The sequence below is a fragment of the Sorangium sp. So ce367 genome, from assembly GCF_051520455.1.
Lineage (GTDB): Bacteria > Myxococcota_A > Polyangia > Polyangiales > Polyangiaceae > Sorangium > Sorangium cellulosum_B.
In genome coordinates, this window is sequence record NZ_CP150334.1 from 5145472 (window position 1) to 5203142 (window position 57671).

Annotated in this window: 38 protein-coding genes, 3 tRNA genes and 1 pseudogene (2 of these 42 only partly in view); 24 read left to right on the plus strand and 18 right to left on the minus strand. The window is 71.7% G+C overall.

What is annotated here, in order from left to right; translation table 11 throughout:
- From WME97_RS19605 to WME97_RS19625, 5 genes and pseudogenes are all read right to left on the minus strand, one after another.
- Positions 1-620, minus strand: the 5' portion of a protein-coding gene (locus WME97_RS19605; RefSeq protein ID WP_437553835.1) for an ABC transporter permease. It extends 466 nt beyond the left edge of the window; only the first 620 of its 1086 coding nucleotides appear in the window; its start codon is at positions 618-620; the stop codon falls past the left edge of the window.
- Positions 617-1546, minus strand: coding sequence for an ATP-binding cassette domain-containing protein (locus WME97_RS19610; protein ID WP_437555437.1), 930 nt, complete (start codon positions 1544-1546; stop codon positions 617-619). The genes WME97_RS19605 and WME97_RS19610 overlap by 4 nt, the downstream gene beginning before the upstream one ends.
- Before the next feature lie 174 nt (positions 1547-1720).
- Positions 1721-2197 (minus strand): annotated as a pseudogene (locus WME97_RS19615) (ATP-binding cassette domain-containing protein); the annotation flags it as partial.
- An 83-nt stretch (positions 2198-2280) separates the two neighbouring features.
- Positions 2281-3567, minus strand: a complete 1287-nt coding sequence (locus WME97_RS19620; RefSeq protein ID WP_437553837.1) for a BMP family lipoprotein — start codon at positions 3565-3567, stop codon at positions 2281-2283.
- A gap of 88 nt (positions 3568-3655) precedes the next feature.
- Positions 3656-4876 (minus strand): vWA domain-containing protein, encoded by a 1221-nt coding sequence (locus tag WME97_RS19625; RefSeq protein WP_437553839.1) that lies wholly within the window; start codon positions 4874-4876, stop codon positions 3656-3658.
- A 445-nt stretch (positions 4877-5321) separates the two neighbouring features.
- Here WME97_RS19625 and WME97_RS19630 point away from each other — a divergent pair, with 445 nt between their 5' ends.
- Both WME97_RS19630 and WME97_RS19635 read left to right on the plus strand, forming a co-directional pair.
- A complete protein-coding gene (locus WME97_RS19630) occupies positions 5322-6830 on the plus strand; it encodes an SLC13 family permease (RefSeq protein ID WP_437553841.1) in 1509 nt (502 codons plus the stop codon).
- A complete protein-coding gene (locus tag WME97_RS19635) occupies positions 6827-8035 on the plus strand; it encodes a glycerate kinase family protein (RefSeq protein WP_437553843.1) in 1209 nt (402 codons plus the stop codon). Before WME97_RS19630 ends, WME97_RS19635 begins: the two co-directional genes overlap by 4 nt.
- Before the next feature lie 15 nt (positions 8036-8050).
- Here the strand turns inward: WME97_RS19635 and WME97_RS19640 are convergent, their stop codons facing one another.
- The gene (locus tag WME97_RS19640) at positions 8051-9640 is read right to left on the minus strand and encodes a metallophosphoesterase family protein (protein ID WP_437553845.1); all 1590 of its coding nucleotides are present in this window, start codon (positions 9638-9640) and stop codon (positions 8051-8053) included.
- Between the two features lie 115 nt (positions 9641-9755).
- Between WME97_RS19640 and WME97_RS19645 the strand changes: the two genes are divergently transcribed.
- The 4 genes from WME97_RS19645 to WME97_RS19660 all read left to right on the plus strand — a co-directional run bounded on the left by WME97_RS19645 (position 9756) and on the right by WME97_RS19660 (position 16769).
- Complete coding sequence (locus WME97_RS19645; protein ID WP_437553847.1) at positions 9756-11036, plus strand: SUMF1/EgtB/PvdO family nonheme iron enzyme; 1281 nt, start codon at positions 9756-9758, stop codon at positions 11034-11036.
- Positions 11037-11712: 676 nt separating this feature from the next.
- Positions 11713-12480 carry a hypothetical protein gene (locus WME97_RS19650; protein ID WP_437553849.1) on the plus strand — a complete coding sequence of 256 codons (768 nt, stop codon included), beginning with the start codon at positions 11713-11715 and terminating at the stop codon, positions 12478-12480.
- A 551-nt stretch (positions 12481-13031) separates the two neighbouring features.
- Positions 13032-14834: a serine/threonine protein kinase gene (locus WME97_RS19655; protein WP_437553851.1), complete on the plus strand. Its 1803-nt coding sequence runs from the start codon at positions 13032-13034 to the stop codon at positions 14832-14834.
- A gap of 36 nt (positions 14835-14870) precedes the next feature.
- Entirely contained in the window at positions 14871-16769 is a 1899-nt protein-coding gene (locus WME97_RS19660) for a PEGA domain-containing protein (protein WP_437553853.1), read from the plus strand.
- Between the two features lie 201 nt (positions 16770-16970).
- On the opposite strand, the gene WME97_RS19665 is transcribed toward WME97_RS19660, so the two are convergent.
- Complete coding sequence (locus WME97_RS19665; RefSeq protein WP_437553855.1) at positions 16971-20627, minus strand: Kelch repeat-containing protein; 3657 nt, start codon at positions 20625-20627, stop codon at positions 16971-16973.
- A 273-nt stretch (positions 20628-20900) separates the two neighbouring features.
- On the opposite strand from WME97_RS19665, the gene WME97_RS19670 reads away from it, so the two are divergent.
- The 5 genes from WME97_RS19670 to WME97_RS19690 all read left to right on the plus strand — a co-directional run bounded on the left by WME97_RS19670 (position 20901) and on the right by WME97_RS19690 (position 30014).
- On the plus strand, positions 20901-24371 hold the full coding sequence (locus WME97_RS19670) for a thrombospondin type 3 repeat-containing protein (RefSeq protein WP_437553857.1): 3471 nt from the start codon (positions 20901-20903) through the stop codon (positions 24369-24371).
- Positions 24372-24625: 254 nt separating this feature from the next.
- Positions 24626-25297: a hypothetical protein gene (locus WME97_RS19675; protein ID WP_437553859.1), complete on the plus strand. Its 672-nt coding sequence runs from the start codon at positions 24626-24628 to the stop codon at positions 25295-25297.
- 212 nt (positions 25298-25509) lie between these two features.
- Positions 25510-27348 (plus strand): OmpA family protein, encoded by a 1839-nt coding sequence (locus WME97_RS19680; RefSeq protein ID WP_437553861.1) that lies wholly within the window; start codon positions 25510-25512, stop codon positions 27346-27348.
- A 251-nt stretch (positions 27349-27599) separates the two neighbouring features.
- The gene (locus tag WME97_RS19685; protein ID WP_437553863.1) at positions 27600-29105 is read left to right on the plus strand and encodes a hypothetical protein; all 1506 of its coding nucleotides are present in this window, start codon (positions 27600-27602) and stop codon (positions 29103-29105) included.
- A gap of 138 nt (positions 29106-29243) precedes the next feature.
- On the plus strand, positions 29244-30014 hold the full coding sequence (locus WME97_RS19690) for a PP2C family protein-serine/threonine phosphatase (RefSeq protein WP_437553864.1): 771 nt from the start codon (positions 29244-29246) through the stop codon (positions 30012-30014).
- Positions 30015-30060: 46 nt separating this feature from the next.
- Here the strand turns inward: WME97_RS19690 and WME97_RS19695 are convergent, their stop codons facing one another.
- Both WME97_RS19695 and WME97_RS19700 read right to left on the minus strand, forming a co-directional pair.
- The gene (locus WME97_RS19695; protein ID WP_437553866.1) at positions 30061-31122 is read right to left on the minus strand and encodes an imelysin family protein; all 1062 of its coding nucleotides are present in this window, start codon (positions 31120-31122) and stop codon (positions 30061-30063) included.
- Between the two features lie 81 nt (positions 31123-31203).
- Positions 31204-32436, minus strand: coding sequence for a di-heme oxidoredictase family protein (locus WME97_RS19700; protein ID WP_437553868.1), 1233 nt, complete (start codon positions 32434-32436; stop codon positions 31204-31206).
- Between the two features lie 182 nt (positions 32437-32618).
- Here WME97_RS19700 and WME97_RS19705 point away from each other — a divergent pair, with 182 nt between their 5' ends.
- Positions 32619-33407: a hypothetical protein gene (locus WME97_RS19705; protein ID WP_437553870.1), complete on the plus strand. Its 789-nt coding sequence runs from the start codon at positions 32619-32621 to the stop codon at positions 33405-33407.
- A 36-nt stretch (positions 33408-33443) separates the two neighbouring features.
- Here the strand turns inward: WME97_RS19705 and WME97_RS19710 are convergent, their stop codons facing one another.
- Positions 33444-34976, minus strand: a complete 1533-nt coding sequence (locus WME97_RS19710) for a PGRS family protein (protein WP_437553871.1) — start codon at positions 34974-34976, stop codon at positions 33444-33446.
- Between the two features lie 254 nt (positions 34977-35230).
- Here WME97_RS19710 and WME97_RS19715 point away from each other — a divergent pair, with 254 nt between their 5' ends.
- Positions 35231-35716 carry a hypothetical protein gene (locus WME97_RS19715; RefSeq protein ID WP_437553873.1) on the plus strand — a complete coding sequence of 162 codons (486 nt, stop codon included), beginning with the start codon at positions 35231-35233 and terminating at the stop codon, positions 35714-35716.
- 48 nt (positions 35717-35764) lie between these two features.
- Here the strand turns inward: WME97_RS19715 and WME97_RS19720 are convergent, their stop codons facing one another.
- On the minus strand, positions 35765-37624 hold the full coding sequence (locus WME97_RS19720) for an acyl-CoA dehydrogenase (RefSeq protein ID WP_437553875.1): 1860 nt from the start codon (positions 37622-37624) through the stop codon (positions 35765-35767).
- Between the two features lie 259 nt (positions 37625-37883).
- Here WME97_RS19720 and greB point away from each other — a divergent pair, with 259 nt between their 5' ends.
- Positions 37884-38357, plus strand: coding sequence for a transcription elongation factor GreB (greB, locus tag WME97_RS19725; RefSeq protein ID WP_437553877.1), 474 nt, complete (start codon positions 37884-37886; stop codon positions 38355-38357).
- A 44-nt stretch (positions 38358-38401) separates the two neighbouring features.
- A complete protein-coding gene (gene gloA, locus WME97_RS19730; protein WP_437553879.1) occupies positions 38402-38797 on the plus strand; it encodes a lactoylglutathione lyase in 396 nt (131 codons plus the stop codon).
- 151 nt (positions 38798-38948) lie between these two features.
- Here the strand turns inward: gloA and WME97_RS19735 are convergent, their stop codons facing one another.
- Positions 38949-39866, minus strand: a complete 918-nt coding sequence (locus WME97_RS19735) for a hypothetical protein (RefSeq protein WP_437553881.1) — start codon at positions 39864-39866, stop codon at positions 38949-38951.
- 170 nt (positions 39867-40036) lie between these two features.
- On the opposite strand from WME97_RS19735, the gene WME97_RS19740 reads away from it, so the two are divergent.
- Positions 40037-40345, plus strand: a complete 309-nt coding sequence (locus WME97_RS19740; protein WP_437553883.1) for a YciI family protein — start codon at positions 40037-40039, stop codon at positions 40343-40345.
- 59 nt (positions 40346-40404) lie between these two features.
- Here the strand turns inward: WME97_RS19740 and WME97_RS19745 are convergent, their stop codons facing one another.
- Complete coding sequence (locus WME97_RS19745; RefSeq protein ID WP_437553884.1) at positions 40405-42933, minus strand: hypothetical protein; 2529 nt, start codon at positions 42931-42933, stop codon at positions 40405-40407.
- A gap of 553 nt (positions 42934-43486) precedes the next feature.
- Here WME97_RS19745 and WME97_RS19750 point away from each other — a divergent pair.
- On the plus strand, positions 43487-44095 hold the full coding sequence (locus WME97_RS19750; RefSeq protein ID WP_437553886.1) for a hypothetical protein: 609 nt from the start codon (positions 43487-43489) through the stop codon (positions 44093-44095).
- A gap of 7 nt (positions 44096-44102) precedes the next feature.
- On the opposite strand, the gene WME97_RS19755 is transcribed toward WME97_RS19750, so the two are convergent.
- On the minus strand, positions 44103-45401 hold the full coding sequence (locus WME97_RS19755) for a glycosyltransferase family 4 protein (RefSeq protein WP_437553888.1): 1299 nt from the start codon (positions 45399-45401) through the stop codon (positions 44103-44105).
- A 350-nt stretch (positions 45402-45751) separates the two neighbouring features.
- On the opposite strand from WME97_RS19755, the gene WME97_RS19760 reads away from it, so the two are divergent.
- The 3 genes from WME97_RS19760 to WME97_RS19770 all read left to right on the plus strand — a co-directional run bounded on the left by WME97_RS19760 (position 45752) and on the right by WME97_RS19770 (position 50679).
- Positions 45752-47203 (plus strand): hypothetical protein, encoded by a 1452-nt coding sequence (locus WME97_RS19760; RefSeq protein ID WP_437553890.1) that lies wholly within the window; start codon positions 45752-45754, stop codon positions 47201-47203.
- Positions 47204-47661: 458 nt separating this feature from the next.
- Positions 47662-49023 (plus strand): sugar transferase, encoded by a 1362-nt coding sequence (locus WME97_RS19765; RefSeq protein WP_437553892.1) that lies wholly within the window; start codon positions 47662-47664, stop codon positions 49021-49023.
- A 117-nt stretch (positions 49024-49140) separates the two neighbouring features.
- Positions 49141-50679, plus strand: a complete 1539-nt coding sequence (locus WME97_RS19770; protein WP_437553894.1) for a hypothetical protein — start codon at positions 49141-49143, stop codon at positions 50677-50679.
- A 105-nt stretch (positions 50680-50784) separates the two neighbouring features.
- Here the strand turns inward: WME97_RS19770 and WME97_RS19775 are convergent.
- The 3 genes from WME97_RS19775 to WME97_RS19785 all read right to left on the minus strand — a co-directional run bounded on the left by WME97_RS19775 (position 50785) and on the right by WME97_RS19785 (position 51220).
- Positions 50785-50861: transfer RNA gene (locus WME97_RS19775), tRNA-Asp, on the minus strand.
- 165 nt (positions 50862-51026) lie between these two features.
- Positions 51027-51103, minus strand: a tRNA-Asp gene (locus tag WME97_RS19780).
- A 45-nt stretch (positions 51104-51148) separates the two neighbouring features.
- Positions 51149-51220 (minus strand) — tRNA-Val (locus tag WME97_RS19785).
- A gap of 384 nt (positions 51221-51604) precedes the next feature.
- Here WME97_RS19785 and WME97_RS19790 point away from each other — a divergent pair.
- The 3 genes from WME97_RS19790 (at position 51605) to WME97_RS19800 (ending at position 54727) form a co-directional block, all read left to right on the plus strand.
- Positions 51605-52588, plus strand: coding sequence for an ATP-grasp domain-containing protein (locus WME97_RS19790; RefSeq protein ID WP_437553896.1), 984 nt, complete (start codon positions 51605-51607; stop codon positions 52586-52588).
- Complete coding sequence (locus tag WME97_RS19795; RefSeq protein ID WP_437553898.1) at positions 52585-53712, plus strand: carboxylate-amine ligase; 1128 nt, start codon at positions 52585-52587, stop codon at positions 53710-53712. Before WME97_RS19790 ends, WME97_RS19795 begins: the two co-directional genes overlap by 4 nt.
- A 166-nt stretch (positions 53713-53878) precedes the next feature.
- On the plus strand, positions 53879-54727 hold the full coding sequence (locus WME97_RS19800) for a hypothetical protein (RefSeq protein ID WP_012236218.1): 849 nt from the start codon (positions 53879-53881) through the stop codon (positions 54725-54727).
- Between the two features lie 23 nt (positions 54728-54750).
- On the opposite strand, the gene WME97_RS19805 is transcribed toward WME97_RS19800, so the two are convergent.
- A complete protein-coding gene (locus WME97_RS19805; protein WP_437553900.1) occupies positions 54751-56178 on the minus strand; it encodes a serine/threonine protein kinase in 1428 nt (475 codons plus the stop codon).
- A 467-nt stretch (positions 56179-56645) separates the two neighbouring features.
- Between WME97_RS19805 and WME97_RS19810 the strand changes: the two genes are divergently transcribed.
- On the plus strand, positions 56646-57671 hold the 5' portion of the coding sequence (locus tag WME97_RS19810; protein WP_437553902.1) for a hypothetical protein. The gene runs 669 nt beyond the window's last position; only the first 1026 of its 1695 coding nucleotides appear in the window; the start codon lies at positions 56646-56648; its stop codon lies off the right edge, out of view.

Here is a 57671-nt window from a genome sequence, read left to right on the forward strand (position 1 = left end):
GGGCTGAGATCGGTGCCGCCCAGCGTGGAGAGCCGGAGCGCGCCGTCGAGCGGCTCCGTGCCGGCCATGGACGCGACGCCAGGGCGCTTCCACGGGCCGAAGACGAGGTACAGGACCAGCCCCTGGGCCACGAAGTTCATGCCGAGGCCCGCGAAGATCTCGCTCACCCGGACCCGCGTGTGCAGCGCGCCCGTGAGGGCGCCCCAGAGCACCCCGCCGATCGCGCCCGCGCCGACGCAGAGCGCGACGACGGCGCCCGCCGGGAGGTGCGGCCACAGGGCGCGCGCCGCGCCCGTGGCGCAGACGGCGCCCAGAACGAGCTGCCCCTCGACGCCGAGGTGGTAGAGCCCGGCGCGAAACGTGAAAAGCAGGCCGCTCCCGCAGAGGAGCAGCGGCGCCAGCGTGACGAGCACCCGCGCGGCGCGATCCGTGGAGCCGAACGCGCCCTGCCACAGGCCCGCAGCCACCGCCGCCGGCGAGGCGCCGAGGAGCGCGCAGAGGCCCGCCACGAGCGCGAACGCCAGGGCGAGCGGTGCGAGGCGAAGGAGGAGGGCTACGGCCCCGCGGCGCGGCGCGCGGCGCACGGCGGGCTCGGACGGGGCGCTCGGTTCGGCGCTCATCGGTCGGACCCCGCGGGCGCCGGGGGCGGCGCAGGTGCACAAGGCGCCGAGGGCAGGGCGGCGCCGTCGAGCTCGCCGCCGATCATCCGCCCGAGCCGGTCCAGCGTGAGGTCGGCGACGCCGACGGGCGGCGAGACGCGCCCGCCGCTGAACACGAGGATTCGATCGCTGTAGCGCATCAGCTCATCGAGATCGGACGACGCGAACAGGAGCGCCGCGCCGGCACGGCACCGCGCGAGGAGCTGCTCCCAGACCCAGCGCGCCGACGCGATGTCGAGCCCCCGGGTCGGCTGCTCCAGGAGGAGCAGCGCGAGGCCCGCGGGGAGGAGCGCGAGCTGGGTGCGCTGCTGGTTGCCGCCGGAGAGCCGTTCGACGGGCGTGTCGGGCCGGCCCCGGATCCGGAGCGCCTCGATCGCCCGCTCGGCGGCGCGGCGGATCTCCCCTGGGCGCAGGAAGAGCCCGGGCCCCGGCGCGCGCAGCGCGACGTGCTCCTCGATGGAGAGGCCCGCGATGAGGCCCTCGCGACGGCGATCGGCGGGCAGGTAGCCCACGCCGGCGCGCAGGAAGGCCGGGTAGGGGCGGCCGGTCAGGTCGGCCCCGCCCACGACGACGCGTCCCCGCCGCGCCCGGAGCAGCCCCGCGCACGCGCGCAGCAGGAGGCGCTGGCCGCTCCCCTCGAGGCCCGCGAGCCCGATCACCTCGCCGCGGCGGACGGCCAGGTGGGCGATGCGCACGTCGAGCCGGTGATCGCCGAACGCCACGGCATCGAGGGCGAGCGCCGCGCCGCCATCCGGCTCCGCGCCGCCGCTCGGCTCGGGCAGGCGCTCCAGGGGCGCGAGCGCCGCGCCTTCCTCAGGGGACCGCTCCTGAGGCGCACGCGCCTCGCCGAACATCAGCGCGACGAGACGATCGGCCCCGGCCGGCATCTCCGCCTCTCCCGCCACCTTGCCGTGCCGCAGCACCGTCACGCGATCGCAGAGCGCCTCGACGTCCGAGAGCTTGTGCGACACGAGGACGATCGCCTTGCCGTCCGCCTTGAGCCGCCGCAGCGCGGCGAACAGGGCCTCCTGCTGTGCCCCGGAGATCCCCGTCGTGGGCTCGTCCAGGAGCAGCGCGCGGACGCCCAGCGAGAGGAGCCGCAAGAGCTCGATCTGCTGGCGCTCCCCGAGGGTGAGCCGGGCGACGTGCTCGTCCGGGTCGACGGAGAAGCCGAAGCGCGCCGCGAGCGCGAGCAGCTCCTCGCGCGCCGCGCGCCGGGGAAGAAAGACGCCCGCGGCGCGGCCACGGCCAGAGAGCAGCGACCGCGTGCCGCCGCCCGCGCCGGCCGCGCGGGGCCGGGCGACCAGGTAGCTCTCCAGGACGGTGAGCGGCGGGAAATCGAGCGGCTCCTGGTGGAGCACGCCGACGCCGGCGACGAGCGCGTCCGCCGGGCTCGCGAGCGCCACCGGGCGGCCGTCGAAGAGCAATCGGCCCGCGTCCGGGCGGAGGAGCCCGCCCAGGATGCGGAGGAGCGTGCTCTTGCCGGCGCCGTTCTCGCCGAGTAGCCCGTGGACGGCGCCCGCCTGGATCGTCAGCGACACGCCGTCGTTGGCCTTGACCGGGCCGAACCGCTTCGCGACGCGCTCGATCTCGATCCGCATGGATCACCGCCCGGAGACGGCTACTTGCTCGGCCCGGTGATCCCCCGGACCAGCTGCGGCAGATACCAGATCTGCTGGGGCGTCGCGGCCTCGCCGTCCTTCAGGAACTCGGTGCCGTCCTGGAACTTGAGCGGCCCCTTGAAGAGGTCGAGCCCGTTGGCGAGCTCGATGACGAACGCGCCGAGCGGCGCCTGCGCCTCTCCCAGCGCGGCGCCGGGCCCGAAGCCGACGACCGACGACTCGCCGTTCAGGTCGCGGAAGTCCGGCCCTTGCCAGACGAACTCGCTCGCGTACTTGCCCGCGCGCGCCTTCTCGATCGCGTCGCGGTAGAGCGGCGCCCAGTTGTAGTACGCGACGCCGAGGCAGACCTCCGGCGCCAGGTCGCAGCCGGCCCTGTGGTCGTAATGGACGTACTTGACCTTCTTGCCCGCGCCGCTCGCCTTCTTCGCCTGCAGCGCGGCCTCGGGCGTGTCGAGCCCGGTCATCAGCACGTCGAAGCCGCCGCCGATGAAGTCGTCCGACACCTTGGTGGGGTCGAGGGTGACGCCCGGGATGTTGAACCAGAAGCCGATCCACGTGACCTTGAACGTGAGGTCCCCCGGCTTCTTCTTCTGGTACTTCTCCCAGCAGTACCGCGCGCCGAGGTACGCCGCGGTGACCAGCCGGCGGGTCTCGTCGTTCACGAGCGGGCCGACATACCCGATCTTCCCCGTCTCGGTGCCGAGCGCCGCGGCGCACCCGGCGACGTGCTGGGCCGTCTCGATACGCCCCATGAGGTTGCCCAGGTTGGGCTGGGGCTTGTGGTTCTTGCCCTCCTTCCAGGCGTAATCGCCGGAGATATGGATGACCGTGACCTCCGGGTGCTTGCGCGCTGTCTCGAGGGCGTCGTCCTTGTAATCGTCGGAGTTGTAGACGACGAACCGCGCGCCCCGGGAGATGAGATCGTCCGCGACCTGGGAACCTTTCACGTTCGGGCGGTCGGCCGGGTTCACCTTGTCGACATACTCGAAGCCGACGTCCGGCATCTTGGCGAGCACCGACCGGATGCCGTCGTGATGGGCCTGGTTCCACCCCTTGTCGTTGTAGGGGCCGACCAGCACCATGCCGACCTTGTATGCGGCGGCCGGCGCCGCGGGCGCAGCGCTCGCCGGCGCCGCGGCGCTGGGGCCGGCGGTCTTCTCCGACGGCGGGCTCGTGCTCGTCGAGGAGCCCTGGCACGCGCCGGCCAGCAGCGACAGCGCGATGGTGAGGACGGCGGGCGAGCGGACAGCGAGGGACGCGGGCGACTTCGGCGAGCGAGGTGTCACCGAGGCATCGTGGGCGGGAATGTCGCAGGGTGTCAAGAACCGCCGAGACGGACGACGCCGAGCGCAGGTGCCGGGCGTCGTCCGCGTTTCACTGCGGTATCACGATCACGTCTTCGCAGGTGAAGTCGACCCCCAGGGCCGCTTCGGGGTCCGACTGGATCGTGGCGCACGTGCTGTCGCAGAGCACGATCTGGGTCGGGTTCGCGGCGCTGTCGTAACGCCAGGCGTTCTCGCTCGCGCACTCCTGGTCGTAGGAGAGCGCCGTCGGGTTACCTCCGCCGCTCTGGTACGTCACGCGGACCCGCTGCGCGTCGAAGCTCCGCCCGTCGGGAGCGGGCGGGATCTCGACCGTGCAGGAGACCGAGGCGCCGCGGATCGCGTTGATCGCCGCCTTGAAGGCGGCCGAGGTCGCCCCGGGATTGCCCGTGTCGATCAGGTAGGCTTGCTCCGTCCCGCCCGCGTCGGCGATGTCGTGCAGGTTGTCGAGGTCGTGCGGCGCGCCCTCGATCGGGGGGTTGTCGACGCCGATGACGTACGTCGGGACGCCGTCCGCGAGCGCGCCGGCCGCGGCGTCTGACACGCCCTGGATCCTGTTGGCCTCCGTGCCGCAGCCCGCAGGATAACCGTCCGTGACGAGGACGATGGCGTACCTGCCAGGCGTGGCCCGCCGCTGTGCCTCGACGAACGAGATCGTCCCCTGCATGACGAACAGCGTCGGCGTGCCGCCGCGCCAGTCGGCGCCGGGCGCCGGCGTGACGGCGTCGATCGCCTCGGCGAAGCGCGCAGAGGGCAGCGCTGTCATCGGGACCTCCGGTGTCTCGTAGGTGTCGGCCGCGCACTTCTCGTCGCGGTCCTCGTCCTCGCTCGGAAAGAACCTGAGCGACGCGTTGATGCCCTCGGAGAGGGGATCACCGAAGAACTGTTTCGTCGCCGCAACGACCGGCTCCCATTTGAGCTCCCTGTCATACCAGGGCTCGTCGCCCATGCCCATGCTGCCGGACACGTCGAACGCGAAGGCGAGGTACACGGGCTGGAGGTCGGCGCTGGCCGACTGGGTGGCGCACGCCCCGCCTTGGCCCGAGGAGCTGCCGTTGCTCGAGGAGCCGCCTTGCCCCGAGGAGCCGCTTGCGCCCGGACCACCCGATCCGAAATCGCCGCTCGTGCTCTGGGAGCTCCCCTGGCCAGAGCCCCCGCTCCCCGGGCCGCCGCTCTGCGAGCTCCCGTCGCCGTCGCTGGCACCATTGCCCCCACATCCAACGCCAATCGCACCCACTGTCAGCAACGCAATGGCCATCGTGGGCAATCTCATAAGTCGAACCCTCCATGAAGCGCGGCCGGGCGCGTGTCGCCGGCGCCAAAGCCGTCGATTCTGCGTGAGACACCCGGAGCAGACACGGCCTTGAAGCTCGCTCCCGGTGCTCGCCATCCGGGAATCATAGCTGACCAACATGGCAGCCGGACGACGCACGGATCAGAAATGCTGCTTTCCGCCAACGCGGTCCGGCAATGGGTTGCCGCGGCCCAGCATTCCTTGAAGTGTGGTCTCCTCTCTCACCATAGCTCGGTGCGCGACGCCCGGTGTATGGAAGGGGCTGAGAGCGCCGGCTCTGGTGGGCAACGTTGTCGACCAGGCGGACCTTGGCGCCGAACGAGAACGGCGCCGCGCCGGGCTTGGGTCGGGCGCATCCGCGGCCGTGATCGCGGCGCGCAAGCAGCCTGTCTCGTCAGCACGGTTGCAGGATGGGGCACGGACTATGCCTTCCTCCAGGCGGGCGATCTTCATGTCATCGAGCGACGCAAATCATGAGGATGCGCCCGACCTCGAAAGCGCCGCGGACGGCGGCAATGCGGTGGCCGCCCGCCCGCCGCCCTCGCCGCGCCCTGCCGAGCGGGTTCGCGTCCTCCTGCCCCTCTCGCTGACGATCGCTGCGGGGCTCGCCGTCGTCCTGCCAGCGACGTTGCCGGCGCCCGCCCGGATCGCGCTCTTCGCCGTGCTGCTGGCGATCATCCTCTGGTCGACCACGTCGCTCGACGTGGCGTACGTCGGGCTCGGCGCGGCGCTGCTCCTCCTCCTGACCGGCGTCAGCCCCCAGGAACGGCTCTTCGACTCCCTCGCGTCCGACGTCATCTGGTTGATGATAGGCGCGTTCATCCTGGGCGGCGCGGTCGAGCAGTCCGGCCTGGCGATGCGGCTGGCGCAGCGCGTGGTCGAGCGCGCTCGCACCGTGCGCGGCCTGTTCTGGTGCTTGACGGCCGTGCTCATCCCGTCGTCGCTCTTCGTCCCGTCGGTCTCCGGCCGCGCCGTGATCGCCATTCCCATCTTCCGCAGCATCTCTTCCATCACGGCGGATCCGCGTATCACCCGTGCCCTCGCGCTGCTGTTCCCCACGGTGATCCTGGTCAGCACCATCGGCTCGCTGGTCGGCGCGGGGTCTCACCTCGTGGCGAACCAGCTGCTGAGCCAGGTCACCGGCCGTCGGCTGTCCTTCGGCGAGTGGGTCCTCTACGGGATGCCGTTCGGCGTGGTGGCCAGCGGGGCCGCCTGCGCGGTCATCCTGGCGCTCTTCCTCGACGGCGAGCGCCGCGGGCGATGTATCCGGGTCCCCCGGCGCCCGCGAGGCTCCTTGTCGCGATCGGAGCGGATCACCCTGGCCGTCGGCGCGACGATGGTCGTGCTCTGGCTCTCGGAGCGGTGGCACGGCTACGAGAGCGCCACGGTCACGCTGGCCGGCGCGCTCGCGCTCACGGCGCCTGGCAGCGCGCTCCGCTGGAAGGAAGGCGTGAAGGCGGTCGACTGGAACCTCCTCCTCTTCGTCGGAGCAGCGCTCGTCCTGGGAGGAGCGCTGATCGACACGGGCGCATCCGGATGGCTCTTTCAGGCGCTGCTCCGCAACAGCGGTATCGAGAGCGCCAGAGGGCACCTGTTCCTCGTCGTGGCGGTCGGCGTGATGTCGCTGACGTCCCATCTCTACCTCACCTCCCATGTCGCTCGCACCGTCGCGCTCGGCCCCGTCTTGCTGCAGCTCGCCGCCGATCGCGATCTCGACCCCGCGGCGGTCATCTTCATCGGCACGGTCGGCATCGATTACTGCCTGACGTTCCCGGTGAGCTCCAAGGCGCTCCTGATGTTCCAGGGGCTCGACGGAGAGACGTTCCGCCCGGCGGATCTCCTGCTCCTCAGCGCCGTCATGCTCCCGATCCACCTGGCGTCGATCGCCGTCTTTTACTTCACCTACTGGCGCTGGATGGGGCTCGCGCCATGACGAGCCCCCTGCGCATCCTGATCGCTCCGTCGGGCTTCAAGGAATGCCTGGATGCGGAGCAGGTCGCCGAGGCCATCGCGACGGGCATCCGGCGCGCGCTGCCGGAAGCGCGCCTCCTGAAGGCGCCGCTCACGGACGGCGGCGAGGGCTTCACCCGGGCGCTGGTCAAGGCGACGGGCGGCTCCTTGCACCCAGCGATCGTGACAGGCCCGCTGGGCCAGCCTGTCGCGTCCCATTTCGGCTTCCTCGGCGGCGCCGGACGACGGACGGCGGTGATCGAGATGGCCGCTGCCGCCGGGCTTCGCCTCGTCCCGCGTCACGCGCGCAACCCGATGGCCACAACGACGCGCGGCGTCGGCGAGCTGATCCGCGCCGCGCTCGACGCGGGCGCGGAGCGGCTGCTCCTCGGCTGCGGCGACTCCGGCACCAACGACGGCGGGGCGGGCATGGCCCAGGCGCTGGGCATCCGCCTGCTGAACGCGGCGGGTATCGAGATCGGAGCGGGAGGAGGAGCGCTGCTGGAGCTCGACCGCATCGACCCTTCAGGCAGGGACTCCCGCATTCCCCGCGTGCAGATCGAGGTGGCGTGCAACTGGCGCAACGTCCTCTGCGGTCCTGGCGGCGTGGCGCGCGTGTTCGGCCCGCAGAAGGGCGCCTCGCCGGAGATGGTCGCGCGGCTGGAGGCGGCCCTGGAGCGCTATGCCGTCATCATCGCGCGCGACGTGGGCGTGGACGTGAGAACCATGCCGGGAGGAGGCGCCTCCGGAGGCCTCGGCGCGGGGCTCCATGCCCTGCTGAAGGCGACGCTCTTGCCTCGCTACGATGTCCTCGTCCGCTACCTGGACCTGGACGGCCTCCTGCGCGACGCGGATCTCGTCGTCACCGCCGAGGGGGGGCTCGACGCCCGGACCTCGCGCGGCAAGATGCCGGCGGAGCTGGCCAGACGCGCAAAGCACTTCAGGCTGCCGGTCATCGCTCTGGCAGGGACCATCGACGAGGATGCGCGCGTGAACTACGCGTGCGGCATCGACTCGTTCTCGTCGATCCTCGAGGCTCCATGCACGCTGTCCGAGGCCATGGATCGTGCACCCTTCCTGATCGCGAACGCGGCCGAGAACGCGCTGCGCTACATCCTCATCGGCCGAGGTCTCCCCGGGCTCCGCAAGGCGCGCGGGCATCCGCGTCCACGCGCACGGACGGGCTGACCCGACCTGGGCCGGTCAGGACACCTCGGCCTCGGCTGGGGCCGGCGGCGCCGGCGCGGCGGAGCGCGCGGGGCGGAGCGGGTGCGTCTCGACGCGCCAGATACCGTCGTCCGTCAGGCGGATCGCCGCGAACCTGGCGACGCCGTCGAGGTGGCCGTCGGTCTCGTGGCCGAGCGTCGACGAGGGGTGCGCGTACACGCTGACGCGGCCGCCGCTCTTCGAGCGGTAATGGCCGAAGAACGCGAGGTGCTTGTGCCCGTGGAGCACGAGCGCGCTGTTCTTCTTCGGGTTCTTCTGCTGATACGCCGCGAGCATCTCGAGGAGGCGCGGGCCATCCATGGCGATCATGAACGTGTCGTTGAGCGAGATCGGCCCCGCGAGGCGCGCCACGTGGTGGTGGAGCAGCACGATGACGGGGCCGGACCCCCGCCGGAGCGCGCGGGCGAGGCGACGCAGCTGAGCGCCGCCGATCTGCCCGATCGCGTTCGACCCCACGAACCGCGACCTGTAACGGTTGGAGTTGAGGCCGAAGATCCGGATACCGCCCCCGAGATCGAGCCGCCTCGGATACAGGCCGGCGATCGCGCGCAGCCGCCGCCGCGCGCGCTTGCGGGCCGGGACGTGCAGGGGAGGCTGGAAGGGGCCGCGCTCCACGCGGGTGAGCACCTCGATGAAGCGCTGCTCGCGCTCCGCCCGCTTCGTGAGGTAGGGGTCGGGCGACGTGCCGAGGTTGATGGCGACATCGTGGTTTCCGGGCACCATGAGCACCTGCGAGGAGGCCGGGATGCCGGAGAGCGCCGCCTCGAGCTCGTCCCACTGCGCCTCTTCCCCGAGATCGGTCATGTCGCCCGTCAGCGCGACGAGCGGCGGCTTCATGGCGGCGATCTCCGCCACGAGCCGCCGGAGGCGGCCTGTCAGCTCGGCGGTGTCGGGGCGAGGGGCCCCTTCCGGCCACGCGGCGGAGCCCTCCTCGATCTCGTACGGCTCGCGGCCGCCCGCCGTGATGTGGAGATCGGAGATCTGGCAGAGGACGAGCCGCCCGCCGGGGATCGCGTCGCCAGGATCGGGGAAGAGCGTCGCCGCGCCGCCATACCGCAGGATCACGCGGGTCGCCTCGCCCAGGGCGGACGCGAGCCAGGCATAGAGCGAGAGCCCGAGCGCGAGCGCGGCGAGCGCCATGCACACGGCCAGGACGAGCGCGGCCCCGCCGCCGAAGGAGAGCCTGCCGCCCGCGGGGAACCAGGACGCGAGGAAGGAGAGGAACGACCCGTCCAGCCACGAGGAGAGCCAGGCGGGGACGCCGACCTCGAGGGCGTACACGGCGAGCCCGCCGGCGCCGCAGGCCGCGGCGAGGAGGACGAACAGCAGGATCAGGCGATCGCGGACGACGTCGATGACGTCGACGACCTCGCCGAGCCTCCCCCGGAACGACGAGCGGAAGTAGCGGCTCCCGTAGGAGATCTTCTTCCATGTCTCCGGCCGCCACACGCGGCCTTGGCTCGCGACGCTGGAGACGACGAGGGCCGGGGTGATGACCAGCGCGAGCAGGACGAGCACCGGCAGGAGCGCCAGGTAGAGGACTCGGAGGGCCGCCCTTCGCGCCATGCCTCATTTGACGTGTCCCGGGCAGGACCGTCAAGGAGCCGCTCGGGCCGCGAGCGCCCCGAAAGTTGCCGGAATCGATGGATGCTCGTAGCAGTAAGCGCGAGCTCGCGCGCTGATGTCCTGCACCGAGACGCCGATAGAGCCGGCCTGCGCCCTGCGATCACCCGCGCCGAGCGATCCGCCGCCGGCGCTCTCGACCGGCGCGCGCGCGGCGCCTGCGCGCCGGCGTGGCAGGGCCGCGGCCCTCGTCGCCGCGGGCGCCGCCGGCGCGGGGGCGGCCGTGTGGACAAGCGCGGTCGTTGCCGTGTGGACCGGGGCGCCCGCGACGGCGGCGCGCAGCGCGGCGCCGCTCGTCGCGAGCGCGGCGAGCGCGCTGCCGGAGCGCGCGCCGACGGCGCCACCAGGGCGCGTGACGCTCACGGCGGATGACGAGGACGCCGAGCCCGGCACGCTGGAAGAGCAGCGCCTCCGGCTGTTCGCGCGGATGCGGCGCGAGCTCGCGCTCCCCGACGAGGCGATGCGGCAGGTCGAGGCGATCTTCGCGGCGTCGACGGTGCTCGGCCAGGGCAACCCCGCGCTGACGCGGCACCCGATGTCACGATCCGAGTGCCGTCGCATTCGAGCGCTCTCGGGCGTCGAGCCGGCGCGCGAGCCGGCCTGCGGCGCGCCGGGGATGGTGCCGCTCTTCGATCCCACGCGCGGTCAGACCGCGGCGGACGCCCCCGCGTGCATCGATCAGCTCGAGTTCCCGAACGTGCCCTGCGAGTACCCCGTGGTGCACGTCCGGGCCCGCGAGGCGGCGCTCCTGTGCAGGGCGGTCGGGAAACGGATCTGCGACGCGCACGAGTGGGAGGGGGCGTGCGCCGGCGCCCTCCGCGATCCGGACGTCGAGTACGAGTGGGCGCGCCCCCGGAACGAGGCGAGCTGGCACCACAACCTCCTGCGCGAGAAGGTGTGGAGCTACGGCCCCGCGAAGAACCACGCGCTCTGCGGGACGGGGAGCTCCCGCACGCCGGGCTGTCCAGGCGGCGGGTGGGACCGCTGCGGCTCCAACACGTATCCGGCCGGCGCGTTCCCCGCATGCCGGAGCAGCCTCGGTGTCTTCGATCTGCACGGCAACGTGGCCGAGCACATGAGCCTGCCCATCCTGCCCGAGGAGCTCGCGCGGCACGGCGATCGGGGCTTCACCGAGATGAAGGGCAGCTGGTTCGCGTTCTCGTCGATGGAGGTCCACGCCGACGACTGCCGCTTTCGCGCCCCCGACTGGCACGCGACGCGCCTCATGAGCAGGGGCAGCCACGCGAACTACCACCTTGGATTCCGCTGCTGCAAGGACATCACGCCGGCGGACGGCGCCGAGCGAGACGGGGGCGTCGACCCCCAGGGCGCCAGATGAATCCATCCACATAGATTTGACCACATGAGCCCACGTGCGCGCATTGGGTGGTCCATGGGCGCAGGATCTCGCTGACGCGGCTCGTTTCGAGCGCCCGCCGCGAAGTTGCGGTGGCGGAGGCAGACGATTACGGCCCTAGGCGATCGATTCGTGTCGTGCCTCCGTTGGGGCACAAACGGCGCAGCCTGAGCACGTCAGGCGCAGAGGGTCCGACGTCGCGCGCGGGTTGCGGCCCGGTCAGACGAGCGGCGGGGAGGCGCCGCGCGCCGTCGCCAGCGGGCCTCGATCGGGCCTCGACGGCTCTCGTTCACGACGGCCGCGGTGCGGGCGGGAGCGCAGGGGCTCTGCTCGAAAGCCCGCGAGAGAGGCGGCGCGCGCGGCGCGCGGCGCCTGCCGCCGAGGTGTTGAGTTCGTCATCTCCAGCATGGGGCGCGCGGCCCGCGGGCGATAGGCCCTCCGATCGGGGGCCGTCCCGCCGGTCTCCGCGTTGAGAACCCGGAAAACCAAGGCCGGCGTCGATCCAGAGAATGCCTTTTTGCGGACGCGTCAGGGCTGGTGACACGAGCTCGCAGCGGCAGTGTCTGCACACGAGGGCTGAGGCACACAGCCTGCTCTTCGATGAGCCCACGGTGGCTCGGACCTTCCGGCCATCACGGGATATTGAGGAGGACAACACATGCTCTCGATTCATGGCAAGGTGCTGGGGCTCGCGGTGGTGATGGCGGCGCTGGGCACGGGGTGCGCCGTTGACGCGGGGAGCGACGCGGATCTCGACGAGGCCGGCGTCGATGAGATCGAGCAGGTCGATTCGACGACCGAGGCGCTCGAGGCTGGCGCGTCGGCGAGGGGCGGGTATCAGGGGCCGTACGGCGGCAAGGGCGGGCCGATCGGCGCGCAGGGCCCCATGGACCTCGGCCAGGGGCCGGTCGGCGTGCAGGGACCGGCGGGCCCCGGCCTGCAGGCGCCGATCGGCCAGATGGGGCAGGGGCCTGTCGGCCAGGGGCCGGTCGGGCAGGGGCCGGTCGGGCAGGGGCCCGTGGGCGTGCCGGGTGGCGTGCCGGGCGTCGGTGGTGTGCCGTTCGGCGGGATGCCGTTCGGTGGCTTCGGCGGCTTCGGCGGCTTCGGCGTGCCCGCCGCGATCATCTCCAGTTGCACCACCTGCAACACCGCGTTCGTTCCCGATTGCTTCCCGTGCCCGCCCAACCCCTGCTGCCCCCGGCCCTGCAACCCTTGCAATCCCGCGGGCATCGGCGGCCCGCTCAACGGCGGGTTCTCGGCCGGCCCCTGCGGTGGCGGGTTCGCGCCGGGCTCCTTCGCTGGCGGGTTTGCAGGCAACCCCTGCGGTGGCGGTGGCGGGTTCTCGGGGGGCTGCTGCGGTGGCGGGGGGAGTTGCGGCGGCAACAGGCCCGGCGGGTTCCCGACGGGCGGCTGCGGCATCTGGTAACTACGGGGCCTCGGGCCTCGGCTGCTAGCGCCGGCCGCGGAGAGGGCGCAGGGCTCGGAGGAAACAAACCCGGCGCCGCGCGCAGGCCGACACGGGAGAGCGGGAGTCGCTCGCGCTCGATGGCCGATCACGGGTCGGCCCACCGTCGCCGCTCTCCCGCGCGAGCTCCGCCAGCGCCGCCTCGGGCTCACCACCTCGGCGGCCAGCGGACGGCGGGGACGTGACGGCAGCGCTCGAACGGCTGCAACGGCAGAGGCAGGGCCTGCGCCGGCGGGGGCGACCCATGTGAGGTGAGGTCGTCGCCGCCAGCGCGGGTCGCGGACGCAGGGGGGACGGCGCCACAGGGCCGTGCCCCCGCGGCCCGCGCGGGATGGATGGTGGGATCGCCGGCGATGATGGTGATGTGAGACGCGCCGCGCCTCGGGAGCGCCGCGTGGCCCGCCAAATTGCGTGAAATTGCACCTGAGTCCAGCGAGTCCGCGCCGGCGGCATGTGCCGCCTTCACGGGCGTTGCTACGCCGCGAGCGATCCCTTAGAGTGGCGCTAACGCTGTGATCGGCACGATCATCGACGGCAAATATCAGATTCGCAAGCTCCTCGGCGAGGGCGCCATGGGCTCGGTCTACGAGGCCGAGCACACGGGGACCGGCCGACGCTGCGCCGTGAAGGTGATCAGCTCGGCGGATCTCACCCGCGACCCGAAGGTCGTGAGCCGCTTCCAGCGCGAGGCGCGCGCGGCAGGCGCGATCGACACACAGCACATCACGCAGGTGCTCGACGCCGGCGTCGATCGCGGCTCGAACCTGCCGTTCCTCGCGATGGAGTTCCTCGCGGGCGAGGACGTCCACGAGCTCATCAAGCGCGTCGGCCCGCTCGCGCCCGACCTCGCGCTGCGCATCGTCGCGCAGTCGTGCATCGGGCTCCAGAAGGCGCACGAGGCGAGCGTCGTCCACCGCGACATCAAGCCGCACAACCTGTTCCTCGCGCGCCGCGACGCCGGCGAGATCCTCGTCAAGCTGCTCGATTTCGGGATCGCCAAGGTGAAGATGGACCGGGCGAACGAGACCGAGAGCGCCGATCTGACGCGCACCGGGAACCTGATCGGCTCGCCGCTCTACATGTCGCCCGAGCAGGCGCGCGGCCAGAAGGAGATCGACCACCGCACCGACATCTGGTCGCTCGGCGCCGTGCTCTACCAGCTGCTGACCGGGCGGACGCCGTACCATCACATCACCGCGCTCGGTGAGCTGATCATCGCGATCTGCTCGGATCCTCCGCCGCAGGTGCAGGATTTCGCCCCGTGGGTGGCGCCCGAGATCGCGGCGATCGTGCACCGATGCCTCCTGCAGGCCCCCGGGCAGCGCTACCAGAGCGCGCAGGAGATGTTCGGCGCCATCCGGCCGCTCCTTCCGTACGGCTGGGGCATCCACGAGAGCATGCTCGTGCCGCTGCCGGAGGCCGTGCACCGGCAGTCCGCGCCGCGGCTCGCGATGAACGCGCCGCCCGCGAACCAGAGCGGCGCGTACGCAGCGGCCTCGCCGGCGAACCAGAGCGGCGGGTACCCCGCGATCTCGCCGGCGAATCATGGCGGCGCGTACGCCGCGACCGCGCCGGCGAACCAGAGCGGCGGGTATCCCGCGGTCCCGCAGGAGCACCGCGGAGGCTACTCGTCGTTCGCGCCTCCCCCGCTCCAGAGCGGGCCGCCGGCGGCGATCATCCCGGCCACCAACCACGCTGGCGCTGCGACGACGGGTGCGCTCACGCAGTCGCACCGCGGCACGCAGCCCGGCGTGCCGCGGGTGCCTGTGGTGGCCGGCGCCGCGCTCGCCGCCGCGGTCATCGCGGCCGGCGTGTACTTCATCAGCCGGCCGCCGCCGGAGCCGGTCGCGCAGCCGGAGGCGAAGGCGACCGTCGAGACGCTCCCGCCTGCGGCGGCCACGCCGACGTCGACCGCCCCGACGCCGTCGCCGGCCGCGACGCCGACGACGCCGGAGGTGGTCGCGGCGGTCGAGCCGCAGCCGAAGCGCGTTCAGGTCGTCATCCTGCCCGCCGACGCCTCGGTCGAGGTCGAAGGCAAGCGCGTGACGACGCGCAACGGGATCCTCGATATCACCGGGCCGCCCGGGAGCGTGCACAGGGTGCGCGTCTTCAAGAAGGGGGGCGGCGAGGCGATGGCCGACGTCGTGGTGACCGACACCGGCGCGTTGCCGCCGAAGGTCGAGCTCACGCCGACGTCGGGGAAGGGCGGTCCTGCGACGTCGGCGAAGAGCACCTCGGCCGCGCCGGCGACGGCGCCGCCCGCTCCCACGACCCCCAAGGGGATCATCGACAACACCGACGAGTTCGGAAAGTAGCAGCGGAGCGACAGGCTGAGTACGGTGCTCGATCGAATGGATCTGCGTACGCGGCGCGGCGGCTCTCGTCTTCTCTCCCTCGCGCGGCGTCCCCGCGCAGCGCCGCGGCTGCGCGCGCTCTCGGCCGCGGTCGCGGTCGCGGTCGCCGCCGGACCGGCGCTCGCGCAGCCGGCGCCGCCGGTCACGGACGCCGCCGCGCCGGTCAAGGAGGGCGCCGCGCCCGCCGCGGAAGCCGGCGCGCCGGCCAGGGAAGGCGCAGCGCCGGCCACCGGGGCTGCGGTGCCGGTCGAGGAGGCGCCCGTCTCCGAGACGGACCGGCAGGTGGCGCGGCTCCACTTCGAGAAGGGGCTCACGCTGCTGCGCGAGGAGGCGTGGGGCCCTGCGCTCGCGGAGTTCCTCCTCTCGCGCAAGCTCTTCCCGACGCGCGTGGCCACGAACAACGCCGCGATCGCGCTGCGCAAGCTCCAGCGCTACGACGAGGCGCTCGAGATGTTCGAGACCTTCCTCCGCGATTTCACCATGTCGGCCGCCGAGCGCGCGGCCGCGCAGCGGGAGATCGCCGAGCTGCGGGCGCTCGTGGGGACGCTCGACATCACGAACGCGGAGCCCGGGGCATCCATCGTCGTGAGCGGCGAGGAGCGCGGGCAGTACCCGCCCGTCAAGCCGATCCGCGTGGCGGCGGGCGCGCACGTCATCCGCGTCTTCAAGGAAGGCTACGAGCCGGTGGAGACGCGCGTCGACGTCGCCGGTGGTCAGACCGCCACGGTGAACGCGAAGCTCCGCAGGCTGACCCGCTCCGGCCGGCTGCGCGTGGTGGAGCGCGCCGGCAAGACGGTCGACGTGCTCGTCGACAACGTCGTCGTGGGGCAGACCCCGTGGATCGGCGCGCTGTCGGTCGGCGATCACATGGTGGCGCTGCGCGGCGCGGGGAAGCTCGGGACGCAGCCGACGGCGGCGCCCGTGAAGCCGCAGGAGCTCACGACGCTGTCGCTGCTCGCCGAGGATCTCGACGCTTCGTTGCGGGTCGACCCCACGCCGCCCGGCGCGAGCGTGTGGATCAACTCGGTCAACGTGGGCAACGGCGTCTGGCTCGGCCGGCTCAAGGCCGGCACGCACCGGGTCGAGGTGAAGGCCGACGGGTTCGTCACCGGGACGCGCACGGTGACCCTGCAGAAGGGCCAGCGCCAGAGCCTCGACATGGGGCTCGAGCGCGACGAGGACGCCGATATCTGGCGCAAGCCGCCGAAGATCACGCTCGACGTGAGCGCGTCGTTCCTGCTGGCGCCGACGCTGGGCGGCGAGATCACGGACGGCTGCGGCTCGGGTTGCTCCAGCTCGCTCGGCCTCGGCGGGCTCGGCATGATCCACGGCGGCTACGAGCTCGGCTCGGGGATCGGCGTCGGGATCGAGCTCGGCGGCCTGTTCGCGGCGCAGCAGCTCGACGAGCGCTCGGCGACGCTCAGGCCGGTCGGCTACCGGGATCCGCTCGACGGCACGGCGAGCGACACGCTCCGCCTGGGCGGCTTCTTGGCCGGCGCGACGTTCGGGTACCACTTCGACATCAGCGACCGCTTCCCGGCGCTGCTCCGGCTGGGCGCGGGGGTGCTCGTCGGCGAGGTCCGCGACGAGCGGACCGGCAGGTTCAGGACGACCGGTGGGGAGTGGTTCAACACGTTCCCGGTGGTCGACTTCGCCTCGGCGACCTACTTCTACGCGGATCCTGATCTGCGCCTCGGCCTGCGGCTCGGAGAGCGGTGGGAGGTGTCCGGCAGCCTGAAGCTGCTGCTGCTGATCGGCCTCAGCAAGCCGAAGTGGGACAGGACGATCGAGCTGTCCGCCTCGACGGACGGGATCGGCACCTACGAGCCAGAGTCGCTCATGGGTGATTTCGTCCTGATGTTCTCGCCCGGGGCGAGCCTGCGTTACCAGTTCTGACGAGACCCGCGCCGGTGCGCGGCCGCGCGGCGTTGCGTGCGTCGCGATCTTCCGCCCCCTCAGCAGCATGCCGAGCAGAGCGGCGGTCTCCCGCACAGGAGACGGGCCCAGATCGGCGTTTTCGGCGCGCAAGCGCACTCCAGTGCGCGGAGCACCGAAAACGTCGAGGTGGGCCCGTATCCGAAGCGGGTGACCGCCGCTCTAGCGCCGGCGGCGAAGGGCGGCCAGCGCCGCGGCGACGCCGACGAGGACGGAGAGGCCTGCGGCAGTGCGCTCGGCGGGGGCGCCGACGACGCTGCAGGAGCAGGACGGGACCTCTGACGGATCGATCTGCGGGACGCACTGGTTCGCGAGGTTGCACACCATGCCATCGACGCAGTCGGCCACGGATCTGCACGGTGAGGCGCAGGCGCTGCCGCCCGGCGGGCAGCTGTACGGGGTGCAGTCGGTGTCGACGCCCGGGGATCGGAGCGTGTGCTCGCCGTCGCAGCGCGGCCCGATCTCCTCGAGGTCGGCGCAGACGCCGTCGAGGCAGACGAAGTCCTGGATGCAGTCGTCGTCGGAGGCGCAGGAGGTCTTGCAGGCGGTCTCGTCCGCGCACTTGAACCCGCCGCAGCGCTCGACCACCGGCTCGTTCTCGCGGCCGTCTCCTGCGCAGAAGAAGCGCGTGAGCGTCGCGGGACCCACGATGCAGCCCTCGTCCGGGCAGGAGCACGTGAAGGTCTTCGCGACCGCCCCTTCCACAGGGAACATGCACTTCGCGTCGGTGGCGCCGCCGCAGTAACCGGCACACGCGCCCTCACCGGGGCAGGCCTCACGCTGGAAGGTGCCGCCCTCGTTGGGGTGCGGCGACTCGTGCTCGACAGGCGTCCCGACGTTCGTGCACCTGCCGACGTTGTTCACCACGTCGCATGCCTGACACTGGCCATCGCACCGGAAATCGCAGCAGAAACCGTCGACGCAATGGCCCGAGACGCACTGGCGATCACGCGTGCACTCGGCGCCGTTGGCGAGTCGATCGAGACACAGACCCGACCCGGGCGGTGCGCCCCCCGATCCCGCGGACGCTCCGCCTGCGCCACCCGCACCTCCGCTGCCTCCAGCGGCTGCGCCGCCGGCACCCGCGCCACTCGATCCAACGGAGGCGCCGCTGGCACCGGCGCCACCGGATCCAGCGGACGCGCCCCCTGCACCGCCGGCACCAGCGCCCCCCGATCCAGCGGCTGCGCCGCCTGCGCCCGCGCCACCGGTTCCGGCGGACGCACCGCCCGCGCCCCCCGATCCGGCGGATGCGCCGCCTGCGCCCGCGCCCCCCGATCCGGTGGAAGCGCCGCCTGCGCCGCCTGCACCCGCGCCGCCCGCACCACCACCACCCGTTCCGGACGATGCACCTCCGGCGCCGCCGGCCTCACCGCAGGCGTCCGGATCGCCGACGCCGACGTCACACCAACCGCTCTCGTCGCAACCGCAGTCGTCCAGGCAATAGAGGATGCACCTGTTGTTGCTGCCGCAGCGGCCCGGCTTGCAGTCCTTCGTGGATTCATGAGCCAGCGCGCGCCCCTGGCCATCGCAGCGGTTGTGCACTTCGATCTGGTTGACGCAGACGACCGGGAGCTCCGTGTCGGGCTTCGCAGGACCACACGTGCCATCGCTGCCCGTCCCCTTGCCCGACGCCGTGCACGAGAAGCACTCCTGATCGCACGCCTCGTTGCAGCAGACGTTCTCCGTATCGGAGCAATGCCCTGAAGCGCACTCCTGATCGTGCACGCACGCCTCGCCGTTCGCCTTGATCAGCAGCTGCGCGCTGGCGAGCGGCTGCGCGCTCGTGGCCCCGATGCCGCCCGCGACGAGCACCGCCCGGCCTGCGACGCGGTCGGTGCCGGCGTTGACGACGACGGCGGCGTGCTCCCGACGAGCCTCCTGTGCAAGCGAGCCGGCCGGCAGGGTGAGGGCGCTGAACTTCCTGGTCAGCGGATCGTAGATGGCGGCGCTCGAGAGCGAGGTCGTGCCGTCGAACCCGCCGGCGATGAGGACGTCGCCGGTCGGCAGCAGGCTCGCCGTGTGGCTGGCGCGCGCGTTCGCCATGGAGATCGGCGTCGGCTGGAGCTCGAAGCCCCGCTTCGTCGGATCGGCCACGCCGTCGTGGTAGATGTCGAGGGTGCGGACGTAAGCGCCGCCAGAGACCCGGGTGGTGCCTCCGACGAGGATCACCTCGCCCGAATCGAGCGTCGTCGCTGCCTGGCCGCCCAGCGCCTCCGTACGGTCGATGAGCGTCGCCGTGTGGAAGCCGCGGAGGGCGCTCATCTGCGCCGTCATCGGGGTCGCGGAGGGTGAGAGGACGGAGATCGGCCGGAAGACGCCCTCGTCCTCGTGGAAGATCTCGGCCGAGGTGAGCGCCGCGCCCGAGAGGACGAAGCCGCCTGCGACGAGCACGTTCCCCGCCTTCAGGCGGACCGCCGTGTGGGCGTGGCGCGAGGTCGCCATGCTGCCCACGGAGGCGAGCGTGCTCGCGACGGGCGCGCCGCCGTTCGGTCCGAAGGCGCTGAAGGTGTAGAGGGAAGCGGTGCTCGTGGGCTGGTTGAGCGGATCCGCGAGGCCGCCTGCGACCAGGACCACGCCTGGATCGAGGAGGGTGGCCGAGTGATTGAACCGGCCCAGAGAGGCCCCCGCGTCCCTGACGAACTGGCCGGTGGCCGGGTTGTAGACCTCGACGGCGGCGACCGGCGTGCCGCTGGTGCGCTGGCTGCTGCCGCCCACGACGACGACCGCCGGCGGCGGAGGCGCAGGATCCGACGGCGCGGCCGGGGCGAGCTTCGTGACGGCCGTGGCGGTGTGGGCGCCGCGCGCGACGTCCATCGCGTCGGTGCTCGCGAACGTGCGGTCGAGCGGGAAGTACAGTTCCGCCGTCGCGAGCGCGCCCCCGGACGCGTCGAACCCGCCCGCGAAGAGCACGGGGCTCGCAGGGTTCGCCGGGTCGATCACGGTGGCCGTGTGGCGGGCGCGCGGCGTGATCATCTGGTTTGTCGTGGCGATCCACTGCGGGTCGACGAGCGCCGGGTACCGAACGCCGGCGGGCTGCCATCCGACGATCACCGTGCAATCCGGCGCGCCCGGCGGGGTGACCGGCCGGCCCCACGGGGCGCGAGGGCTCGTGTCGACGGCGCAGCCCTCGACGGAGAGCGAGGCCGGAACGCGCGCGCCGGTCGCGTCGACGAGGTAGGGGGGCGCGACGCGCAGGCGGGGCGAGCCGCCGGCGTCGAGGAACTCGAGCGTGCGCTCCACGAGGCGGAGGCCCGAGACGGCGGTGACGTCGACCCGGTAGCGGAGCTCCTTGCGCGCCGGCTCCTGCTCGAAGACAACGAAGTCCTCGGTGCCGTTCGGGAGGACGCGGTGCAGGACGTCGCGGGCGCCGCCGCCTTCGGCGCGCAGCGCGCCTGCGTAGAGGACGAGGCCGCTGTCGACCGCGGCAGGCACGTCGGCGGCGTCGACGAGGGAGAAGGCGATCGAGACGCGGGACGCGCCATCGGCGAGGCGCACCGGACCGGCGGCGCGCGCCGGGAGCTCGACGGACGCCGCGGCGGCCTCCGGGGCTGCCGCGCGCAGGGCGCCGGCCGGGGTCGCCGCGACGATCTTGACGGGGCTGGAGGCGATGACGTCGGCGAAGCGCGCGCGGATCGCGGCGATGCGGGCGCGCGCTCCGGGCGGCGCCGCCTGAGGCGACCCCGGGCCGGGCGGAGGGGAGCGGCGCGAGGCGCCCTCGTCGGAGCAGCCGAGGACCTGGGGAAGAATGGCGCACGCAGAGAGCAGCGCAGCCGTTCGCAGCCTGAAGCCGAGTCGCAGCACGCGGTGGTTTCGCAAGGGTCGTTCCGTGGTCGGCGCGGCGCGCGCGACGTGAGAGGGCGGATCTGGGCCATCCTAACAGAAGGCGGCCCGCCGCCGAACAAGTGAGGCGGCGCGTCGAGAGAGGCGGGGGGCTCCTCCGACGTGGCCTCCGACACGGGGACGTGGCGGCGGGCGATCGCCGCGCGCTCGAGCGCGCGGCCGAGGAAAACCTCCCCAGGAGGCGGGCGAAACTGGGTAGGCTTACGGGGGCGCGGTCGCGTACGGCGCGATCTGTCTGGAGGAGCCGCGATGACTTTCCCCGCCTTGCCCTGGATGCCCCGCCACCTCGCGCACGCCGGCGCTGCGCGACGCGGGCTCTTGCCGCTGCTCGCGGGCCTGCTCGCGCTCGTGGCGCTCGCGCCGCGGCCGGCGAGCGCGGCGCCGTGGGACACGGACAACGACGAGGTCGCGAACGGCGTCGACAACTGCCCTGGGGTCAGCAACCCGAGCCAGTACAACGGCGATGGCGACGCTCAGGGCGACGCGTGCGACAACGACGATGACAACGACGGCACCCCGGATGACGCCGATCTCGACGACGACGGCGATGGGATAGCGGACACTGCCGACAAGTGTCCGACGATTCCCACACCCATGGCAGCGGATCCAGACTTCGACGACGACGACGATGGCGTCCCGGATGTCTGCGACAACTGCGACACCTCCAGCAACGAGGATCAGCTCGACAGCGATAGCGACGGGCGGGGGAACATCTGCGAGACCGACAACGACGCGGATGGCGACAGCGACTTCAACGACAACTGTCTCAACATCTCGAACGCCAGCCAGGCCAACGCCGATAGCGACAACTACGGCGACGCCTGCGACAACTGCCCCACTGCGTTCAACAACGATCAGCGGGACAGGGACAACGACGGCATCGGAGACGACTGCGATAACTGCGCAAATGCCCCGAACACCGATCAGCGCAACCCCGACGGCGACCTCTTCGGCGACGTCTGCGACAACTGTCCTGACACGGCCAACACCAACCAGGCGGACAGCGACGGCGATACGATCGGCACCGCCTGCGACAACTGCCCGAGCCGCGCGAACGAGAACCAGGCGGACGGCGATGACGACGGGGTCGGCGACACGTGCGACAACTGCCCCGGCACGCCCAACAGCCTCCAGGAAGACGCGGATGGCGATGGGGTCGGGGACGCATGCGACAACTGCGTGAGCCGCGCGAACGCGGACCAGGCGAACGGGGACAGCGACGCGTTCGGCAACGTCTGCGACAACTGCCCTGCCACGTCGAACCCCAGCCAGTCGGACAGCGACCTCGATGGGACCGGCGACGCGTGCGACAACTGCGTTGACCGCGCGAACGATCAGCAGAACGAGGACGGCGATCCCTTCGGCAACGCGTGCGACCTCTGCCCGTACGTCGCGACCCTCACCCAGGTCGACACGGACGGCGATGGCTTCGGCGACGATTGCGACAACTGCCCCCGCCTCATCACCGCGAACCAGGCCGATGGCGACGGAGACCGCGTCGGCAATGCTTGCGACAACTGCCCCGAGGTCGCCAACACGGACCAGGTCGACAGCGACGGCGACGGCCTCGGCAACGCCTGCGACAACTGCGCCAGCATCGCCAACGCCGGCCAGATCGACGAGGATCACGATGGGGTTGGCAACGTCTGCGACACTTGCCCCTCGACGCCGAACGGGCCGAACGACACGAACAACCAGGGCGACAGCGACGGGGACCTGAGAGGCGACTCCTGCGACAACTGCCCGGACGTGCCGAACGCGAACCAGACGAACACCGACGCCGCCACCGGCGACACGCAGGGCGACGCGTGCGACGACGACGACGACGCCGACGGCGTGCCCGACGTCACCGACAACTGCCCGACCGAGCCGAATACGAGCCAGCGCAACACGGACCGGAACCTGCCCGGCGGTGACACGCAGGGCGACGCGTGCGACAACGACGACGACGCCGACGGTGTGTCCGACGCCACCGACAACTGTCCGCTCCAGCGCAACCTGGATCAGACGAACACGGACGAGGACCTGACCGACGGCGACGGGTTCGGCGACGCCTGCGATGACGACGACGACGCCGACGGCGTGCCCGACGTGAACGACAACTGCATCACGACGCCGAACAGCGCCCAGGCCAACACGGATCTGAACCTTGCAAGCGGCGATGCGCTGGGCGACGCGTGCGACAACGACGACGACGCCGACGGCGTGCTCGACGCCGCCGACAACTGCCAGTTCGCGCCGAACAGCACGCAGATCAACACCGACCAGAGCCTCGCGGGCGGCGACGCGCAGGGCGACGCGTGCGACAACGACGACGACGCGGACGGGGTGCCGGACGGCGGCGACAACTGCCGCACCACGCCGAACCCGGGGCAGGAGAACAACCCGAAGACCGGGCCGGAAGACGCGCTCGGGGACGCGTGCGACGACGACGACGACAACGACCGCGTCCTCGACGCAGAGGACAACTGCGGATACGACATCAACACCAACCAGCTCGATACCGACGGCGATGGCGACGGGGACGTCTGCGACGACGACGACGACAACGACCTCCTCACGGATGCGGAGGAGGCGGCGCTCCGGACCGACCCGACCAGCGTCGACTCCGACGGCGACACGATCGGCGACTTCGAGGAGGTGTTGAACCGCGACAATCCCGCCGATCCGGCCAACAACACCGACGGTGACGCGTTCATCGACGCCGTGGACCGCTACAGCGACGGCGACGGGGTGCTCGACTCCGAAGAGGCCGGGGATGCTCTGCTGAATACGCCGGCGATCGACACAGACGGCGATGGGACCCCGGACTACCGGGACACCGACTCGGACGACGATGGCGTGCTCGACGGCGACGACAACTGCCGCCTCATGGCGAACCCGCCGCCCGCGCCGGGCGAGCCGCAGGTCGACACCGATGGCGACGGCAAGGGCGACGTGTGCGACGGCGACTCGGACAACGACGGCACGCTCGACGTCGACGACAACTGCCCGAGCCTGGCGAACGCCGGGCAGCAAGACGCCGACGGCGACGGCACCGGCGACGCGTGCGATCCAGACGGCGATCCGGACGCCGACGGGGTGATCAACGAGGACGACAACTGCGATTTCGCCGCGAACCCGCCGCCTGCGCCGGGCGAGCCGCAGGCCGACATCGACGGCGACGGCCTCGGCGATCCCTGCGATGATGACGCCGACGGCGACTCGATACCTGACGCGGACGACAATTGCCCGCAGATCGTGAATGCCGATCAGGCGGACGCCGACGGCGACCGCCACGGCGACATCTGCGACAACTGCCCGAGCCTGGCGAACGCCGGGCAGGAAGACGCGAACGGCGATGATCTCGGCGATGCCTGCGATCCCGACGGCGACGGGGTGGTGACCGACACCGACAACTGCCCGAGCGTGGCGAACCCCGAACAGACCGACACCGACGAGGACGGCCAGGGTGACGCCTGCGAGCCGCCGGATCCGACCGGCAGCGGCGGCGGCGGAGGGGCCGGCGGGGCGGGCGGCGCTGGCGGCATGGGCGGCGCCGGCGGTGAGGCCGCGACGACGACCGCGACCAGCGGCGGCGCGACATCGCCAGATTTCCAAGGCGGCTGCGACTGCCGCATGGGACGCGCGCCGATGCCCCGGGATGCGTGGTGGATGCTGCTGATCCTCGCCGCCGTGCTCCGGCGGCGAGGCCGGCTGCAACCGCGACGGGCAGCATGAGTCCACGCCGCGGAGACTGGGCTCTGACGATCACCTGAGAGCGACACCCGGCGAGCGCGGCGGCTCCTCGTCGGCGCAGCCGTCCGATACCGTCAATCTTGGATAGCGAGGTGCAGATTCGTGTGATACGGGCTCAGCCGCCAGGCAGGCGAGCGAGGCGCACGAAAGTACGCCGCAGCGAGCCGAACGGCGCGGATGAGCCCGCGGCGCACGGAGATGCGCCCCGCCATAACGGAGCTTCAAGGAGGACCCTCATGCAGGCATCTCGGTGGATCGCGGTGTGGATGGCGATGGGCGCGCTCGTCATCGCCGGTACGGGCGCGGGATGCGGAGCGGACGACGCCACGGGGGAGGCGACGACCTCGAGCTCGACGACCACCACCACGGGTGAGGGCAGCACGAGCAACACAGGAACGGGCGGCGCTGGCGGCGAAGGAGCGGGCGGCGCTGGTGGCGCGGGAACGGGCGGCTCAGGCGGCGCGGGAACAGGCGGCTCCGGCGGTGCGGGAACGGGCGGCGCCGGCGGGACGGGAACGGGCGGCGAGGGCGCGGGCGGCTCCGGCGGCGCGGGAACAGGCGGCTCCGGCGGCACGTCGGGCGAGAGCTTCAATTTCACCCTCCGCGGCACCGGTTACGTTCCCGCCTACACCGCTGGTGACATGGTCTACGTGGCCGTCGTCGCTGCCGGCGATGCCGCGCCGGCCCTGAGCGCGTCGGACGCGATCGAGGCCGACGGCACGTTCAGCGTGACGGGGCAGATACCCGGCGACAAAGCGTACAAGATGCACTGGTACGTGGACCTTTCACAGAATGGGACTTGCGACGCGGCTCCCACGGATCACGTCTGGACACAGGACATCCCCACCGTCACGGCGGATATCACGCGCAGCGTCGTTCCCAACAGCGCCTTCGGCGACTGTCCGTGACGCGCCGCGCTCGGCCATTCCATAGCCGTTGATCGTCCCTGGCGCGGCGCGCCCTCCGCGCACCGTCGTCCTGTGGCCAGAATCGTGGCCACGTCGAACGCGGCGCGAGCGGGTCGCAGGCCGCCTCCTGGACCTCGCCCAGGATCGCCGCGGCCAGGGAAGAAATGCGGATGTTGCCCCCCGCCACGCGCCCCCGCTATCGTGCCCGGCCGATGAGGCATTCCTCCGTCGCAGCGGTCGCGTCCACGGCCGTCCTCATGACGCTCGCCGGCGCCTCGCGCGGTCAATCCACCGGCGGGTTCTCCCTCGACCGGTTCGAGCCGGCGCCCGCTGGAGACGCCTTCTTCGGCGTGCCTTCTCCGGCCGCTCCCGGCCACCTCGCGCCGCGCGCCTACGTGATGCTCGATTACGCCCACCGCCCCATCCACACCAGCGGTGAGACCCCCGTCGACCTCGTCTCTTCGCAGACGTTCCTCCGCCTCGACGCCTCGCTCGCGCTCTGGGATCGCCTCCTGCTCTCGATCGACGCGCCCCTCGCCGTCGCGCAAAAGGGCGACGACCCGGGCATCCCCGGCGTCGAGTTCACCGAGCTGACGGCGCCCGAGCTCGGCGACCTGCGCTTCGGCGCGCGCGTCCGCCTGCTCGGGGAAGACGCAGGCCCGTTCCAGCTCGGGATCGGCGGATACCTGTTCGCGCCCACCGGCGCGCCGGCGCAGTACACCGGCGACGCGGAGGCCCGCGGCGCCGTCCACGCGAGCGTCGGCGGGCGCGTCGGCTCGGCGAGCTCGTCGCTCGGGTTCCTGTGGAGCGCGAGCGGCGGCGTCGAGCTCGGAGGCGGCCCCAACCGGCCGCAGCTGTTCACGTTCGGCGGCGCCGCCGGGCTCCTGATCGCCGACGATCTCCTCCAGCTCGGCGCCGAGGCGTACGGCGGCGCGCCGCTCGGCGACGAGCTCCTGCTCTCCAGCACGCCGGTGCAGCGCGACGAGGCGGGCGTCAACGCCGAGCTGCTCTTCGGCGCCAAGCTGCGCGTCCTCGACGGCCTCACGTTCGGCGCCGCGGTCGGCCCGGGCCTGACGAACGCCATCGGCACACCGCCGGTCCGCGCCGTCGGCATGGTCGGCTGGACGCCGCTCCCGAAGCCGGCCCCGGATCGCGCCCAGGCCGCCGCCGTCGCGGGCGACAAGGACGACGACGGCATCAACGACGAGATCGACGCGTGCCCCGACGTGAAGGGCGATCCTTCGCCCGATCGCGCGAAGGACGGATGTCCTCCGGCCGATCGCGACGGGGACACGGTGCTCGACATCGACGACGCGTGCCCGAGCACCCCGGGCGCCCGCAGCGCCGACGCCACGGAGAACGGCTGCCCCGAGGACTCGGACGACGACGGCTTCCACGACGGCATCGACGCCTGCCCCAGCGTGCGCGGCGGGGCGAGCGACGACCCGAAGAAGGTCGGCTGCCCTGGCGACGCGGACGGCGACGGCATCGCCGACGCCTCGGACGCCTGCCCCAAGGCCAAGGGGCCGGCGAACCGGGACCCGAAGCAGAACGGCTGCCCGGACGATCCGGATGGCGACGGCGTGCGCGGCGCCGCGGACGCCTGCCCGAACGAGCGGGGGCCCTCCGACCCCGATCCACGACAGAACGGCTGCCCCAGGTTCGTTCGCGTCAACGCCGACGAGATCAAGACGTCCAAGCCGGTGCAGTTCGTCGTCTACGGCAAGTCGCGCGCCGAGACGGTCGATCCCATCTCCGACGAGGTCCTGTACGAGGTGCGCGACGCCATCCAGCAGAACCCGGACATCGAGCTCGTCGAGGTGCAAGGCCACACCGACGACAACGGGACCGAGGAGTACAACCTCCGCCTGTCGCAGCAGCGCGCGGACGCGGTCCTCTCGTGGCTCGTGGCCGCCGGGGTTCCGAGGGAGAAGCTCGTCGCCAAGGGCTACGGCTTCGAGCAGCCGGTCGGGGACAACCGCGTCAAGACAGGGCGCCAGAAGAACCGCCGCGTGCAGTTCGTGATCGTCAAGCGCAAGGGAAAGCCCTAGCGAGCAAGCGTCGACGTCGCGGCGCAACACGCTCGACCACGAACGACACAACGCCCAAGACACCACAAATCCCGACAGACGCCCAGACGCGCAGACGCCGATACCTCGCAGTCCAGGGCGATCGCGGCGCCGCGGCACGTCATGCTGCGCCGCGCCCGCATGCGCCTCCGCCGCCGCCCGACCCCTGGCCGTGACCGTTCCCTGACGGCCGTGGACAGGCGAGTGTGTCACCTTATCGAATGCTCCATACGGTGGCGATCTCAGATATCCATCTTTGCGAGCTCGAGCCGGGTGACGGCCTGTGGATGCGCTACCGTCAGGCTCCTTACTCCCCCGACAGCGAGGTCGCGGCGATGCTGGACGCGCTCCGGGACGAGATGAGGCAGGGCGCGGCGCGCGGCGCGGGGCGCGATGAGCTCACGCTCGTGCTCAACGGCGATGTGTTCGACTTCGATGCGCCGCGCGTGATCGACCAGCAGAGCGTCTTTCACGATCTCCCCCGCAGCGCGGAGCACGCGGTCCCGGCGATGGCGGCGATCCTCGCGGATCACCCGGTGTTCATCGAGGCGCTCGGTCGCGTCGTCGCGGACGGGCACACCGTCGTGTTCATCTCCGGCAACCACGACGTCCAGCTCACGTTGCCCGAGGTGCGCGACCTGGTCCGGGCCCGCGTCGTCGATGCGGCGCTCGCCGCGCTGGGCGACGCGCCGCTCTCCAGCGCCCCGCACGCGCGCGCGGCGCTGGGCGCGCGCGTCGTGTTTCGCGCGTGGTTCCACAAGACGCCCGACGGCATCATCGTGGAGCACGGCAACCAGTACGACGCGTATTGCAGCTACCGCTACCCGATGGTCCCGTTCGGGCGTAAACCGGGCGAGATCCAGCCCACCATGGGCTCGCTCGTGTGCCGGCTGCTCGTGTCGCGCATGGGCTACTTCAACCCGCACGTGGACGCCTCGTTCATGCTGTCCGCGTTCGGGTACCTCGCGCACTGGGCGCGTTACTACATGTTCTCCAGCCGCTCGCTCGCGGGGGCGTGGGCGCTCGGCGCGCTCCGCACGCTCGTCGAGCTCGTGCGTCGGCGCGAGCCGGAGCGGCGCGCTCGCCTGCGCGAGAGCCTCGCCGCCGCGGCGCAGGAGACGGGCGCCCCGCTCCGCGCCGTGGCCCGTCACGCCCGCCTGTTCGCGCCCCCGGCGGAGGATCGGCTGGGGCTCGTCGCGCGCGAGCTGTGGCTCGACCGGGCCGCGCTGGCGCTGCTCGCGGTCGCGGTGGCGCTCGTGTGGCTGCTGCTCGCTCCGCTCTGGCTCGCGCCGGGGGCGCTCGTCGCGCCGGCGGCGCTCATCGTCTACGAGCGCGTCGTGCCGAAGCTCCCGCTCGACGCGACGTGGCAGCGCGTCAGTCGCGCCGCGCGCCACGTCGCCCGCGCCCATCGCGCCAGAGCGGTCGTCTTCGGCCACACGCACACGCCCGAGGGCACCTGGGAGGGCGGGCTGTTCTTCGGCAACACCGGCTCATGGTCCGCCGCCTTCGAGGACGTGGCCTGCACCAAGCCGGTCTTCGCCGCGCGCCCCCTGGTCTGGCTGAGGTCCGACCCGGGGGCGGGCAGCGCCGCGCGCCTCTCGGGAGGCCTCGTGACCTGGAAGAACGGCCGCTTCGAGGCGCTCACGGCCAGCGTCCCGCCCCCTGCCGGGCAGCGCAGCGAGCTGCACGGCGCCCATCCGCCTCTCCAGTCGCCAGCGACCGCGGCGCTGCGCACGTGACGCGCGTCACGCGCGTCACGTACGTACCCGAGCAGGCCGGCGCTCTTCACTCGAATTGGGCTCCTTCCTGACTTGCGCGAGGCGCCCCGCCGCTGGATGCTCCCGGCACGACACGCGTCCCGCTGACGAGGAAGCTCTGTGAACCCCCCGCTCCACATCGAAGCCGCCGGTGACAGCCACGTCGGCCACCAGCGCGAGCACAACGAGGACAGCTTCGCGGTCGATCTGGATCTCGGCCTCTTCGTCGTCGCGGACGGCATCGGCGGCGCCGCCGGTGGGGAGGTCGCGTCGCGGATGGCGGTCGACATCGTGCGGTCGTTCTGCAAGGACGGCGAGGGCGAGATCACCCAGCCGACGGGGTACGACGAGGTGACGCCCCTCGAGCTGCGCCTGGTCTCGTCCATCTGGCGCGCCAACGAGCGCATCTTCGAGGTCGGGCAGCGCGACCCGCTCTGCTACGGCATGGGGACGACGTTCGCGGGCGTCTACGTCGACGGGAGCTCGGCGTGCATCGCGCACGTCGGCGACAGCCGGGTCTACCGTTACCGAAGGCGCCGGCTCGAGCGGCTCACCGAGGATCACTCGCTCTGGAACGAGCACCTGAACACCGGCGAGCAGCTGCCTGACGATGTGGATCCGCTGCTCGCCCGCAACGTCGTGACGCGCGCGCTCGGGATGGGCAAGACGGTCGACGTGGCCACGCGCGTCGAGCGGCCCGAGGCCGGAGATCTCCTGCTGATCTGCTCGGACGGGCTCTCGGGCCCGGTCCCCGAGCTGGAGATCGCCGAGCTGCTCGCGCAGGAGAGCGACCTCGCCGCGACGGCGCGGTCCCTCATCGACCGCGCCAACGAGCACGGCGGCCCCGACAACGTCACGTGCGTGCTCGTGCGGTGGAACGCCGGCGGCTGACGCGGCCGAGCGCGCCGCGCCTCGGCGCACGAAGACGCGCCCCGCTCTACGGGAGCGTCTTGATCCGGAGCAGATCGGCGGACCTCGTCATGTCGCTGGCGAGCGTGCCCGGGGTCGCGTCGTCGCTCTCGTGCTCCACGAGCGAGAACAGCTTCCCGAACGGCGTCGCGAGCTGCTCGTCGGTCGGCTCCGCCTCGCTCCACCCCTCCGGAAGCGGCGGCAGCGCGTCGCCTTCGATGGCGTCGTACGCGTTCGACAGCCGCTCGAAGCCGTCGCGCACCGCCTCGTCGACCTCCGCGCCTTCGGCGCCCTTGGTCAGGATCCACGGCTGGAAGGCCTCGTAGGTGGCCACGCCGGCCGCGACGTTCGCGCGCATGTCGGCGAGCGTGTACTGGGCGTAGCGGGACTCCTCCTCTCCGGTCGCCGCCTTGCTGGTCTTCTCCACCTGCTCGGCGATGGAGGCGATGACCCCGCGGTAGGCGGACGGCGCGTCGAGCGCGAGCGAGCCGAAATCCGATTGCATCTTCGCCGCGTCGGCCGCGAGGCGCGCGCACAGCTCGTCCTTGAACGACGCGGCCTCGGCCTCGGTGGCAGGGAAGGCCGCCTCGCTGTAGTTATCGAGCTCAGACTCGAAGGCGAGGACGGGCTCCGGGATCGCGTCGGCCCAGAGGATGCGCTCGACGGCGTGTACGCCGGTCACGCCCTCTCCATCAAAGAGGTTGTCGTCGGCCTGCTCCTCGATGAACGCGTCGTAGCGGGCATCCGTCGAGTAGTCGAGATCCGGAAAGACGACCGCGATGGCTCCTTCGACGCTCTCGTAGGCTTGCCGTGCCTTCTTCCACTCGGCCTTCATGGCATCGACGGCCTCCTTGTCGCTCGTCGCGCTCCACCCGTCGGCGTCCGGCGCGGGCGCGGCCGCCTGGAGCGCGGCCGTGGCGGCGGCGAACTCGTCGATGTTGTCCTGGATGAAGGCCTTCACGTCGAGCACTGCCTGCTGCTCGTACTCCGCATCGGTGAGCAGCGTCTCGTTGTCGCTTCCGCACGCAGGAAGCGAGAGGGCGGCGGCGGCGATGGCCAGACCGGACCGCAGGCGGGCGGGGATGTGCATGATGTTCGAGCTCCTTGTCACCGCTCGCGTGGGGCGAGCGCGCGATGTGGACGGGTGCGTGTGCGTCTCGGTGGACGTCGATCAGAGCGAGCGCACGAAGTCGATGAGCGCCCCGCGATCCTCGTAGGAGAGCGCGCGGAACGCGGCGACCGAAGCGGCGGCCTCCGAGCCGGGGCCGTCGTGGAGCAAGATGGCCTGCTCGATGGTCCTGGCGCGGCCGTCGTGGAGATACGAGGTGCTGTGGCGCACGCCGATGAGCGGCGCCGTCCGCCAGGCGACGGAGCTGGCCGACTCGTCGGCGAGCCCGTCGGCGAGATCAGGGCCGAGGTCGTGCAGGAGGAAATCCGTGTAGACCGGAGCGTCGATGTCCGCGAGCTGCGCGATCGGGTAGTCGGCGCGCGTCCTCAGCGAGGGGACATGGCAGGCGGCGCAGTCGGCCTCGGCGAAGAGCTCCTGGCCGCGCGCGTCGGCGGGCGCGCGCCTCGGGATCTCGAGCAAGCGCATGTAGTCGGCGACGGCGTTCACCGTGTCGAGCACCACGTCCTCGCCCGGCTTGGCGTCGTCCGTGAGCCCGTCGGGGTTCGGCAGCTCGTCCGGCCGGAGCGGCGAGGTGATGCCCATGTCGCCCTGGTAGGCGTCGGCCGTGAAGTCGTCGAGCGTGGCGACCCGCGCCTTGAACCCGAAGCGGCCGATGAGGTTCTCGTCGCCCTCGACGAAGGCGTAGAACGACTCGTCCCCGCTCTTCTTCGAGTGGAACACCACGCGGTTGATGCGCCCGCGGATGGCGTCGCCGCGCGCGGCCTGCTCGGCGGCGACCCGCTCGATCTCGGCGTCGTCGACCGCCTCCATGTAGCCGCGCCCGAACACCGGCGGGCCGAGGCGCTTCGAGACCTTGATCGTCGCCTCGGCCTCGGGCTGCGAGAGCGTCGTCGCCCCCCCGACGGCGTAGGGCCGCAACGTGTGTCCGTAGGGGAGCCCCCCCTGATCCGCCACCGGCGTCACGCCGTCGTCCTCGACGAGCGCCATCTTCTGGACCGCGCCCGGGCCGCGCGCGGCGCCGTCGTGACAGCCGGCGCACGCCGCCCGGATGTAGAGCGGCCCGAGGCCATCGCGCTCGCGAAAGACGAAATCGAAGAGCGCGTCGCCGTCCTTGAACCGAGCTACCTGCTCGGCAGAAGCGTCGTGCAGCGGGATGTCGGTGAGGTCATCACCGATCAGCGTGATGCCAGCCAGAGGATCGTCGGGAGCGGACTCCGAGCCGCAACCCACATTGAAGACCAGCGGGAGCGCAAGAAACAGGGCAAATCGTGACATGTCGTCGACCGGAACCGTAGCCGTAAATGAAAGTCAGCGTCAATAACCCACGGCGGCGCGCTCGCCGGGCTGGTGTGCCGGATCGCGCGCGGGCGGATCCCACCTCCTTGCGAAGCGTGGCGGAGGCTCGGGCGTTACACTGCGCGAGCCGGCGCGGACGGGCTCACGCTGGAGGACAGCGGATGAAGCAGCGAGATGACGAGCGGCGCGCGGCCTCGAAGGCCCTCCGGGACGGACTGCGGGAGATCGAGCGGAACGAGGAGCGCCGCGCGGCTCACGAGGAGCTCAGCGCCGGCTGGCTCCGGTACATGGGCCCCGGCTACGGCAACGACATCTGCTCGATGTGCGGCGCGCTCCTCGACAGGGGAACGGCCTACATGCACTGCGCGCCCTGCCTGGCGACGCGCGGCATCGACGAGCAGGCGCTGCGCGGCGTGTGCGCGCAGGCGATGGCGGAGGACTGGCCGTTCCAGGATCGCCGGCTCGACGGCGGGCGCTGGGCGCGCGCGCTGATCGCGTTCTGGCGGAATCACGTCGATCCGATCGAGTCGAAGGCGATCCCGTACCGGAACAACACGCTCGAGTCTTCCTTCTACTACATGAAGCGACGCCTCACCGAGGCGGGGGTCGCGGACATCTGGACGGTGCCTGACGAGAGCCAGCGTGGGCTCGATCCTGCGATGGTCGTACGGGCCCGGGGCGGCGCGCTGGCGATCGGCGTCACCACCCAGCGGCGCATCGCGACGGCCGACGAGGGCACGCGCAGCGCGCACATCGCGCTGTTCGACGAGTTCCTCCGCCTCGCGGGCGCGCAGGAGGGCTTCCTGGTGGTCGAGAAGCTGAGTCGACGTGCGCGGCGCGACACGCCCGTTCGGGAGATCGTGGTGACCACCGCCGAGGGACGGCGCGTGACGCAGCTCCGCTGCATGCAGGAGGATCGGAGTTGGCCCGCGCCCGCGGCGCCGGCTTAGAGCGGGGCGCTGTCGCGGCGCGGACCTCACGCCGCGCTACTGCCGGAACCGCTGCTCGATATCGTAGATCTCCGCCGCCACGCCGTCGGCTCCGTCATGGGTTCGGCTGGCCCCGCGCCCTCCGATCCCGGCCTCACCCAGCTCGATGGTCGTGTTCGTGAGCGAGGGCTCGATGCCCGCGTACGCGATGGCGATCGAGTGGCCGCCGAGCCCGCCGCCGCCCCGGCCGCCGTGACCGCCCCGGCCACCGCGACCGCCAGGGCAGGCGGCGTTCAGCCCCGTGGCCTCGCCTCGGGTCCCGGCTGCCCCGTGGTCGCCGCCCTCGCCGCCCGGCTGGCCCTCGCCCCCGGCGCCGCCATTGCCGCCGCGGCCGGTCTTCAGGACCACGTCGTTCAAGTCGATGGACGCGCTCCCCACGAAGAGGGCGATGCTCACCCCGCCGGCGCCTCCGCCGCGGCCGCCGAGCCCCCCGCACCCGCCCGCGCCCCCGGCGCCTCCGCCGGCGCCGGCCGCAGAGGCCTCGAAAGGACACATCTGCGCGCCGGTGCCGCCCTTCGCACCGCCGCCTCCTCCGCCGCCCTGGCCCCGCGTGCCCGGCGTCCCGTCGCCAGCGAGCGGGCCAGTGTACCCATTCAGGAACAGATCGCCGAAGCCCGTCGCACCGGCGCCCGGACTCCCGTCCACCCCGTCCGCGCCTTCCTGCCCCGCGGTGCAGCGCTGGGTGCTGGTCTCACCCTTGCCGCCGTTCATCCCATCGCTCGGAAACCCGCTGCTTCCATCCCCCCCGGACTCCAGGCCACCCGTCCCTCCCGTGCCGCCGCGCGAGTCGTCCGACCGATCGTCGGGGGTACCGCAGGTGTTGTTCACGGGGAGCCCGCCGGTGACCGTCGTGGCCGAGCACGCGGCGTTGCCGAAGTTGCCGGTCATCCCTTTCTCGGCAGCGCCGTCCACGAACGCCCCGCCGCTCGCCCCCGGCGCCCCGTCGCCCGCCTCGAGGATGCACCGCGTGAAATGGACAGGGACCCCGGAGCTGTTCGCGGCGATCGCCGATCGGCCTGCCAGCTCGGTGTGGGTCACCGGGATCGAGCGCGCGATCACGTGGAGATCCTCGATCACCGCCGCGCCTTCGCCGTTGTCGAACGAGAGCGGCGTCTCGCCTTCGGGAGCGGTGAGCGTGGTCTTCTTCTTGTCGCCTATCCAGCGCCAGCGGTCGTCGCAATCGAGCCCGCCGAAGAGCTTGTGTCCCCCGGGCACGATCACCGCTTCATCGAACGTCTGGGCGCAGAGATAGATGCGCCTTCCCTTGTCCGGGGAGAGCTGCAACGCCTCCGAGATCGTCCTCACGGGCGCCCTCTGGATCCCCGCGTTGCCATCGTTCCCCAGGGTGCTCGAGACCCACACCCCGCACGTCGGGGGGACCGGATCGTGCTTGCTCGGAGTGCAGTCCTCGTCGGACAGCTCGTCTCCGATGATCCCGACGACGTTTGACTCGTGAAAGCAGCCGCTCAACGCCATCGCGACCGGAATGAACCCCACTACCCGTGCATCAACCTTGAATCGAATCCTCATACTATTCCTATTCCGGTCAGCCCTGCGCGTTTTCCAAGCAAAGCGACCTGCGCGTGCCGACCGGCGCGAGCGCCGCGCCTGCCCCGTTACGCGCGCGCCCGTTGGCGAGCGCGCGCGGGTGGGGGGAGGGGTCACCCGGGCGGGGAGGAGACGAGGGCCACGGCGTGCGCGAGCGCGCGGCCGCCCCGCGCCTGCCGGCGCTGGCGTGCCGGCCCAGTTGCCCATCGCCGGGTGTTCCGTGCGAACATCGGCCCATGAGCGCGAACCTGAGGGATCTCGTGCGCGAGCTGATCGAGGCCGGCGGCGGCGAGCCGATCGAAGGCGGCCGCTTCCTGCCGCTCGTCACGCTGGAGTCCGGCGCCCGGGTGGGGCTGGACGGCTCGGGCGCCTGGGTCTTCGCGCCCGAAGGCGGCGGGGCGCCTCAGGCCATCGCGCCGGAGCGCGGGCGGGCCTTCTTCGAGGTGCTGGAGACGAAGCGGGACGACTTCGACGCGAGCATCGAGGCGGCGGCGAAGGCCGCGGGCCTGCCCCCCGAGGAGGTGGCCTTCTCGTTCCCCGCGGCCGACGTCGTCCGCGCGGTGCTCGCGAGAGGCTTGCCGAGCATGACGCGGCTCGCGCTCTCGTGGCTCCGGTTGACGGAGGTCCGCGCGCTCCGCGCCGAGATCATGGCCGTCTCGCGCGACCCGACGATGCCCGTGCCCGTCCGGGACCTTGCGGAGCGGCTCACGGTCCCCGCGTGAGCCCGCGCCGCGCCCCCGCCCGGAGGCGGGGCGGCGCGGGGAGGGAGGTCAGACGGTCGCGAACGCGTCGGCCGGGATGTCGAGCGCGGACGAGTCCTCGCGCCCGAGGATCTCGGCGGAGAACTTCGCGTGCGGCAGCACGTTGGCCGCGAAGTAGAGGGCAGCGTGCTTCTTGCCCTCGTAGAAGGCGCGGTCCTTCGCGCCGGCGTCGCCGGCCGGGAGGCCCTCCATCGCCTTGAGCGCGATGACCGCGCCGTCGAGCAGGAGCCAGCCGATCGCGAGCTCGCTCATCATCTCGAGGAAGCGGTTCGCCGCGAGCGGCACCATCGGCATCTTGCCCAGCTGGAACCACGAGAGCAGCCGCATCGCGGTGCCGGCGACGGCCTCGTGCGCCTCGCGGAGCTCCTTGATGCTCGCGGCGAGGACGGGGTGCTTCTCGTTGGCCTTCACGAACTCGGCCACGTCGTTCAGGAAGGCCTGCAGGTTGACCCCGCCGCCCTGGCCGAGCTTGCGCCCGACGAGGTCCATCGCCTGGATGTGGTTCGTGCCCTCGTAGATCGAGAAGACCTTCGCGTCGCGGCAGTACTGCTCGACGGGGTAATCCTTCGTGTACCCGGCGCCGCCGAAGGTCTGGATCGCCGTCTCGCAGACGCGGAACGCCTGGTCGGACGAGTAGGCCTTCACGAGCGGCACGAGCAGGTCGACCTGGCCCTGGTTGTAGGCGGCCGCGCGGTCGTCCTTGCCCTGGTAGACGGCGACCGCGTCCTGGTGGCGCGCGAGCTTGATGATGAGCGCGCGGATGCCCTCCACGCGGCTCTTCATGTCGAGCAGCATCCGCCGCACGTCCGGGTGATCGATGACCGGCACGCGCGGCGCCGTCGCGTCCTTCCACTGGAGGATCGACGAGCCCTGCTTGCGATCCTTCGCGTACTCGAGCGCGTTCAGGTACGCCGAGGACGCGACCGAGACGCCCTGCAGGCCGACGGAGATGCGCGCGCCGTTCATCATCCGGAACATCTGCGGCATGCCCTGGTGCTCGACGGTGCCGACGAGCTCCCCGAGGCAGGCGTCGCTCTCGCCGAAGTTGAGCACGCACGTCGACGACCCGTTGATGCCCATCTTGTGCTCGATGTTGCCGACGACGACGTCGTTCGGCCCGCCGAGCGAGCCGTCGTCGTTCACCCGGAACTTGGGCACGACGAAGAGGCTGAGCCCCTTCGTGCCGGGGGGCGCGCCCTCGACGCGGGCGAGCACGAGGTGCACGACGTTCTCGGTGAGGTCCTGATCGCCGCCGGAGATGAAGATCTTCGTGCCGCGGATGAGGTACTTGCCGTCCTTCTGCTTCACCGCGTTCGTCCGCGACGAGCCGACGTCCGACCCGGCCTGGGGCTCGGTCAGGCACATCGTCCCGCTCCACTGCCCGCCGTACATCCGCTTCAAGAAGAGGTCGCGCTGCCTCGGCGTCCCGAAGTGCTCGATCACCTCGGCCGCGCCGTACGTCAGCCCGGGGTACATGTTGAGCGCCGCGTTCGCGCCGCAGAGGAACTCCTCCACGACCGTGTAGAGCGTGAAGGGACCGCCCTGACCGTCGTAGGTGGGCGAGACCGAGACCGACTTCCACCCGGCCTCATACAGCTTGTCCCACGCGTCCTTGAACCCCGGCGGGGTCTTGACCTGCCCCCCCTCGATGCGACAGCCGACCCGATCGCCGACCGCGTTGAGCGGGCCGAAGACATCGCACGCGAACTTGTACGCCTCGTCGACGACCATCCCGACCTCGTCGCGCCCCCAGGCGTCGTAGGGCGCGCTGCCGAGCAGCTCGTCCAGGCGGAATTGCTCGAAGAGGAGGAAGCGGATCTCCCGGAGGTCGGCCTTGTAGCGGTTCTGGTGGGTTTGAGCGTTCGACATGGGAGACCTCCTCGTTGCCGCGGCAGGGAGGCGCTGGCAGCCGGTTCCCTTCCCGGTCTTCCGCGCAGCTGCGGCACAGTTCTGCATTCGCCTAGCATGTCGCCGCGGCGCGTCAACAACCGTCCGCAACATGCGAAGAATCTCGTGGAGATCCGTGAAGATCGGGGCATCCGAGGCGGGTCCTCGGCGGGGCTCCCGCGCCGGGATCCACGGCGTTGAACTGGCGAGCGGCGCGGCGTAGGCTCGCTCGCGATCGACCATGTCCGACCCGGCTTACATCACGCCCAGCGGGGCCAGGAGGCTGTCCGAAGAGCTCGGGCGGCTCCGCTCCGTGGAGCGGCCCCGCATCGTCCAGGAGGTCGCCGACGCGGCGGCGCAGGGCGACCGCTCCGAGAACGCCGAGTACATCTACGGCAAGAAGAAGCTGCGCGAGATCGACCGGCGGATGCACTACCTGACCAAGCGGCTGGAGAAGGCCGTCGTGGTCGATCCGGCCGAGCAGCGCGGCGACAAGGTCTTCTTCGGCGCGACGGTCGAGATCGAGGACGAGGACGGCGCGCGCCGCACGTACCAGATCGTGGGCGAGGACGAGATCGACAGCGCCGCAGGGCGCATCAGCTGGCGCTCTCCGGTCGGTCGGTCGCTCCTCGGCAAGCGCGCGGGGGACGTGATCACGGTCCGCCGCCCGGCGGGCGAGGCGGAGATGGAGCTCATCTCGGTGCGTTACGGCTGAGCGCCGCGCTGGCGCCAGGGCCGGAGAAGGAGACGGGAATCGGCATGAGGATCTTGCACACGATGCTTCGGGTCGGCGATCTCGAGCGCTCGATCGGCTTCTACAGGGACGTGCTCGGGATGCAGCTCCTGTCGCGGCAGGACTACCCCGAGGGCAAGTTCACGCTCTGCTTCCTCGGCTACGGGAAGAACCCCGAGCACGCCGAGCTCGAGCTCACGCACAACTGGGGCGTGGACAGATACGAGCTCGGCACGGCGTACGGGCACATCGCGCTCGGGGTCGACGACATCCACGGGGCCTGCGACCGCATCCGGGCGGCGGGCGGGAAGATCACGCGCGAGCCGGGCCCGATGAAGCACGGCAAGACCGTGATCGCGTTCGTCGAGGATCCGGACGGCTACAAGGTCGAGCTCATCGAGGAGTCGAGCCGGAGCCGGTAGCCGGAGCCGGGACTCGAGGCCGGCAGATCGAGGTCGGCGAGGCGCCTCGAGGCAGGGGAGGTCGCGGAGCAGCCGGAGGCCCAGAGGCGCCTCCGCGCTGCCCGCCCTTGCCCGGTTGCGCGCTCGCTTCAAGCCCGCGAGGCGCGGGTGCTCAGGCGCCCGCGACCGGCGCTGCGTCGTTCGCCGGCTCGGGGGACGAGAGCTCGCCGCCTTCTGCCGCGGACGCCTCCTCGTCGGGCGCCTTGGCCGGCGCCTCGGACGAGGCGCTGCTCGCGGCCGCGGCGGCCTTCTCGGCGTTCGGGCGCCGGCCGCGCGGCTTCTGCAGCAGCGACGGGGCGAGGTCGCCGTCGCCGCCCTCGTGCCAGCGCAGGTACGCGACGGCGCGGCGGCACTCCTCGTACGCCTTCGCGACCAGCGAGATCGCGCGGGCGCGGCGATCGCCGGCGTCGGTGATCTTCGGCGCCGCGGACGAGCCCTTGCCGGGCTTCGCGGCGAGCGCGGCGAGGAGGCGCACGCCGAGATCCGCGGCGCGCTCGAGCTCCTCGTCCTCGACCGCCGTCTTGGCGCGGACCTTGTCCCAGGAGCCGCGGAAGAGCTCGGCCAGGGCGATGAGATCGCTCGCGAGATCTGCGTGCCCCTTGCCCTTGCGGATGTCGGCGACGCGCTGCTTGTCGAGCAGGTTCCTGTGACCGAGCGCCTCGGCGGCGACGAGGAGCGCCTCGCGCAGCGTGCCGGCGTCTTCGGTGAGCTTCTTCGCGTCGAGCTCGCTCGCGGGCGTGCTGTAGAGGAGATCGGCGTACCAGGCCGCGAGGGCGTAATCCTCGAGCTCGTCCAGCATCGCGATCGGATGGTTCGGGAGATCCCGGACGATCTCGTCGCGGATCTCGCGCAGGTGGGGCAGGGCGGAGAGCACGGAGCTCACGGCCCTGGGGACCTCGACGTAGACGGTCACGAGATCGTCGGGGCCGAGCTCGAGGAGCTTCGGCTCAACGCGGCCGTACGCAGCGAGCGCGGCGGCCGGCGAGGACGGGAGAACGGGAGCAGGTGCTGCTTTCGGGGGTCTCGCCATACAGGTGTCTCCAGCGGAGGGCGCGCACACTGCCAGACAGAAGCGCGAAGGGAAAGGGGGACCGCGCGATTGCCGCCGGAGGCTCGGCCGGAGGGCGCCCTGGCGCGAACAGACTCTCCGGCCGGGCGCGCTGTGCTCTGGTAGATTGCGGCGCGAGGACTCACGACATCATGTACGCGATTGCGATCATTCGTTACAGGCGACCGCTCGACGAGGTGCTCCCGGCCGTCGACGCCCACCGCGCCTATCTGAAGGGGCTCATCGAGCAGGGACTCGTGCTCGTGTCAGGGCCGCTCGATCCCCGCTTCGGCGGCGCGCTCCTGCTCCGGGTGCCCGACGAGGCGGCCGCGGCGACGCTGGATCAAATCCGGGACGGCGATCCCTTCACGGCGAAGGGGCTGGCGCAGTACGAGCTCCTGCCCTGGGCGCCGGTGTTCGGAAAGGAGGAGCTCGACAGGGTGTTCGCCCCGAAGCCCTGACGGGAGCGCCCCGCCGTTCATCGCGCCGGCGCCGTCCGCGCCGAGAACCGCGCCGCGCGCTACGGCGTGTCGAACGAGAGCACGCCCGAGTCGTCCGTCCTGTAGCGCCCGCCCGGCGTGATGCGGATCGCGAGCTCCGGCTCCCGGGAGACGACGGCCGCGTCGTAGCCGGCCTTCGGCAGGAGACCGGTGATCACGTGCCGGCGCGTCGCGCGAGGCACCTGATAGGACAGCGGCCCCGAGCTCGCTCGCGGTTCCGAGCGCAGATCCGAGCGGAAGAGGACGACCGTGCCTGCCACGAGCGCGCCGTCGAAGCCGGAGCCCTGCGCGCTGTCGATCCGCGTCGCCGCATCCATCGCCGCGCCCGCGTCCGCGCCTTGCAGCACGTGCAGGAAGCGGACGTCCGTCGGAGCGGTCTGGTCCTCCACGACGAGGCGGTGGGTCGTCGGCTCCATCGCCGCCGGCTTCTCGACGTTCTCGACCGGCACGGCCGCCATGCGGGCGCTCCGCGGCAAGAGGCTCTGGATGAACAGCGTCTGCCCCCGCGGGGTCACGGCGCTCGCCGTCCGGCCGGCGATCCGCGGCGCCGAGGTGGTCATCAGGTTGAACCGCTTGAACCGGCCGGCGGTGCGCGACGTCGCGCGGTCGTAGACGACCACGTGATCCGGCTGCAGCCAGACGACCGACCGGCTCGCATGGACGATGTCGCGGGCGGCGTCCGTGGGCGTCCAGACGTTCTCGCGGGTGTTGTACAGATCCGTCGCTATCCCCTCGGCGAACACGTAGCCGGCGCCCCGGGTCATGCGCGTGATCGGATCGCCGGCGGCGCGCCCCTCGCGCCACTGGCCCCCTCGCGCGACGATCTCCTTCTCGAACCAGCGCATATTCGACGGCTTGTCGTTCTGCAGGGAGAGGGTGTTGTGGTAGTCGGTCGTGGCCCCGATCAGGTTGTTCGAGTAACTCGTGTGCTCCTTCGTCAGCCACTCTCCCTTCCGGTAGAGCTCGATCTGATTGCAATCGCCGATCTGGTGGTTGATGGTCACCCAGCCGCACCGCCAGGTGAACCACGTCGCGCCCGCCGTCCAGTCCGAGCGCGCGCGGAGGGAGCCGCGTCCCTGCGCCCGCTCGAAGAAGGCGGTGGGCATCGCCGGGCGAGGATCCGCCGGGAGCGGCGCGGCCGGGTCGAAGAGCATGAAGCTCAGGATCGCCCGGCTCGGGGCGGGCGATCCCCAGATCTTGGACGTACGCGCGTAGAGCTCGGGCGCGCCGCCCGCGATCGTGTTGGCCACGATCCAGCGCGACCTCTGCAAGCGCGCGGTGTTGCCCGTGAGCTGGTCGTAGACGCCCAGCGAGCCGAACAGCTCCGCGAAGCGCGGCTCGACCCAGACCTGCAGCGCGTCGCCGTAGTTCGCCATCTCGTAGACCGGCCCGAGATCGCGCCTCGACGGGTACGTGACCGGGCCCGGCGCGATCGAGTGCAGGAACCCGTCCGTGAAGCGGTCCCAGTATCCGCTGCGCAGAAGCCCGATCTGAGGCCCTGACTGGGCCTGGGTGCCGTAGCCGGCCGTATAGAGCCCGAGCAGCGCGTGGTGGAGGGTCGCGACGCCGCCGCCGTAGAGAAAGCCCTCCACGGGCAGGCCGCCGCTGGCCACGCCGAGCCCGTCGGACGGGACCCCGAGCTGCTTGGCCGCGGTCTCGGAGGCCTCGAAGACGGCAAAGGCCTGGTAGAGCCACGCGCCCGTCGCGTGCGCGCGATAGCTGCGCAGCGTGTTGCCGAGCGCCCCCGCCGGCGCGCTCGGATCGAGCGGCGGGTCGTCCGCGTCGTCCATCGAGAGCGACATCAGCGTGACCTGGCGCAGATGGCCGAGATAGAAGTTGTTCGCAGCCCACCTGAGCTGGAGCGGATCGCGGAGCAGCGCCGGATCGTTCATGACGCCGACGGGGTGGGGGTGCTCGTTGCCCGCCGTCGAGGCGTGGAGGTTGTCGTCAATCCACCTGAGGAAGACCTGCCGTATCTTGGCCTTATCGCCGGCGGAGAGCACCGGACGGCCGCCGCTGTCGGTCGCGTCATAGATCCAATCGACCGTCAGCGGGAACCCTTCACCCCACCAGCGCGAGCGATCGCCGGTCGCGAACCCCGGGCGGCGGAAGGGCTGGCCGTCGGCTCTCCCCTTGCTCGCCTCCTCGATGGCAACCATCAAGAGGTTGCGCGCCCTGACGGCGTGGGTGGGGCGGGCCGTGACGTCGGCGTCGATGAGCGACATGAACGCGAAAAACTCGGCATACGCCTCGGTCGGATACTGCTCGTAGGCGTTGGTGCCGCCGTCCGGCCACGTCGGGTTCGGCCGTCCATTCGGGTAGAACCGGCCTTCGTAAGCTGCGATCGCGCCCCGGAGCGCGGGCAACATGGCTTCCGTGTACATGCGGTTTCGGCTGTCCGCGGCCCATCCGCGCAGCCTCGGGAGGTGTTCGTTCGTGAGCCAGAGTCGCGGGTGACCGGTGACAGGCTGCGCGGTGGCGCGCACCGGCGCCCCGACAAGGCCCAGAGAGAGCGCCGCGGCGGTGAGGATGTGGTGAATCGGTCGCATGCTGGTTCTCGGTATCGCTGGGCGCGAACAGCCGCGCCGGCCAGCGTTGACCCACGCTGAACAGCACGCGTCGTGCCGAGTACTTGCGTGCGCGCCGCGCGCCGCGCGTCACGAGGAATGAGCGGTGTGCGTCCGTGTCACATGGCCAACATCGACGGCGCCGCCGAGCGGCTCGCGCGTGGCGACCTCATCAACCCTCGGGCCGAGACGCGCGCTTCCTCCCTGTGCTGGACCGGCGGAGGACGGCGCCAATGCACGCCGCGTCGGTGGTAATACTGCATACCATTCACCTGGTGAGGCGACGTCATCGCGGCCGGGGTGGCGCTCGCGCTTCGTGGGGCAGCACGGCGGCGACGTCGAAATAGCGAGCGCAATCGAAATACCGAGCGGAGTGAGCCCTCGCCTCCGCGCTCGTCCGCGGCCCCGGAAGACTCGGACACCTCGGAACCTCGGACGACACGCGCATCGAGGATCGAGGGCACATGACGCGAATCCGCCACACCTCCGCGCGGATCTGTCGCTATACTGGGCGAAGATAGGAGCGCTCTGCAGCATGCCGACGCCAGACTCCTCCCAGTTCCTTGGCGATCCTCGGGTCCTGCGCGAGGGGAATCTCGTGAAGGGCACCCTGATCGGCTCCCGCGCCGAGGCCCTGCGGCAGAGCTATGGCGAGCGGGCCGTGGCGGATCTGAGCCGTCGGCTCTCGCCGCAGGCGGCCCGCTACCTCGACGATCCGCCAATGCCTCTGGCCTGGCACGACATGGCGCCGCTCCTCGAGATCGACTGCGCGCTCCTGCATGGGCTCTTCGGCGGCAGGATGGAGAAGATGCGCCTCTTGGGCGCGGAGATCGCCCGGAAGGACCTGACGACGACCTACAAGACGATGGCGGTGGTGGGCTCGCCGTCGGTGCTCTTCAAGCGCTTCGGCCTCATGTACAAGACCTACTTCAAGTACGGCGACTTCAGCGTGACGGCCACCGGCGACGCCGCGGGGAGGGCCACGCTCTCGGGCGGCGGCCTGCCGCTCTACATGTGCGGCCATGGCATCTCGGGCTGGGTCGAGGCGGGACTCGCGCTCCTAGGCAGCCGGCGCAGCGCGGTCGAGCACACGGCCTGCAGGCACCGCGGGGCGCCGCGGTGCACCTGGTCGATCTCGTGGTGATCCGCCCTTAGGCGGCGGCCCGCCCGTCGTCCCCGAACGCCGCCCGCGCGAGCAGCCGCTGCAGCGCCTCGGCGCTCTCCTCCCACGACGGCGGCGCCGCCTCGGCGAACGCGTCCTCGTCCCACGCTCGCGCGAGCGCCTCGCGGAGCGCCCGGCCGAGCGCCGCGGCGTCGCGCGACGGGACGAGGAGGCCGGTGCGCCCCGGCGTCACCACGTCCGGGATGCCCCCGACGCGCGTGGCCACCACAGGACGCGCAGCCGCGAGCGCCTCGAGCACCACGTTCGGCGTTCCTTCCGCCCAGCTCGGAAGCGCCAGGAGATCCGTCGCGGCGAGGTGGCGGGCAACCGCGGCGAGCGGCCTCGCCCCGACCGCGATGATCCGGCCGCGCCCCTCGCTCAGATCGGCGGGCGCGCGCTCGCGATCGCGCTGCGCGGCGGCCTGCTCGACCGCAGCCCGCTCCGGACCGTCGCCGACGATCACGAGATGGACAGGCTCGCTTCCGTCGCGGCCGTCGCTGCCGAGCGCCTCGAACGCGCGCAGTAGCTCGTGGATCCCCTTCTCCCGGCTGACGTGCCCGACGAAGGTGACGATGCGCCCGCGCGCGGGGAGCCCGAGCTCGCGCCGGGCAGCGCGCCGGTCGGCAGGGCGGAAGAGCGCGCGGTCGACCCCGTTGCGGACGAGGACGGCGCGCTCCTTCGGCGCGCCGAGCGCCACGAGCGCCTCGACCATCGGCCGGCTCACCCCGATGGCGCATGCGGCGGACCGGAGCGCGCTGCCGACGAGCGGCCGCACCGAGCGCCAGCGCGCCACGACGTTCACGTCCGTGCCGTGGGCCTTCACCGCATAAGGGAGGCCGAGCATCCGGGCGAGCAGCGCCGCGGCGCAGGCGTCGGGGTAGAGCCACGCCCCCAGCACGACGTCGAACCGCCCCCGCAGCCGCGGGACGTACGGCAGGAGCCCCGCCAGGTAGAGCGGCGCGTTCACGGGCGCCAGCACCCGGCCCGCCCCGGGGAGGTACGGCGCGCGCGCGTGGACCACCGGGACGCCGTCGATCTCGTCGCGCGCGGGCACCGCCACCAGCCGGCCCGGGCGTGTGCGATCGCCCAGGAGCGATACGCCCGGGTGGTACGGGATCGCCGCGAGCACCTCCACAGCGCACCGGCGCGACAGTGCCGCGAGCTGCTGACGCTGGAACGCGCACGACAGCGGCTCAACCCGGTTCGGAAAGATGCGCGTCACCCAGAGGACGCGCAGCGGCCTCGGCCAGCCCGCCTCCTTCATGCCCACGTTCACACCAGACTTCATGGTGTAATATTTGTTACATTCGATGGGTCCGCCCTCAGCGGGGCAGCGATGGACTTCGGGGTACGTCCTGCCCTGTCGGCGCACGTCCACACCGCGAGCGCGCGCATTGCACGGCCTGGCCCGCTCTCCAGAGCGTCCCCGGCGGCGCCGCGCAGCCCCTCGCGCTGCACGCGCTGCACGCGCTGCACGCGATGGCACGCGCACGCGCACGCCGAGGCCAGATTTGTAATGTTGCAAACATCGTCGAACGTGGGACGCTCCGGGCGCCGGGCGTGCTGCCGGGGAGGGGAGGGCGGCCGATTCGGGTCGCTCCGTGCCGCGGGGCTTGCCGCTCGACAGCGAGGGGGCGCGTGTTCTCGTTCGTCTTGCCGATGTGGGACTCCGACGTGACGGCGCGGGCGGCGCTGGAGCAGAGCGTGGCGTCGAACGTCGGGGACGTGGGCTCGGGAGCGCTGATGGCTGGCGTCGTTGGCTCGCTCGAGGGCTCTCTCCGGGGCGAGGTGTCTCGTTATGGAGTGAGCGTCGATGGAAGCTACGAGCGGGTATTCCAGGTCTCGCTCGACCCGGCTCGACTCACGCCCTCCGACAGCGCCTCGGCGCGGCTCGGCGGGGGAGCGGGCTGGGCGCTCTCGCCGCTCACGGATCTCTCCATGGCCGCGGCCGGCTACCTCGCGACGCGCCTCGGCGTGCGCGCCGACGACGCGCTCGCCGCGCGCGATCCGTTCCTGTCCGGCGATCGCCTGCAATACACGCTCTCCGCCGCGCCGGCCCTCTCCATCACGGCGTCGCGGCGCTCCTCGGTGCGCGTCGGCGTCGGCTACGAGCAGGCGGGCGCGCTCTCGGCGGACGACCCTGCCGCGGTCGGGATCGACGCGCACACGGGGCGCGCCGAGGTGAGCACCTCGTTCGACCTCGGCGCGCAGGACACGCTCACACCCGAGCTCCGGTACGAGGTCACCCGGTACCATCACGCGCTGCTCGACACCGATCTCACGCGCGGCGCGGCCCGCGTCCACGCCGGCGCCGCGCTCCTCTCCGAGTCTCACGAGCTCACGCGGAACCTCTCGACGCGCGTCGCCGGCGGCGTGACCGTCGCGAGCCCGCCTCCGGTGCTGTCGTCGCGCGACGCCGTGATCTCGCCGGCGGCGCGGCTCGGGCTCACCTACGTGGAGGAGCGCTATCGGCTGACGGCGGGTTATGCCTATGCCTACACGTCGCTCGGGCCGAGGATCGGATTCGGACACGAGCACGAGGCGTCCCTCGAAGCGAGCTTTCGGCCCGCCCGGGGCGGCGCGACCCGGGACCTCATCGTGACCGGGGTCGCCCGCTTCTCGACCGGCAGCGCCCCCGTCGCCGCCAATCCGCCGCTCCACCTCACCCCCGGCGCGGCGGCGCCCTCCAGGGAAGGGTCGGTGTCCACGACCACCGCGCTCGCGGGCGCGGAGATCTCCTATCCCCTCTGGCGCGGGCTCGCGCTGAGCGGCGGCGTCGATCTGGAGTACATGCGCGCCGCGCTCGATCCGGCGCCGAGCGCAGGTGAGGCCGGCGGCTCGCTGAGGAGCATCGTCAGCGCCGGGATCTCGGGGACGCTATCGACGGATCGACACCGGACGCTCCGCCGCGATCCCGACGGCGCATGGGACGACGAGCGCCGCGGCGCGATGATCCAGGGGATGCCCTCCGGCCGCTGGCAGGCGCCCGAGCCAGGCCGCGAGCCCGACGGCGGCGGCGACACCTCCGGCGAGGCCCCACCCGCGCGCGCCGCGCAAGCCGGCCCGCGCGCGACGCGCGACGCGCGATAAGCCCCCTCGACACGCCAATCGCTCCCCCGCAGGGGGCGGCGCGCCCACCCGCGCGACGGCTCAGCCGCCGGAGAGCCGGCGAGACGACCGTGCACCGGGCGGCGCGCGCGTGGCTGGCGTGGCGCGTGGCGCGCGGCGCGTGGCGCGCGGCGGCTCAGCCTCGGTCCACGTGACGCTAAGGACTCGACGTAGGCAATCCGTCGCTGGCGTTCTCGCGCCGCGACTCCCCACGACAGGTCGCACGTCATCGCCGCGACCCGGCCGCAAACGCGCCAATTTCGCCGGGCCCGGCCTCGCGCGCGGCGGCTCAGTCCGCCGTCATGAAATGAGATTCGTCGGAGGCATCTGGCGATCTGCCCCGGTCTGCTCTAGTGTAGGTTCAACTACAACCGTAGGTGCCCCGTCAGAGGCGACGCGCCGTGATGTGCGACCGCCCGGGGCCGACGAGTGGAGGGACGATGCTGGAGCTGTTCCGGTCGCCGCGCCGGGCGATGGTGTGGTTTGTCGAGGCCAGCCTGCTCTCGCTCCTGGTGTGCTGCGCGCCGGGCGTGCTCGTGGGCTGGGAGCACATGCTCGATGGGGAGCGCTTCGGACGGACAGCGAGCATCTCGTTGGTTGCGCTGGTGTCGCTCTACTATCACGGCCTCTACGGGCCCGAGCCTCCCAGGGCACGGGCGCTGGTCCTGACGACGTTCCGGGCGCTCGGCCTGGCGGCGGCCGTGCTGTGGCTCGCGTTCTGGCTCGTGCCGGACGCGGAGATCAGCGACCGGGTGATCCTGACGTCGCTCGGGGCGGCGGCGCTCGTGCTCCCCGCGTGGCGCGCGGCGTGTGATCGGGTGATGAGGAGCGAGAGCTTCTCCAAGCGCGCGGTCGTGCTGGGCTCAGGCGAGCTCGCCCGCTCGTGCGCGGCCCTCATCCGGAAGGATGGACAGGTCCTCGGGCTGCGCCTCGCCGGCCGGCTCGTCCGAGACGAGGAGCCGATCGACGAGGCCGAGATCGCGGGGAGGTACCGTGACCTCCGCCGCCTCGTCGAGCAGCGCGGCGTCGCGGCGGTGATCGTGGCGACGTCCGATCGCCGCGCCGCCTTCCCGCTGGAAGAGCTGCTCGATCTGAAGCTCCGCGGCGTCGAGATCGAGGAGGGCATGGATTTCTACGAGCGCGTGACCGGCAAGATCTGCGTGCGCGAGCTGAAGCCGAGCCAGATCATCTTCTCTCACGGGTTCAGCGTGCGGCGGCGGACGCGGATCGCGAAGCGGATCTTCGACGTCGCGTGCGCGACCGCCGGGCTCGTCCTCGCGCTTCCGCTGATGGCGCTCACGGCCGCCCTCGTGAAGCTCGACTCCAGGGGGCCGGCGCTCTATTCGCAGATCCGGACAGGCGCTCTCGGGAAGCCGTTCAGGATCCACAAGTTCCGCTCGATGAGGACCGACGCCGAGAAGGACGGGGCGGCGTGGGCGACGGAGAACGATCCGCGCGTGACCCGCGTCGGGCGCTTCATCCGGAAGACGCGGCTCGACGAGCTGCCGCAGCTCTGGAATGTGCTCGTCGGCGAGATGAGCATGGTGGGCCCGCGGCCCGAGCGCCCCGAGTTCATCGCCGCTCTGGAGAAGCAAATCCCCTTCTTCCGGCAGCGGCTCTTCGTGAAGCCGGGAGTGACGGGGCACGCACAGGTGCGCTGCCGTTACGGCGCGTCCGCCGAGGACGCGCTGGAGAAGCTCCAGTATGATCTCTATTATATGAAGAGCTTCTCGCTCTGGTTCGATATCTCCATCCTCATCGACACCGTGAAGGTCGTGCTCTGGCGCATCGGCGCACGGTGAATCGTCCGGCCGCCGCGCCGTGCAATGGCTGCGCTCTTTACCGCCGGGCTCGGTGGCGCGCCCTCTGCAGAGCACGCGCGAGGGATCGGCGGGCGTCGGTCTCCGGGGGGGTCGGCGATGAAGACGTGGATGAGGGCGAGCGTCGTGAGCTCGGTGCTTCTGGTCCAGGGCTGCGCGGAGCTCGACCCGGCGCCGGGAGAGAGCGTCGCCGTCGCGGCGAGCAGCCTGAACGTCTCGGCCTTCCGCTTCATGGAAGGTGGAGAGCTGCCGTATGTGCTCGGCTTCTCGCCCGAGACCGGCCAGATCCTCGGCGGCGCGCACCAGCTCCTCATCCCTCGAACCGGCGGCCGCGAGGCGCTCGACGGCGCCAACCTGCCCTCGCACCTGCACCCCGAGCTCCGGGGCTCCCTGCTCCAGCTCAACTCGACGCTCCGGGAAGGCGAGGCGCAGTCGACCGCGTTCGCCTCGAACTGGTGGCCGCAGCGGCAGAACGGCATCGCCGATCGCTGGAACTCGGCCAACAAGAACTACTCCGACCGGATCTCCGACCCGGACAACATCTCTCCCGTCGAGAAATACGATGTCCTGTTCCACTCGGGGCAGATGGAGACGCTCGGGGCCATCGCCTCGTGGAGCATGGATGACCTGAGGAGGCCTCCCTACCTGCGCAATCCTCCGTATATCCAGCCGACGGTGGTCGTGGCCGGCCCGGCCACGCGCTGGGAGCTACAGCATCACGGGCTCTACCAGGGTGTCTACCCGGAGTACTGGTGGGGGCACTGCAACGGGTGGTCGGCCTACGTCGCCGCCGAGGGGGCCGGGCCGCGCCGCGACGTCCGGGTGAAGCTCTCCGGCGCGAAGGTGACCGAGTGCGCCGCGGCGGAGACCGGCTGCGTCCTGTTCCGCATGGCGGACATCGAGGCGCTGATGAGCGAGCTCTACTTCAGCGACTCGGTGACCTTCTCGGGGCGCCGCTGCGAGACACGGGCGGATCGGACGATGCGCGACGTCTACGGCAGGCCCGTCGACCCCGCCTGCCGCGACCTGAACCCGGCCACGATGCACGTGGCCATGACCGGGCTGCTCGGGGTCGGAGCAAAGCCGCTCCACGGCGACTCGACCCAGCGACAGAAGCTCATGTTCATCGTCGACCACACCTGGGACGTCGAGGTGTGGAGCTTCCCCGTGAAGCAGTTCTCGATCGATGTCATCGAGGAGGTGGACGTCCGGCAGGCCGCGCGGCTCCTGTGCGGCGGCGCATATGCGGGCGCCGACTGCTACAATTACAGGTTCAACCCGGGCGCGACGCGCTTCGTCCGCGTCGCCGCGCGCTTCTGGATGATCTCCGACTCGGTCACCGGCGAGACGCTGCTCACGCCGCCCGAGCAGCGCACCGTGCCGCTCTCCGTGTCGGAGCTGCACTACGTGCTGGAGCTCGACGAGAACCTCACCATCCTGGGCGGCGAGTGGATCAAGAACCCCTCGATCGTGAACGGGGTCAACGGCAAGGAGCTCCACCCGGACTATCTCTGGATCCCGGTGCGGGCCCAGGGCACGGGCGAGGACGCCGATGATCTCGGGGGCGCCGAGGACAACCCCTACATCTCGTACGCGAAGGTCAAGGCGCTGCTCACGCTCTCGCAGCGCGGCGACTGAAGCGCGATGCCGTGCGCGCTGCGCGCCACGCGCGCCACGCCCGAAGCGCCCGGCCTGTCAGAAGTGCGACGGCGGACGGCGGCGCGGCGGCGATTCAAGAAGCGTTGGCGGGGTGGACGGGACTCGAACCCGCGGCCTCCGGCGTGACAGGCCGGCGTTATAACCAACTTAACTACCACCCCAGATGTCAGGGATACGATCGCTCAGCGAGCGCCGAGCCAGCTCGGCTTTGCTTCCCATGAGCAAGCTCGCCATGAGCCAACCTCCTCGCCTGGCATGCACCGAGCGATGCAAGCCAACCGAGGGAGGCTCAGGCGAGCATCGACTCTGATGACAGGGAAGAAAGCTGGCGGGGTGGACGGGACTCGAACCCGCGGCCTCCGGCGTGACAGGCCGGCGTTATAACCAACTTAACTACCACCCCAGACTGACATCACTACAGATCACCCAGGCCCCTGAACCCAGGAAGTGGGCGGGACAGGGGTCGAACCTGCGACCATCGGCTTGTAAGGCCGACGCTCTGCCGCTGAGCTACCCGCCCCGTCGGAGAGGTGCGCGACTGTACTCGCCGAACGGAGTCCGTCAAGATTTATTTCTCGCGGCCTCCGTCCCTGGCTGATCGAGCCCGCGCCTGCCCCTGGATCTCCGTGGCGTTCGCCACGCGCCGCCCGCCGTCACGCGGGCCCGCCCCCGGCCTCCGCCCTCGCGATCCGTGCCGCGCCGCGCCCGCGCCTCGCGTCGCTCGTTTGCTGCGATGGCAAGCGCTGTCACGAACGCGCCCGGCAGACGTGCGAACAGAGCTGTTGGACCGTGTGACAACCTGACTCATCGACACACTTCCAGCGTAAAATTCCCATGTGTCCGCGCTACGCTGTGCGTCAGCGGCGCCAGCCGCGTGTACGCGTAGTGGAGGAGCAAGCAACGTATGGCGGAGAAGATCGGCATCCTCGTCGGCTGGGAACAGTCGTTCCCTCAGGCCTTCCTCGAGAGGTGCAACAAGATTCCGGGCGTCCGGGCGGAGATCGCGAAGCTCGGCGGGACACCCGAGCGGTTCGAGAGCCCGTACCGGGTGCTCATCGACCGGATCAGCCAGGAGGTGAAGCACTACCGCTTCTACCTGAAGGCCGCCGCGCTCGGCGGGGCGTACGTGATCAACGACCCGTTCTGGTGGAGCGCGGACGACAAGTTCTTCGGCTACTCGCTGGCGTCGCAGATCGGCATCGCGACGCCGCGCACCGTCATGCTGCCCCAGCGCGACTACATCCCGGCGATCGTCAAGGAACGCAGCCTCCGCAACCTCGAGTATCCGCTCAACTGGGAGGCGATCATCGACTACGTGCGCTTCCCGGCCATCCTCAAGCCCGCGGACGGCGGCGGGTGGAAGGACGTGTCGGTGGTGCGGAGCCAGGAGGAGCTGCTCGCCGCCTACAACGCCTCGGGGCAGAACGTCATGACCCTGCAGGAGTTCATCGACTTCGACGACTACGTCCGCTGCATCTGCGTCGGGAAGGATCGCGTCCTCCCGATCCAGTACGACCCCAGGGCGATCGGCCCCACGGGGCTCCGCGGCTGCTACGTGCAGCACGAGGACGAGCGGTGGCTCCCGAAGGCGCTGCACGACCGCGTCATCGAGGACGCGATCAAGATCAACAAGGCGCTCGGCTACGACATGAACTCGATCGAGTTCGCGATCCGCGATGGCGTCCCGTACGCGATCGATTTCACGAACCCGGCGCCGGACATGCACATCGAGCACCTGCGGGAGCGGTACTTCAACATCGCCGTCGACTGGATGGTCGCGTTCGCCGTGGAGTGCTCGAGGGGCGACCGGCGGACGAGGGACGGCTACGCGTGGTCGAGGCTCGTCCGGCCCTCCGTGGGGAAGGTCCGGCTCGGGGCCTCGTCATGACCGACGTCGAGGGGCTCCTCGACGGCCAGTTCACGCTGGGCATCGAGGAGGAGTTCCAGATCGTCGACGCGGAGACGCGCGAGCTGCGGTCGTACGTGAGCCAGCTGCTCGAGGGGGGGCCGGGCCACGAGCTCTTGCGCGGCCGGGCCCGCCCGGAGATGCACCAGTCGGTCGTGGAGACGGGCACCGGCGTGTGCCGGGACATCCGGCAGGCGAGGGGAGAGCTCGTCGAGCTGCGCGGCAGCCTGAACGCGCTCGCGCGGCGAGGGGGGATGCGGATCGTCGCGGCCGGGACGCACCCGTTCAGCGACTGGAAGAAGCAGGACATCACCGACGGCGAGCGCTACCGGTGCATCGTGGAGGACCTGCAGGACGTCGCCCGCGCCAACCTCATCTTCGGGCTGCACGTCCACGTCGGCGTCAAGGACCGCGAGGTGGCGATGGCCCTCGCGAACCAGGTCCGCTACTTCCTGCCGCACATCCTCGCGCTCTCCACGAGCTCGCCGTTCTGGCTCGGCCGCCCCTCGGGGCTGAAGAGCACGCGCAGCGAGATCTTCAAGCGCTTCCCGCGCACCGGGATCCCGGGGCTCTTCGAGTCGTACGGCCACTTCCAGCGCTTCGTCGATCTGCTCGTGAAGACGGGCTGCATCGACAACGCGAAGAAGATCTGGTGGGACGTCCGCCCGCACCCGTTCTTCGACACGGTCGAGGTGAGGATCTGCGACATGACCACGCGCCTCGACGACACCGTGGCGCTGGCCGCGCTCGTCCAGGCCGTCATGGGCAAGCTCTACCTCCTCTACCGGCGCAACCTCGGGTTCCGCGAGTACCGGCAGGAGCTCATCGAGGAGAACAAGTGGCGCGCCGTGCGCTACGGCCTCGACGGGCAGCTCATCGACTTCGGGAAGCAGGAGCAGGTCCCTGTCCGCCACCTCGTGGGCGAGCTCCTCGAGTTCGTGCAGGAGTCGGCGGAGATCTTCGGATCGCAGGGCGAGCTCGAGCGGATCCGGAGGATCCTCCACGAAGGGACGAGCGCGGATCGCCAGCTCGCGGTCTACGCCAGGACGAAGAGCTTCCACGCCGTGGTCGACGACCTGATCGAGCAGTCGAGCCTGGGCCTGTAAGAGCTGCCCGGCGGCGGAGGACGCCGTGGGCGACGTGGGGAGGCCGCGCGCCGGGAGGAGCCCTCCTCCCGGCCGCGGGCGGCTCCCGCGGAGGCGCTCGGCGGGGCAGGGGCGGCGGGAAGGGCAGGGTGCATCGAGAGGCGGCCGCCGGCCGAGGCGCGCCTCCGTGCGAGAATTTCTGCTCGCGCTCCGGCTCTGCTACCGTGCGGCCGTGGGAAACGCTCCGCATCGCTGCGTCGCAGCTCTCTCGGTGGGCTGGCTGCTCGCGCTGTCCGTCACCGCGGGCGCCGCGGGTTGCGCGTCGACCGAGTACGTCAACGAAGGTCCTGGGCAGCCGACGCCGCGGGCCTCCGGCTCGCTGCCTCCCGGATCGGTGGGCGTCTGCAAGCAGCCGCTCACCAAGCGGCCGCCCATCGTGAGCGAGGAGCTCTGGGCGCACGCGAAGCCGTGCACGTCGCGCACGCCGCCCTCGACCATCCGGCTCGGCTACGCGAAGGACGGCTCCGCGGGCGCCGATCCGGAGACGGAGCAGCTGGTCGAGAAGGTGCTGGCGGCGCTCGCCGAAGGGACGAAGCCCGACGGCGGGAACAACCAGGTCACGGGCGCGATCCGCGCGGTCCGATCCTACGCGGCGAGGAAGGACGAGCTGCGCGCCCGGATCGCGCGGGACTCGGCCTCGGATCAGGCGTGCGACGTGACCTACCTGCTCAACACGATGTCCGCCGCGCGGGGCAAGCTGTCCGGAGGCGACGCCTGCACCGCGGAGGTGTTCGACCCGGAGACGCGCGCCGACGCGTGCCTCTTCGACACGAAGCGGCCCGAGGGGCTCTGGCTGTCGAGCGGCTGGTCCTGCATGACGTTCACCGGGGCGCTCGGGAACGAGGCGTCCTGCCATCAGCTCTGCGGTTACGACGACTACTGCGCGCGGCAGGTGTACTGCGCCGCAGGCGACGTCAACCTGCTGCTCTGCGCGCTCGGCGTCTGCCTGCCGGAGCCGTCCGCCGGCATCAAGTGACGGCCGCGCGGAGCTAGTCCGCGCTAGTCCGCGAGGAGCGCGCTCAGCCGCTCGAGGACGCCGCGGAGCAGCTCGCGCGCGCCGCGAAGGAGCGCGCGCACGTCGCGAAGGGCGTCGTGGACCTCGCCGGGCACGGGCAGGAGGCCCGCGCGGGCGGCGAGCGCCGCCCCCGAGACGAGCAGCAGGACCACGACCAGGGCCAGGAAGATGCGGCGGGGCCACCGCCGCCGTCGGCGGGGCGCCGGCGTCATCAGGGCCGGAGGCGCGGACTTGACCGGCAGCTTGCGGCTGGAGGGCGGCGGGAAGGAGGACTTGGGCGGCGGCTCGTCGAGAGAGACGGGGAGGATGCCGGCGAACGTGGCCGGCAGCGGCGTGTTCCCGGCGGGCGGCCGCTTGCTGCTGCGCGGCTCGCCTCGCCGCCCGGACGTGGCGCGGAGCTCCCCCCGCGCCGACAAGCGGCTGTCCGCGAGCTGGATCGCCGTCGCGAGCTTCTTCCGGCGCTCGGTCACGGCGTCCCCGAGCGTCTCGCGGACGAAGCGGCCGACGTCGCCCTCCGTGACCGGGGTGCCGAGAGAGATCGCGATCTGGTCGAGCGTTCGCTGGAACGACGCGCAGTCGCTCCAGCGGTCCGCCGGATCCTTGGCCAGCGCGCGCTCGATCGCCAGCGCGAGATCGAAGGGGATGTCCGGCACGAGCTCGCGGATGGGGACGGGGGCGAAGCGAATGATGTTCTCCATCGTCTTCGCGTCGGTCTTGCCGCGGAACGGGTGGTAGCCGCTGAGGGTCGTGTAGAGGAGGACCCCGAGCGAGAAGATGTCGGCGCGCCGATCGACCTTGCCCGACGTGAGCTGCTCCGGCGAGAGGTACGGGATCTTGCCCTTGAGCTGGCCGGCGACGTGCGTCTCGTGCAGGCGGCCCGTGGCCTTGGCGACGCCGAAGTCGACGATCTTCACGATGCCGTCGAACGACACCATCACGTTCTGCGGGGAGATGTCGCGGTGCACGAGGTCGACGAGCCTGCCCTCGTCGTCGCGCAGCTCGTGCGCGGCGTGCAGGCCGGCGCAGATGCTCGAGGCGATGCGCAGGAGGATCGGCAGGGGGACGCCGCCGGTCGATTTCACCTGCTTGTTCAGCGAGGCGATCGTGTCGCCGTCGACCCACTCCATGACGATGTAGAGCACGCCGTTCTCGTCGCCGAGCTCGACGATCTCGACCGCGTGGGGGTGCCGGATGCGGGACGCGAGCCGCGCCTCGTCGAGGAACATGGCCTCGAAGGCCGGGTCGTCGCCGAACTCCGGCAGCATCGTCTTGATGGCGACGATCTTCTGGAAGCCGCGGGATCCCACGAGGCGCGCCGCCCAGACGGCCGCCATCCCTCCACGGGCGACCGGCATGAGGAGCTCGTAGCGGCCCAGCGTGTCTCCAGGCTTGAGGTCCGACAGGATCTGCACGCGGTGGTCCTACTAGATGGGGAGGCGGAGTTTGGAGGGGTAGGGCTCGAGTGCCACCGTTACGTTCGTGGAGGCCCGTAGCCTCGACGTCTGCCGGAGCGACGCAGCGCCATCGCGCCTGCACGTCACGAAGGAGGTCCCGCAAAGCCAGGGTGCCACGAAGCGTATACCGACCTCAAGCTCGGGGGCGAAGGCGCCTCGGAGGGACGCATCGCAGCGGAGGGTAGGCGAGCGCGGCCCGAAGATGCGGACGCGGCGAGCGCGGCCGGGGCGATCGACGTGGCGCGCGAGGAGATCGGAACCGATGGGAACCGATGGGAACCGAGCGCGGCGAAAGGGAATGATTCGTTGCGTGTAAAGACGCGTGTAAAAGTGCGCGCAAAGGTGCGAAAAGTGCGCCAGCTCGCGTTGAAGACGCGGGCGCTGGAGTCGTGATACACGGTGAGCGACCTGCTCGACGAGGCCTCATGGAAGCCAATTTGCGCCCGATCCCGCCGCCTCACGACGAAGACAACGAAGACGTGCACTGGGCGCTGTCGACCGCGACCGCGCTGTGGGGGCGCGGGGAGCGCGACGAGGCCCTGAAATGGCTGCGCCGCGCCGCGGAGCAGGCCTCGGATGCCAACGCCGACCTGCGCGCCCTCGAGCTCTTCAAGGCCGCCGCGGAGGTGGCGCAGAAGATCGCGGCGCTCGATGCGGATACGGCCACGGCCTCGCAGCCCACGACCGCGAGCGCGCCGCCGAATGCGGCCGCGAGCGCGCCTCCCCAGGCGTCCGGCGCGCCTCCCGCGACGGCGAGCGCGGCGCCGCCCAGGCCGAGCGCGCCGGGGGCATTGGCGCGACCGTCGCACCCGCCGGGCGTGGACGCAGGACGAGCCGAGCGCGGCGGCGCGGGCACGAGCGCGCCGCCCGCCGCGATGCGGGCGCCTTCGGTCCGCGCGCCCGCCGGCGATGCGCCGACAGGGCCGATCCCGTCCGCGGCGGCGATGTTCCGCGACGGCGCCGTGCCCAGGCCCGCGGCGGGGCCGGGCCGGCCGGCGTCGGTGGTGCCGGGGCGCGCCCCTGCGCCGGTGAGCGCAGCGGCCCTGCGCGAGGTGACCCCGACCCAGCTGTCGCCCGCGGCGCGCACGCCAAGCCACGCGGCAGGGCTCCCGGCGCGCCCTGCCGCGGCGACGAAGACCGGCGCCCCGCCGGGTGCGGCCGGATCGCCTGGCCGCGCTGTCCCGGCGAACGCGCGTGCGATCACCGGCTTCGCGGCGTCGCCCCACGGGAGGGTGTCGTCGACCACCGCGGTGACCGAGGAGGTCCCGGCGGTCAAGCTCCCGGCCGCGGGGGCGCTCGCTGGCCAGGAGCCGGGGCAGGGCGCGTCGGACGCCGCGCGCGAGAGTGCCAGCGGGGAGCAGCTGCCGGCCGACGCGGATCCTCCGGCCGATCAGCGCGCGACGGTGCCGACGCCGACGGCCATGGCCGCAGCGTTGGCGCGGCGGCCGGCG

Bases quoted from the DNA above. Each gene is read 5' to 3' on its own strand.
- WME97_RS19700 (WP_437553868.1), bottom strand. From the start codon at position 32,436: ATGTCACGATTTGCCCTGTTTCTTGCGCTCCCGCTGGTCTTCAATGTG.
- WME97_RS19770 (WP_437553894.1), top strand. From the start codon at position 49,141: ATGAAGACGTGGATGAGGGCGAGCGTCGTGAGCTCGGTGCTTCTGGTC.
- greB (WP_437553877.1), top strand. From the start codon at position 37,884: ATGTCCGACCCGGCTTACATCACGCCCAGCGGGGCCAGGAGGCTGTCC.
- WME97_RS19750 (WP_437553886.1), top strand. From the start codon at position 43,487: ATGCCGACGCCAGACTCCTCCCAGTTCCTTGGCGATCCTCGGGTCCTG.
- WME97_RS19720 (WP_437553875.1), bottom strand. From the start codon at position 37,624: ATGTCGAACGCTCAAACCCACCAGAACCGCTACAAGGCCGACCTCCGG.
- WME97_RS19675 (WP_437553859.1), top strand. From the start codon at position 24,626: ATGCAGGCATCTCGGTGGATCGCGGTGTGGATGGCGATGGGCGCGCTC.
- WME97_RS19765 (WP_437553892.1), top strand. From the start codon at position 47,662: ATGCTGGAGCTGTTCCGGTCGCCGCGCCGGGCGATGGTGTGGTTTGTC.
- WME97_RS19660 (WP_437553853.1), top strand. From the start codon at position 14,871: ATGGATCTGCGTACGCGGCGCGGCGGCTCTCGTCTTCTCTCCCTCGCG.
- WME97_RS19640 (WP_437553845.1), bottom strand. From the start codon at position 9,640: ATGGCGCGAAGGGCGGCCCTCCGAGTCCTCTACCTGGCGCTCCTGCCG.
- WME97_RS19625 (WP_437553839.1), bottom strand. From the start codon at position 4,876: ATGAGATTGCCCACGATGGCCATTGCGTTGCTGACAGTGGGTGCGATT.
- WME97_RS19610 (WP_437555437.1), bottom strand. From the start codon at position 1,546: ATGCCGGCCGGGGCCGATCGTCTCGTCGCGCTGATGTTCGGCGAGGCG.
- WME97_RS19650 (WP_437553849.1), top strand. From the start codon at position 11,713: ATGCTCTCGATTCATGGCAAGGTGCTGGGGCTCGCGGTGGTGATGGCG.
- WME97_RS19670 (WP_437553857.1), top strand. From the start codon at position 20,901: ATGACTTTCCCCGCCTTGCCCTGGATGCCCCGCCACCTCGCGCACGCC.
- WME97_RS19740 (WP_437553883.1), top strand. From the start codon at position 40,037: ATGTACGCGATTGCGATCATTCGTTACAGGCGACCGCTCGACGAGGTG.
- WME97_RS19795 (WP_437553898.1), top strand. From the start codon at position 52,585: ATGACCGACGTCGAGGGGCTCCTCGACGGCCAGTTCACGCTGGGCATC.
- WME97_RS19645 (WP_437553847.1), top strand. From the start codon at position 9,756: ATGTCCTGCACCGAGACGCCGATAGAGCCGGCCTGCGCCCTGCGATCA.
- gloA (WP_437553879.1), top strand. From the start codon at position 38,402: ATGAGGATCTTGCACACGATGCTTCGGGTCGGCGATCTCGAGCGCTCG.
- WME97_RS19710 (WP_437553871.1), bottom strand. From the start codon at position 34,976: ATGAGGATTCGATTCAAGGTTGATGCACGGGTAGTGGGGTTCATTCCG.
- WME97_RS19790 (WP_437553896.1), top strand. From the start codon at position 51,605: ATGGCGGAGAAGATCGGCATCCTCGTCGGCTGGGAACAGTCGTTCCCT.
- WME97_RS19695 (WP_437553866.1), bottom strand. From the start codon at position 31,122: ATGCACATCCCCGCCCGCCTGCGGTCCGGTCTGGCCATCGCCGCCGCC.
- WME97_RS19635 (WP_437553843.1), top strand. From the start codon at position 6,827: ATGACGAGCCCCCTGCGCATCCTGATCGCTCCGTCGGGCTTCAAGGAA.
- WME97_RS19680 (WP_437553861.1), top strand. From the start codon at position 25,510: ATGAGGCATTCCTCCGTCGCAGCGGTCGCGTCCACGGCCGTCCTCATG.
- WME97_RS19630 (WP_437553841.1), top strand. From the start codon at position 5,322: ATGCCTTCCTCCAGGCGGGCGATCTTCATGTCATCGAGCGACGCAAAT.
- WME97_RS19745 (WP_437553884.1), bottom strand. From the start codon at position 42,933: ATGCGACCGATTCACCACATCCTCACCGCCGCGGCGCTCTCTCTGGGC.
- WME97_RS19705 (WP_437553870.1), top strand. From the start codon at position 32,619: ATGAAGCAGCGAGATGACGAGCGGCGCGCGGCCTCGAAGGCCCTCCGG.
- WME97_RS19735 (WP_437553881.1), bottom strand. From the start codon at position 39,866: ATGGCGAGACCCCCGAAAGCAGCACCTGCTCCCGTTCTCCCGTCCTCG.
- WME97_RS19755 (WP_437553888.1), bottom strand. From the start codon at position 45,401: ATGAAGTCTGGTGTGAACGTGGGCATGAAGGAGGCGGGCTGGCCGAGG.
- WME97_RS19715 (WP_437553873.1), top strand. From the start codon at position 35,231: ATGAGCGCGAACCTGAGGGATCTCGTGCGCGAGCTGATCGAGGCCGGC.